52 protein-coding genes and 1 pseudogene (1 of these 53 only partly in view) are annotated in these 49091 nt (G+C 68.3%); 38 read left to right on the forward strand and 15 right to left on the reverse strand.

All coding sequences use genetic code 11. From position 1 onward, the window contains the following. A protein-coding gene (locus KBZ33_RS03555; RefSeq protein WP_254950314.1) for a CRR6 family NdhI maturation factor crosses the window boundary here: on the reverse strand, positions 1-91 show its 5' end (the start). The gene continues 395 nt to the left of window position 1, outside the view; only the first 91 of its 486 coding nucleotides appear in the window; the start codon lies at positions 89-91; its stop codon lies off the left edge, out of view. Positions 92-182: 91 nt separating this feature from the next. On the opposite strand from KBZ33_RS03555, the gene psaM reads away from it, so the two are divergent. The 5 genes from psaM to KBZ33_RS03580 all read left to right on the forward strand — a co-directional run bounded on the left by psaM (position 183) and on the right by KBZ33_RS03580 (position 3550). Continuing rightward, positions 183-287 (forward strand): photosystem I reaction center subunit XII, encoded by a 105-nt coding sequence (gene psaM, locus KBZ33_RS03560; protein ID WP_035828799.1) that lies wholly within the window; start codon positions 183-185, stop codon positions 285-287. Between the two features lie 247 nt (positions 288-534). Next, positions 535-948, forward strand: a complete 414-nt coding sequence (locus tag KBZ33_RS03565) for a hypothetical protein (RefSeq protein ID WP_254950312.1) — start codon at positions 535-537, stop codon at positions 946-948. A 36-nt stretch (positions 949-984) separates the two neighbouring features. Continuing rightward, positions 985-1989: a protochlorophyllide reductase gene (locus tag KBZ33_RS03570; protein ID WP_254950310.1), complete on the forward strand. Its 1005-nt coding sequence runs from the start codon at positions 985-987 to the stop codon at positions 1987-1989. A gap of 71 nt (positions 1990-2060) precedes the next feature. Then, complete coding sequence (locus KBZ33_RS03575) at positions 2061-2669, forward strand: hypothetical protein (RefSeq protein ID WP_255011521.1); 609 nt, start codon at positions 2061-2063, stop codon at positions 2667-2669. Next, on the forward strand, positions 2666-3550 hold the full coding sequence (locus KBZ33_RS03580; protein WP_254950306.1) for a hypothetical protein: 885 nt from the start codon (positions 2666-2668) through the stop codon (positions 3548-3550). Before KBZ33_RS03575 ends, KBZ33_RS03580 begins: the two co-directional genes overlap by 4 nt. Before the next feature lie 14 nt (positions 3551-3564). Here KBZ33_RS03580 and bchL read toward each other — a convergent pair whose 3' ends face one another. The 4 genes from bchL to KBZ33_RS03600 form a co-directional block, all read right to left on the reverse strand. Then, a complete protein-coding gene (gene bchL / locus KBZ33_RS03585) occupies positions 3565-4476 on the reverse strand; it encodes a ferredoxin:protochlorophyllide reductase (ATP-dependent) iron-sulfur ATP-binding protein (protein WP_254950304.1) in 912 nt (303 codons plus the stop codon). A gap of 116 nt (positions 4477-4592) precedes the next feature. Continuing rightward, positions 4593-6254, reverse strand: a complete 1662-nt coding sequence (locus tag KBZ33_RS03590; protein WP_254950302.1) for a ferredoxin:protochlorophyllide reductase (ATP-dependent) subunit B — start codon at positions 6252-6254, stop codon at positions 4593-4595. Positions 6255-6261: 7 nt separating this feature from the next. After that, on the reverse strand, positions 6262-7530 hold the full coding sequence (locus KBZ33_RS03595; RefSeq protein ID WP_254950620.1) for a ferredoxin:protochlorophyllide reductase (ATP-dependent) subunit N: 1269 nt from the start codon (positions 7528-7530) through the stop codon (positions 6262-6264). A gap of 103 nt (positions 7531-7633) precedes the next feature. Then, complete coding sequence (locus KBZ33_RS03600; RefSeq protein ID WP_254950300.1) at positions 7634-8137, reverse strand: hypothetical protein; 504 nt, start codon at positions 8135-8137, stop codon at positions 7634-7636. Positions 8138-8480: 343 nt separating this feature from the next. Between KBZ33_RS03600 and KBZ33_RS03605 the strand changes: the two genes are divergently transcribed. From KBZ33_RS03605 to KBZ33_RS03610, 3 genes and pseudogenes are all read left to right on the forward strand, one after another. Beyond that, positions 8481-8732, forward strand: a complete 252-nt coding sequence (locus KBZ33_RS03605) for a hypothetical protein (RefSeq protein ID WP_254950298.1) — start codon at positions 8481-8483, stop codon at positions 8730-8732. 141 nt (positions 8733-8873) lie between these two features. After that, positions 8874-9395, forward strand: a pseudogene (locus KBZ33_RS21780) (GGDEF domain-containing protein); the annotation flags it as partial. 181 nt (positions 9396-9576) lie between these two features. Continuing rightward, a complete protein-coding gene (locus KBZ33_RS03610) occupies positions 9577-10377 on the forward strand; it encodes a BMC domain-containing protein (protein WP_254950296.1) in 801 nt (266 codons plus the stop codon). Between the two features lie 4 nt (positions 10378-10381). On the opposite strand, the gene KBZ33_RS03615 is transcribed toward KBZ33_RS03610, so the two are convergent. Beyond that, positions 10382-10978 (reverse strand): non-canonical purine NTP pyrophosphatase, encoded by a 597-nt coding sequence (locus KBZ33_RS03615; RefSeq protein ID WP_254950295.1) that lies wholly within the window; start codon positions 10976-10978, stop codon positions 10382-10384. Positions 10979-11213: 235 nt separating this feature from the next. On the opposite strand from KBZ33_RS03615, the gene KBZ33_RS03620 reads away from it, so the two are divergent. The 16 genes from KBZ33_RS03620 (at position 11214) to cbbX (ending at position 26524) form a co-directional block, all read left to right on the forward strand. Continuing rightward, entirely contained in the window at positions 11214-12230 is a 1017-nt protein-coding gene (locus tag KBZ33_RS03620; RefSeq protein WP_254950293.1) for a sodium-dependent bicarbonate transport family permease, read from the forward strand. Between the two features lie 46 nt (positions 12231-12276). Further along, the gene (locus KBZ33_RS03625; RefSeq protein WP_254950291.1) at positions 12277-12558 is read left to right on the forward strand and encodes a P-II family nitrogen regulator; all 282 of its coding nucleotides are present in this window, start codon (positions 12277-12279) and stop codon (positions 12556-12558) included. 200 nt (positions 12559-12758) lie between these two features. Beyond that, entirely contained in the window at positions 12759-13070 is a 312-nt protein-coding gene (locus tag KBZ33_RS03630) for a BMC domain-containing protein (protein ID WP_015107695.1), read from the forward strand. Positions 13071-13121: 51 nt separating this feature from the next. Further along, a complete protein-coding gene (locus KBZ33_RS03635; RefSeq protein WP_254950289.1) occupies positions 13122-14534 on the forward strand; it encodes a form I ribulose bisphosphate carboxylase large subunit in 1413 nt (470 codons plus the stop codon). 100 nt (positions 14535-14634) lie between these two features. Continuing rightward, on the forward strand, positions 14635-14976 hold the full coding sequence (locus KBZ33_RS03640; protein WP_094586905.1) for a ribulose bisphosphate carboxylase small subunit: 342 nt from the start codon (positions 14635-14637) through the stop codon (positions 14974-14976). 72 nt (positions 14977-15048) lie between these two features. After that, complete coding sequence (locus KBZ33_RS03645) at positions 15049-17445, forward strand: CsoS2 family carboxysome shell protein (RefSeq protein ID WP_254950287.1); 2397 nt, start codon at positions 15049-15051, stop codon at positions 17443-17445. 6 nt (positions 17446-17451) lie between these two features. Then, the gene (locus KBZ33_RS03650; RefSeq protein ID WP_254950285.1) at positions 17452-18987 is read left to right on the forward strand and encodes a carboxysome shell carbonic anhydrase; all 1536 of its coding nucleotides are present in this window, start codon (positions 17452-17454) and stop codon (positions 18985-18987) included. Positions 18988-18989: 2 nt separating this feature from the next. Further along, on the forward strand, positions 18990-19292 hold the full coding sequence (locus KBZ33_RS03655) for a carboxysome peptide A (protein ID WP_254950284.1): 303 nt from the start codon (positions 18990-18992) through the stop codon (positions 19290-19292). Then, a complete protein-coding gene (locus KBZ33_RS03660) occupies positions 19292-19543 on the forward strand; it encodes a carboxysome peptide B (RefSeq protein WP_254950282.1) in 252 nt (83 codons plus the stop codon). Before KBZ33_RS03655 ends, KBZ33_RS03660 begins: the two co-directional genes overlap by 1 nt. Positions 19544-19623: 80 nt before the next feature. Next, on the forward strand, positions 19624-20280 hold the full coding sequence (locus KBZ33_RS21585) for a BMC domain-containing protein (protein ID WP_315859127.1): 657 nt from the start codon (positions 19624-19626) through the stop codon (positions 20278-20280). Between the two features lie 5 nt (positions 20281-20285). Then, complete coding sequence (locus tag KBZ33_RS03670) at positions 20286-20753, forward strand: ferritin-like domain-containing protein (RefSeq protein WP_254950281.1); 468 nt, start codon at positions 20286-20288, stop codon at positions 20751-20753. Between the two features lie 11 nt (positions 20754-20764). Continuing rightward, positions 20765-22609: an NAD(P)H-quinone oxidoreductase subunit F gene (locus KBZ33_RS03675; protein ID WP_254950280.1), complete on the forward strand. Its 1845-nt coding sequence runs from the start codon at positions 20765-20767 to the stop codon at positions 22607-22609. Positions 22610-22618: 9 nt separating this feature from the next. Beyond that, entirely contained in the window at positions 22619-24151 is a 1533-nt protein-coding gene (locus KBZ33_RS03680; RefSeq protein WP_254950279.1) for an NADH-quinone oxidoreductase subunit M, read from the forward strand. After that, positions 24148-25308, forward strand: coding sequence for a CO2 hydration protein (locus KBZ33_RS03685; protein WP_254950277.1), 1161 nt, complete (start codon positions 24148-24150; stop codon positions 25306-25308). The genes KBZ33_RS03680 and KBZ33_RS03685 overlap by 4 nt, the downstream gene beginning before the upstream one ends. A gap of 15 nt (positions 25309-25323) precedes the next feature. Continuing rightward, entirely contained in the window at positions 25324-25569 is a 246-nt protein-coding gene (locus tag KBZ33_RS03690; RefSeq protein WP_254950276.1) for a 4a-hydroxytetrahydrobiopterin dehydratase, read from the forward strand. Continuing rightward, positions 25556-26524, forward strand: a complete 969-nt coding sequence (cbbX, locus tag KBZ33_RS03695) for a CbbX protein (protein ID WP_254950274.1) — start codon at positions 25556-25558, stop codon at positions 26522-26524. The genes KBZ33_RS03690 and cbbX overlap by 14 nt, the downstream gene beginning before the upstream one ends. Before the next feature lie 3 nt (positions 26525-26527). Here the strand turns inward: cbbX and dnaA are convergent, their stop codons facing one another. After that, the gene (dnaA, locus tag KBZ33_RS03700) at positions 26528-27961 is read right to left on the reverse strand and encodes a chromosomal replication initiator protein DnaA (protein ID WP_396107872.1); all 1434 of its coding nucleotides are present in this window, start codon (positions 27959-27961) and stop codon (positions 26528-26530) included. 91 nt (positions 27962-28052) lie between these two features. On the opposite strand from dnaA, the gene KBZ33_RS03705 reads away from it, so the two are divergent. The 3 genes from KBZ33_RS03705 to KBZ33_RS03715 are packed head-to-tail and all read left to right on the forward strand — an operon-like array spanning position 28053 to position 30585. Next, positions 28053-29180: a trypsin-like peptidase domain-containing protein gene (locus tag KBZ33_RS03705; RefSeq protein ID WP_254950272.1), complete on the forward strand. Its 1128-nt coding sequence runs from the start codon at positions 28053-28055 to the stop codon at positions 29178-29180. Then, on the forward strand, positions 29177-29842 hold the full coding sequence (locus KBZ33_RS03710) for a TIGR04282 family arsenosugar biosynthesis glycosyltransferase (RefSeq protein ID WP_254950270.1): 666 nt from the start codon (positions 29177-29179) through the stop codon (positions 29840-29842). The genes KBZ33_RS03705 and KBZ33_RS03710 overlap by 4 nt, the downstream gene beginning before the upstream one ends. Then, on the forward strand, positions 29833-30585 hold the full coding sequence (locus KBZ33_RS03715) for a TIGR04283 family arsenosugar biosynthesis glycosyltransferase (RefSeq protein WP_315859128.1): 753 nt from the start codon (positions 29833-29835) through the stop codon (positions 30583-30585). The genes KBZ33_RS03710 and KBZ33_RS03715 overlap by 10 nt, the downstream gene beginning before the upstream one ends. Here KBZ33_RS03715 and KBZ33_RS03720 read toward each other — a convergent pair. Continuing rightward, positions 30528-30998: a GNAT family N-acetyltransferase gene (locus tag KBZ33_RS03720; protein WP_254950618.1), complete on the reverse strand. Its 471-nt coding sequence runs from the start codon at positions 30996-30998 to the stop codon at positions 30528-30530. The genes KBZ33_RS03715 and KBZ33_RS03720 overlap by 58 nt on opposite strands. 142 nt (positions 30999-31140) lie before the next feature. Here KBZ33_RS03720 and KBZ33_RS03725 point away from each other — a divergent pair, with 142 nt between their 5' ends. Continuing rightward, a complete protein-coding gene (locus tag KBZ33_RS03725; RefSeq protein ID WP_254950266.1) occupies positions 31141-31908 on the forward strand; it encodes an alpha/beta fold hydrolase in 768 nt (255 codons plus the stop codon). Here the strand turns inward: KBZ33_RS03725 and KBZ33_RS03730 are convergent. Then, the gene (locus KBZ33_RS03730; RefSeq protein ID WP_254950265.1) at positions 31860-33659 is read right to left on the reverse strand and encodes an ABC transporter ATP-binding protein; all 1800 of its coding nucleotides are present in this window, start codon (positions 33657-33659) and stop codon (positions 31860-31862) included. The two genes, KBZ33_RS03725 and KBZ33_RS03730, sit on opposite strands and share 49 nt — an antisense overlap. Beyond that, positions 33656-34324: an ATP phosphoribosyltransferase gene (gene hisG, locus KBZ33_RS03735; RefSeq protein ID WP_254950263.1), complete on the reverse strand. Its 669-nt coding sequence runs from the start codon at positions 34322-34324 to the stop codon at positions 33656-33658. The genes KBZ33_RS03730 and hisG overlap by 4 nt, the downstream gene beginning before the upstream one ends. 29 nt (positions 34325-34353) lie before the next feature. On the opposite strand from hisG, the gene gloB reads away from it, so the two are divergent. Further along, entirely contained in the window at positions 34354-35112 is a 759-nt protein-coding gene (gene gloB, locus KBZ33_RS03740; RefSeq protein ID WP_254950261.1) for a hydroxyacylglutathione hydrolase, read from the forward strand. A gap of 16 nt (positions 35113-35128) precedes the next feature. Here the strand turns inward: gloB and KBZ33_RS03745 are convergent, their stop codons facing one another. Then, positions 35129-36316 carry an ABC transporter ATP-binding protein gene (locus tag KBZ33_RS03745; RefSeq protein ID WP_254950259.1) on the reverse strand — a complete coding sequence of 396 codons (1188 nt, stop codon included), beginning with the start codon at positions 36314-36316 and terminating at the stop codon, positions 35129-35131. A gap of 29 nt (positions 36317-36345) precedes the next feature. Here KBZ33_RS03745 and KBZ33_RS03750 point away from each other — a divergent pair, with 29 nt between their 5' ends. The 3 genes from KBZ33_RS03750 to KBZ33_RS03760 all read left to right on the forward strand — a co-directional run bounded on the left by KBZ33_RS03750 (position 36346) and on the right by KBZ33_RS03760 (position 37732). Next, complete coding sequence (locus KBZ33_RS03750) at positions 36346-36774, forward strand: RidA family protein (protein ID WP_254950258.1); 429 nt, start codon at positions 36346-36348, stop codon at positions 36772-36774. A gap of 68 nt (positions 36775-36842) precedes the next feature. Further along, complete coding sequence (locus KBZ33_RS03755) at positions 36843-37118, forward strand: cell division protein SepF (protein ID WP_254950257.1); 276 nt, start codon at positions 36843-36845, stop codon at positions 37116-37118. Positions 37119-37195: 77 nt separating this feature from the next. After that, a complete protein-coding gene (locus tag KBZ33_RS03760; RefSeq protein ID WP_254950255.1) occupies positions 37196-37732 on the forward strand; it encodes a L,D-transpeptidase in 537 nt (178 codons plus the stop codon). A gap of 24 nt (positions 37733-37756) precedes the next feature. Here the strand turns inward: KBZ33_RS03760 and KBZ33_RS03765 are convergent, their stop codons facing one another. The 3 genes from KBZ33_RS03765 to KBZ33_RS03775 are packed head-to-tail and all read right to left on the reverse strand — an operon-like array spanning position 37757 to position 39144. Next, positions 37757-37987 carry a hypothetical protein gene (locus KBZ33_RS03765; protein ID WP_254950253.1) on the reverse strand — a complete coding sequence of 77 codons (231 nt, stop codon included), beginning with the start codon at positions 37985-37987 and terminating at the stop codon, positions 37757-37759. Next, the gene (locus tag KBZ33_RS03770) at positions 37984-38283 is read right to left on the reverse strand and encodes a TIGR02450 family Trp-rich protein (RefSeq protein ID WP_254950251.1); all 300 of its coding nucleotides are present in this window, start codon (positions 38281-38283) and stop codon (positions 37984-37986) included. Before KBZ33_RS03770 ends, KBZ33_RS03765 begins: the two co-directional genes overlap by 4 nt. A gap of 33 nt (positions 38284-38316) precedes the next feature. Beyond that, entirely contained in the window at positions 38317-39144 is an 828-nt protein-coding gene (locus tag KBZ33_RS03775) for a fumarylacetoacetate hydrolase family protein (RefSeq protein WP_254950249.1), read from the reverse strand. Between the two features lie 119 nt (positions 39145-39263). Between KBZ33_RS03775 and KBZ33_RS03780 the strand changes: the two genes are divergently transcribed. The 6 genes from KBZ33_RS03780 (at position 39264) to KBZ33_RS03805 (ending at position 47509) form a co-directional block, all read left to right on the forward strand. Beyond that, a complete protein-coding gene (locus KBZ33_RS03780; protein WP_254950247.1) occupies positions 39264-41000 on the forward strand; it encodes an NAD-dependent malic enzyme in 1737 nt (578 codons plus the stop codon). Between the two features lie 150 nt (positions 41001-41150). Next, positions 41151-41843, forward strand: a complete 693-nt coding sequence (locus KBZ33_RS03785) for a hypothetical protein (RefSeq protein ID WP_254950245.1) — start codon at positions 41151-41153, stop codon at positions 41841-41843. Between the two features lie 107 nt (positions 41844-41950). Then, positions 41951-42379, forward strand: a complete 429-nt coding sequence (locus KBZ33_RS03790; protein ID WP_254950244.1) for a hypothetical protein — start codon at positions 41951-41953, stop codon at positions 42377-42379. Between the two features lie 86 nt (positions 42380-42465). Next, complete coding sequence (locus tag KBZ33_RS03795; protein ID WP_254950243.1) at positions 42466-44037, forward strand: bifunctional orotidine-5'-phosphate decarboxylase/orotate phosphoribosyltransferase; 1572 nt, start codon at positions 42466-42468, stop codon at positions 44035-44037. Positions 44038-44080: 43 nt separating this feature from the next. Then, positions 44081-44302: a DUF3136 domain-containing protein gene (locus KBZ33_RS03800; RefSeq protein WP_254950241.1), complete on the forward strand. Its 222-nt coding sequence runs from the start codon at positions 44081-44083 to the stop codon at positions 44300-44302. A 69-nt stretch (positions 44303-44371) separates the two neighbouring features. Further along, positions 44372-47509 carry an efflux RND transporter permease subunit gene (locus KBZ33_RS03805; RefSeq protein ID WP_254950239.1) on the forward strand — a complete coding sequence of 1046 codons (3138 nt, stop codon included), beginning with the start codon at positions 44372-44374 and terminating at the stop codon, positions 47507-47509. Between the two features lie 476 nt (positions 47510-47985). Here the strand turns inward: KBZ33_RS03805 and KBZ33_RS03810 are convergent, their stop codons facing one another. Further along, positions 47986-48555 carry a hypothetical protein gene (locus tag KBZ33_RS03810; protein WP_254950237.1) on the reverse strand — a complete coding sequence of 190 codons (570 nt, stop codon included), beginning with the start codon at positions 48553-48555 and terminating at the stop codon, positions 47986-47988. Positions 48556-49091 lie beyond the last annotated feature (536 nt).

A 49091-nucleotide genomic window follows, 5' to 3' on the forward strand; every position in this document is an offset into this window, starting at 1 on the left:
GCGATGCCAGGCCCGCCAGGGGGGAGAGATCGAGCCCGCGCACCTGGTCGGCGGACACCTTCAGGGGCTCGGAGCAGGGTGGGAGCGCCATCAAGAGCTGTGACAGGGCAGGGCCGCAGGCTGGACCGTAGCTCGCGATGGCCGAAGAATGGGTCGGTCAAACTCCATCCACCGTCACGGATATGGTCACCCCGATCAACCAGGCCGAAGTGCTGATTGCCCTCGTCGTGGCGGCCCATGCCGGCGTGCTGGCCGTGCGTCTCTGCTTCAGCCTCTACAAAGCCTGAAGCTGCATGGGCTGCGCCCTTGGCAAGGGGCGGAGAGGCTGCTACAAGCAAAGGGCTCGCAGCCTTTCCTCAGGTGCGCCAGACCCAGTCCCAGCCTCCCCGGCGCCAGTCTTCCGCTGCAAGCCGCTCCACCGGCCGTTCGCGGCGCTCCTCGACCCTGCAGGCAGCCCCGGATCGACCGGTCGGCCCACCGTCCTGGCATCCGGCATCCGCTCCCACGGGCCACCTCGATGGGGCTGGGCTCTCCATGGAGTCCCCCCGTTCCCCCGCCGAAGCTGGGGGGTGTGGCATGGAAAGCCAGCTGCTCTCCCTGTCCGCCGAGCGGCAGGAGCTGGTCTGCAGCCTGATCGGGCTGGCCGTGAAGCTGGGGCTCATCGGCCTCACCGGCGTGAGCCTGTTCCAACTTGCCGGCGCCTACCAGCAGCGCATGGAGAGCCAGGGGGAGATCTCGGCCGTTCTGGAGATCGAGAACGCCAAGCTGGTCAAGGCCAGGGAACGTTTCGATGACCTGTTCATGGTGGAGGGCGAGCAGCGTCTGATCCGGGAGCAGAGCCAGTGGATCGCCCCGAACCGCCTGCGGGTGATCTGGCAGTCGAAGCGTCCGTTTCCAACTGTTGACTCCCCCGCATCCGGTCCCGGAAACCAGGGCGCCCGTCCGTAGGTTGGGGCCCCCTTCGCCCCCGGACCAACCCCCGCCATGGTGACCCCTTCCGGTGACACCGCCCTCTCTCCCGCCAGCCGCGGCGTGCCTGGAACGGCCCTGATCACCGGCGCCTCCTCCGGAGTCGGTCTGTTCGCCGCCAAGGCCCTGGTGGATCGCGGCTGGCACGTGGTGATGGCCTGCAGGGACACCGACAAGGCCCGCCGGGCCCAGGCCGCCCTGGCCATTGCCGATGACGCGGTGACCCACCTGAAGGTGGATCTGGCCGACCTCGATGGTGTGCGCGCCCTCGTCGACGCCTTCCATGCCACCGGCCGCCCCCTTGATGCCCTGGTCTGCAACGCGGCGGTCTACCTGCCGCGGCTGAAGCATCCGGAACGCTCTCCCCAGGGCTACGAGATCTCGATGGCCACCAATCACTTCGGCCATTTCCTGCTGATCCACCTGCTGCTCGACGACCTCAAGCGCTCCAGCCACCCCTCGCGCCGGCTGGTGATCCTGGGCACCGTCACCGCCAACTCCAAGGAGCTGGGGGGCAAGATCCCCATCCCCGCGCCCGCCGACCTGGGCGATCTCTCCGGCTTCGCCGCCGGCTTCAAGGCCCCGATCGCCATGGCCAACGGCAAGAGCTTCAAGCCCGGCAAGGCCTACAAGGACAGCAAGCTCTGCAACATGATCACCACCCAGGAACTGCACCGGCGCCTGCATGGGAGCACCGGGATCGTGTTCACCTCCCTGTACCCAGGTTGCGTGGCTGACACCCCCCTGTTCCGGCACACCCCGCGGGCCTTCCAGACCATCTTTCCCTGGTTCCAGAAGAACATCACCGGCGGCTACGTGAGTCAGGCCCTGGCGGGGGAGCGGGTGGCGCAGGTGGCGGCGGATCCGGACTTCGCCAGCTCCGGCGTGCACTGGAGCTGGGGGAATCGCCAGACGAAGGGGGGCAAGCAGTTCAGCCAGGAGCTCTCGGAAAAGGCGAGCAACCCGGTCACCGCGCAGCGCTTGTGGGACCTTTCCCTGCAGCTCGTGGGCCTCGCCTGAGGCGACCGCCGGGACGGAGACATTGCGTCGGAATCTGCCGATTCAGACGCAGGCCGAGCTGGAGCCGCTAGATGTCATCCAACACCACCTCGGAGTCGATGGCCCGCACGCTGCGCTGGGGAGTGGGACTGCTTCTGGTCGTCAGCCTGTCGATCGGTGCGTTCCTGCTCCTGCCGTTCCGCTCCTGGTTGCCCGGCGGAACAGTGGGGGACGTGCCGCTGAACCAGGTGGTGAACGGCACGGCGTTCAATCGTCTGTTTCCCGAGCCGGACGACGGCGACCAGCTCGTGTTCACCCAGGAGAAGCGTGGCTTCAGTGAGGCCAGGCTCAAGCATGGCGGCCAGGTGAAGGCCCTGCTGGCCATCTCCGATGTCAGCACCGCACCGGAGGCACGCCGCAAGTTCGAGACCAGCCAGAGCCGGCTGCAGGGCTGGCCGCTGGTGGAGCAGGGTCCCCAGGCCACCGCCCTGCTGGTGGCCGACCGCTTCCAGATCAAGGTGATCGGCCAGGGCGATGGGCTGGAGGCCGAGCAGCGCCAGATCCTGATCGGCCGGTTCAACCTCCGGGGCCTGGCGGCTCTGAAGTCGGCCAGCGCCCCCCGGGCGAGCCTGCCCAGCGGCCCAGACAGCGCCGGACGCCAGAGCCTTGAGCGACGGGCGGCCATGGAGCCCGCGTCATGAGCTCCGTTCTCGAGCGCCTTGATCGCCTGCCCCGCCGCAACCTGACGGTGCTCGCCATCAAGGGCCTCAGCACGCTGGTGCCCGGCGGCTGGCACAACATCACCAGCGCCGACGATCTGATCAGCGACGTGCTGGGCAGCAGCGATCCGGAGTTGATCCGCCAGGTGCGCGAGCGGGCCGACGCCTTGAGCCGGGCCCGACACGAAGGCTATGGCCGTGCCCTGAGCCTGTACGACGCCGTCAACCGGTCGCAGAAGGCTGCCGGTGGGCTGCGGCTGCTGGCCAACATCGGTGGCGCCCTGCCGCTGGTGAAGCGTGTCGCCGATCTCACCCCCACCAGCGAGACCCTGCAGGCGGCGGATCTCAGCTTGAAGGTGGCCGCCGAGATGCTGGCCTTCACCCAGGTGAACGGCCTGCCCGGTGACAGCTTCGGCGACTTCGCCGCCGCCCTGGGCGAGTACGCCGGCGAAGCCCGGGTGAGGATGGCCGCCCTGATCTGCTTCGATGCCCTGCTGCCGCTGGGCGACCAGGCCCTGCAGCGACTGGACAGCCTGCTGGGGGGCGTCAACAAGCGGGACCTGCACCAGCTTCCCGCCTACGCCGGGATGGCCAAGTTGCTGCCGGGACGGGGCGACGGGGCCCACCTGACCTTCCTGCGCCGGGGCGTGGACCAGTGGCTGGGCTGGGCCGGCGGGTTCAGCAGCCAGCTGGGTCTCACCGGCCAGAAGGCCGTGCAGGCCCTGGAGACCACCCTGGGCCCCTGGCAGGGGGGCTTCCAGCAGATGGCCACCTTCCTCGATGCCTTCACCGATACCTACCAGCACACGGGCGTGCAGGCGGTGGCCCGCCGGCTGGTGGAACGGGCCGCCGCGGAGATCTGACCCCCCAGCGGGGGTCAGTCGAAGCCGAGCAGGTCGAAGATCTCCCGATCCTTGAGGGATACGGCCTCTAGAGGCTCCACGTCGGTGAGCATCTTGCGGGCCAGGCTCAGGTATTCCTGCTGCACGGCCTCCACTTCCGGTGTGCTCTCCATCTCGAAGATGGTGCACTTCTTGAGCCGTGATTTGCGAATCGCATCAACGGTCTTGAAGTGGGCCATCGTACGGAGCCCGGTGCGCTCGTTGAACTTGTCGATCTCGTCGGTTTGCTCGGAGCGGTTGGCAATCACCCCGCCGAGGCGCACCTTGTAATTCTTGGCCTTGGCATTGATGGCCTGCATGATCCGATTCATGGCGAAAATCGAATCGAAATCGTTGGCGGTCACGATCAGGCAGTAGTGCGCATGCTGGAGTGGCGCCGCAAAGCCACCGCAGACCACGTCACCGAGCACATCGAAGATCACCACATCGGTGTCTTCCAGCAGGTGATGCTCCTTGAGCAGCTTGACCGTCTGACCGGTGACGTAGCCACCGCAGCCGGTGCCGGCTGGAGGGCCGCCGGACTCGACGCACATCACGCCGTTGTAGCCCTCGAAGACGAAGTCCTCGGGGCGCAGCTCCTCGGTGTGGAAATCGACGGTCTCGAGGATGTCGATCACCGTCGGCACCATTTTCTTGGTGAGGGTGAAGGTGGAATCGTGCTTGGGGTCACAACCGATCTGCAACACCCGTTTGCCCAGCTTGGAGAAGGCAGCGGAGAGATTGGAGGAGGTGGTGGATTTGCCGATCCCGCCCTTGCCATAGACGGCGATCACCAGCGCCCCCTCTTCGATGTGCATCGACGTGTCCTGATGCACCTGCAGGCTGCCCTCGCCGTCTTCGCGGGGGTTGGTGCGGGTGCTCGAGGGAGACGTGAGTGTGGTGGTCATAGGAAGAACAAGGGGAAGCCGGCGCACCGGCGGATCACTCGTAAGGGAACAGCCTGCTCAGATCGGATCCCGGCTGTCGGGGGATCACGCAAACCGAAACATGGCCGGCTTGGGCCTCAACGGCTGAAGTGGGCCTTGGCGTCGTAGAGGGCTTCGGCATCAATGCGTGCCAGGCCCCGTTCGCGGGCGAAGGCTTCGGTGTTCTTACGCACCTTGCCCCGCACGAAGAAGGGAATCTTGGCAAGTTCGGCTTCCCCATCCGCTGTCCAGAGGCTCTCGAGCGCCTCCCGCACGGCGTCAGCGGCCGTGATGGTGCCGGGGGCCGGGGAGGTGGCCTGAGCGGCCGCGGTGGCCGGGACAGCCTCGGGCTCACCCGTCGCCGCCGCCGCCGGTGCGCCGTCGCCCAGGTGGCTGCGGTGGCCGTCGACGAACTCGAAGTCGTGGCGGAACATGCCGATCAGGTGCTCCTCCAGGCCCATCATCAGAGGGTGCACCCAGGAATCGAAGATCACATTGGCCCCCTCCCAGCCCATCTGGGGGGAGTACCGGGCCGGCACATCCTGCACATGCAGGGGGGCGCTGATCACGGCACAGGGCAGCTCCAGCCGCTTGGCGCTGTGCCGTTCCATCTGGGTGCCGAGCACCAGCTCCGCCGCCGCCTCGCCCATGGCCTTCTCCACCACGAGGTAGTCGTCGGTGATCAGGGCCTCCAGGCCCAGCTCGGCGGCGGCAGCCCGCACCTCCCTGGCCTGCTCCCGGCTGTAGCTGCCCAGACCCACCACCTGGAAGCCCAGTTCCTTTGAGGCGATCCGGGCGGCGGCGATGGCGTGGGTGGCATCAGCGAAGATGAACACCCGCTTGCCGGTCAGGTAGGTGGAATCCACCGACTTGGAATACCAGGGCAGCCGGGAGCGGCGCTCGGCCTCGCTCGGTTGCCCCTCGACCGTCTGCAGATCAGCGGGAAGCGCCAGGTCGAGCACGCCATGGAGCTCCCGCAGGAAGGTGGCCGTGGCGCCGATGCCGATCGGCACCGTGCGGACCACCGGGGTGCCGAAGCTGCGCTCCAGCCAGCTGCACACCGGGCCTGCCACCTCGGGGTAGAGGCAGACGTTGGCGTCGGCCGTGGGGAGGCGCATCAGATCAGCGGGCCGGGCTCCCAGCGGTGCCACCACCGCCGCATCGATGCCGTGCTCGGCCAGCAGCCGGGTGATCTCCAGCACGTCGTCGCGGCAGCGGAAGCCCAGCAGGCTGGGACCCAGCAGGTTGACCCGGGGCCGGCGGCCTTCCTCTCGCCAACGGGACGGGGAGGGCTTGGGGGTGCCCGGCGGCGGCAGCTGGTCCTTGAGCAGGGTGCGGACCAGTTGGTAGAGGGTCTCGGCCGCTCCCCAGTTCTCCTTCTTGGAGTAGGCGGGCAGTTCCAGGTTGACCAGAGGCACCCCCAGATTCATGCCCCCGGCCAGGGCGCCGGGTTGATCCTGGATCAGCTCGGCCGTGCAGCTTTCCCCCACCAGCAGCGCCTCAGGCTGGAAGCGCTCGACGGCCTGGCGGATCGAGCGCTGCACCAGCTCGGCGGTGTCACCGCCCAGATCCCTGGCCTGGAACGTGGTGTAGGTGACCGGAGGACGCAGGCCCCGCCGTTCGATCATCGTGAACAAAAGATCGGCGTAGGTGTCGCCCTGGGGGGCATGGAGCACGTAATGCACCCCCTCCATCGAGGTGGCGACGCGCATGGCTCCCACGTGGGGGGGGCCTTCGTAGGTCCAGAGGGTCAGTTCCATGGGGGTCTCAGGAGAGCTGGAGCAGGGCCCGGCGCCGCAGGGGGCGGGCAAAGAGTTCGGCCAGTTCACCGGCCTGGTCGCAGCCGTGGATGGGGCTGAACACCAGTTCGATCGACCACTTGGTGGCGATGCCCTCGGCCTCGAGGGGATTGGCCAGCCCCAGGCCGCAGAGCACCAGGTCGGGGCGGGCGGCCCGCACCCGCTCCAGCTGCAGGTCGACGTCCTGGCCCTCGCTGAGCTGGGTGGCGGGGGGAAGCAAGGCCAGATCGGCCGCCATCAGCTGGCGATCGAGGTAGGGGGTGCCCACCTCCACCAGCTCCATGCCGCACTCGCGGGACAGAAAGCGGGCCAGGGGGATCTCCATCTGGGAATCGGGCAGCAGGAACAGCCGCTTGCCGGCGAGCACCTCCCGATGGGGCGCCAGGGCCAGGCGGCCCCGCTCCACGAGCGGATCGAGCACCGCGGCGAAGTGGTCGGCGGGCACGCCGAAGGCGGTGGCGGCGGCGGCCATCCAGTCGCGGCTGCCCTCCACGCCGAAGGGATAGGGGGCGCTCAGCAGGGTGGCGCCCCGGTGCTGCAGGGCCCGGGCGGTGGCACTCAGGAAGGGCTGGGCGAGCAGCACCCGTGTCCCCTTGCCCACAGGCGGCAGGTCGGTGGAGCGGCGCGGCGGCAGGCTGCGGACCGTGGTGAGGCCCAGCCGCTCGAAGATCAGCCGGAAGCGATCCTCCACCGCATCGGCCAGGGTGCCCACGATCAGCAGCTGCTCCTCGTCGGAGCTGGGCAGCAGGGGGAGCATGGCCACCAGGGCATTGTCCTCCCCCTGGGTGAAGGTGGTCTCGATGCCGCTACCCGAGTAGTTCAGCACCCGCACCCGTCCGAGGAGCTGGGTGCTGAGCCGTTCGGCCGCCTTGGCCAGGTCGAGCTTGATCACCTCGCTGGGGCAGGACCCCACCAGGAACAGGGTGCGGATCTCGGGCCGGCGCTCCAGAAGATCCTTCACCAGACGGTCCAGTTCCTCGTTGGCATCGGCCAGGCCCGCCAGGTCCCGTTCGCCCAGGATCGCCGTGCCGAAACGGGGCTCGGCGAAGATCATCACCCCGGCCGCCGACTGGATCAGGTGGGCGCAGGTGCGCGAGCCCACCACCAGGAAGAAGGCGTCGGGCATGCGGCGGTGCAGCCAGACGATGGAGGTGAGGCCGCAGAAGACTTCCCGCTGGCCGCTTTCCTTGAGAATGTCCGGGGGAGAAGGCTGGATCGGTGGAGCGGACACACCCATGGAGGGGATCGCCAGGTATCGAGCTTCCATGGGTTAGCGGGGCCGACGGGGTCGCTGCCCGACTGCGTTACATCTTTTCGGGATCGTGTCCGGATTCCAGCGCTCAGAGGCGGCGGCGGAACCCTTCGCTGAAGCTGGCGCTGCGATCGTCGCGATCGCCATCGGCACTGCGGCTGAGCTTCCACACGTTGCGCCCCAGGCGACGGGCCGTGAGTCCGCCCCGCTCCACCAGCGGCGCCCCCGGCCGGGCGCCCATCAGCTGGGCCACCTCGGCGGTGCTCAGGGGGGCGCCGGTGCGAATGGCCAGGTCGGTGATCTCAAGCCGCTGGCGCAGGCCCCCCAGATCGACCGGGTGGTCCGCTTCGCCGGTCTCCTTCCAGTCAGCGAAGCCGTCGCCAGCGACGCTGCCCATGCGCCGCATCAGGCCCAGGCCGATGAAGGCGAGGGCCTGCTCCGGCCGCACCCCCTCATCCAGCGCCCGGGTGATCCATTCGGACACGGTGTCCTGGTCCAGGGAGGGTCGCAGCGGATGGGTCTCCCCCGCCACCCCGGCGGCCGGGGATTCGTTGCTGGAAGAAGGTGCGGAAGCGCTGCGCCGGGTGGTCATGGTTGCGCCTGTGAAGGTTGTCCTGGAAGGTATCGGCTGGCTTCGGTCCCGCAAGGGTCCCTGGGCCCCGAAGCCCCTCTGCAGCACAATGAATTCAGGTCTGATCGACCCACCGATCGCGTGCACTGCCGAGGGCCTCCACTCAGTGCCTCCCCCGTTCACATCATGGACCGTTCTCTCCATCGGCCCTGCGAACATTCCGCCTCCCAGGGCCGATACGATGCGACCTCAACGCAGGAGAAACCGATAGAGATCACACCCGGTGTGTGGTGGGTAGGTGTGCGGCTGGATAAGGATCATGTCCAGTGCCCCACCTAGTTCCTCGCCAACGGTTCGGAGGGGGGTGCTGATCGATCCTGGCTCGCCACTCACGAGCGAAGGCACCCTGGCCAAGCTGCGAACCAGCACCGATCTCGGTGCGATCCGCTGGCTCGTCTGTCACCACTCCGACCCCGACATCTGCGCCGCCCTGCCCAGGCTGGGCGAAGTCCTGACACACCCTGAGATTCAGGTGGTGACGGAGTGGCGCGCCAATGCCCTGATCCGTCATTACGGCCATCGTTTCTCCACCGACCTGGTGGAGCAGCACGATTGATGCCTGCCCCTGCTGGGGGGTCGGCGGCTGGAATTCCAGCTGACCCCGTACCTCCACTTTCCTGGGGCCATGGTTTCGTAGGACACCCTCAGCCACACCCTGTTCTCTATCGCCCCGCAGCACGGCCACATCGACGCGGCGATGCGCCCGTGGCTGGACCATCTGCTGGAGGATCAGCGCCATGCCCACGCGGTGGCCGCCCTCAACACGGCGGCGCTCTGCGATCCGCTCACGGGCCTGGCCAACCGCCGAGCCCTCGATGGAGCGAAGCTGCCACCCAGCCACTCCCTGATCGAGCTGGATCTCGACCATTTCAAGCAGGTCAACGACAGCTTCGGCCACGACGCCGGCGACCGGGTTCTCAAGCAGGTAGCCAAGGCCCTGAGGGAATCGGTGCGGGAGCAGGACCAGACTTTCCGGCTCGGCAGCGAGGAGTTCCTGGTGCTGCTGCCGGAGGCCGACCAGGCCACGGCCCTGATGGTGGCGGAACGGATCCGTCTCTCGATGCACCCACTCGACCTCGCTTGTGAAGCCCCCGAGGGGCACCTCACGGTCCGCCTGGGGGTGAGCACCAAACCGGCCCAGCTCCCTTCCGATTTCTCCCAGCTGATGGAGCTCGCCGACCAGGCGCTCCATGCCGCCAAAGGGGAAGGCCGCAAGCGGGTCTGCGCCGCTGATTCCCTGTCCACGAGCAGCCGCTGGGCCGGGATAGCCCCTGGCAACGCCACCCTCGGGAGTACCCTCCAGGTCTGGATTGCCCTAAGGGGCGGCCAGGGATCCCGGCGTTTCAACCACCCGGCGATCGACACGACCGTCCTCTCGGGAGTTGGCGCCTGGCGCCGTGATGGATCCGCAGGCTGCCCGTTCCTTCCTTCGCGACGACCGGTCGGACGCCAGACGACGGGCCGCGAATCTGCGCATCACCGGCACCGATGTGAGCGGCAAGGCCTCCGGGGCCAGCTGCGTGATCACCACCGACAGCGAAGGCAGGCGCCTGGCGCGTCAGTCCAGCCACGTGCAGTCGATCGAGCTGCGCACCTACGTCTTCCTGGATTCCCTCCAGCCCCAGCTGGCGTCGTACATGGGCACGGTGTCCCATGGCTTCCTGCCGATTCCTGGCGATGCCTGCCTCTGGCTGGAGGTGTCCCCCGGCATGGCGGTGCACCGGGTCACCGACATCGCCCTCAAGGCCAGCACGGTGCGGCTCGGCCAGATGGTGGTGGAGCGGGCCTTCGGCTCCCTGGCCCTCTACCACCGCGATCAGAGCAACGTGCTCCACTCCGGTGACGTGGTCCTGGAGGCCATCGGCAGCCGGGTGGAGCTGCGCAGCCGCTGTGAGGTGACCTGGACCGAGATCATCCGGGCGATCACCCCCGACCATGCCGTGCTGATCAACCGCCAGAACCGCCGCGGCTCGATGATCCAGGCCGGCATGAGCATGTTCATCCTTGAGACCGAGCCGGCCGGTTACGTGTTGATCGCCGCCAATGAGGCGGAGAAGGGCTCCAACATCACCGTGGTCGACGTCAAGGCCGTCGGTGCCTTCGGCCGCCTCACCCTGGCGGGCAAGGAGGGCGATGTGGAGGAGGCCGCCGCCGCCGCCATGCGCGCCGTGGCCCAGATCAACGCCGGCGCTGGCGCCTGAACGCTCAGCCCAGGCCCAGCAGACGTTTCAGACCCGGGGCCATCGCCCGGGCCGCCTTGCCACGGCTGCCCAGCCGGCTCTTGAGGTGCTCGCCCATCTCGGCATAGCTGCAACCGGCTTCGCGCACGTGGAACAGCGGGTCATAGCCGCCGCCATGGCCCGCAGGCTGGCGCAGGATCAGCCCGCGGCAGAGCCCCTCCGACTCCAGCACCACCGCACCGGACGGGTCGGCCAGGGCCATGGCACTCACGAAGGTGCCGCCGCGGTAGAGGGAGTCGCCCAGCTCCTGCAGCAGCCGGTGGATCTTCTCGTGGTCGGTGGGTGCATAGCGGGCCGAGTACAGGCCGGGGCGGCCATCGAGGGCATCCACCTCCAGGCCCGAATCGTCGCCCAGCGACCAGCAGCCGGTGAGGGCGGCCACGGTGGAGGCCTTCAGACGGGCATTTTCCGCATAGGTATGGCCGGTCTCCTCGATCTCCAGCTCCTTCGGTTGCTGCCTGACCTCCAGACCCACCTCGTCGAGCATGGCCGTGATTTCGGCCACCTTGTGGGGGTTGCCGCTGGCGATGACCAGCACCGGGTGGGAAGGGGAGAGGAACAAACCGGGCCCACGGGGGGCCCCATTGTGGTGCAGAGCGGTAGGCCGGGCGCTGAAGGGCTGGGACAGGACGGTTTGAACAGTCCACCCACGGAAAACTCCAGGGTTCCTGTCCCGGGCGGACGCTAGGGACTTCACCACCGATCGGACGACACGGGGGGCAACGTTGCGCGACCGATGACGGCCTGCAGCCGCTTCCGCCCCTAGGTTTCCTCCACCCTTTGGGCCCCGTAGGGCAATGCAGTCGAGCCTGGTCCTACAGAACCTGCTCTCCGCGCCGGTGCTGTTCTTCTTCTTGGGCATCCTCGGTGTGTTGGTGGGCTCCGACCTGGAGATCCCCTCCCCACTGCCCAAGCTGTTCTCCCTCTACCTGCTGCTGGCGATCGGCTTCAAGGGGGGCATGGAGCTGGCCCACAGCGGCCTCGGCCCCCAGGTGCTGCTGACGATCGGGGCGGCGGTGCTGATGTCGCTGCTGGTGCCACTGACCAGCTTCCTGTTCCTGCGACTACGCCTCGATGGTTACAACGCCGCCGCCATCGCCGCCTCCTACGGCTCGATCAGTGCCGTCACCTTCATCACCGCCGAGAGCTTCCTCAATGTTCTGGAGGTGAACTTCGACGGCTTCATGGTGGCGGCCCTGGCCCTGATGGAGTCGCCGGCGATCGTGGTGGGAGTGATCCTGGCCAGACTCTCGGCCCCCGCGGAGGAGGCGGAGACGGCTGGGGAGGCAGAGGATGGCGGGGGCAGTCTGCGCTGGCGGGAAATTCTCCAGGAGGCCTTTCTCAACGGCTCCGTCTATCTGCTGATCGGCAGCCTGGTGATCGGCTATGTGGTGGCCGCCTACAGCCCGGCGGGGTTGGAGAAGATGGATCCCTTCACCGAAAAACTCTTTTATGGCGCCCTCTGTTTCTTCCTGCTCGACATGGGCATCGTGGCGGCGCAGCGGCTGCGGGACCTGCGCCAGACGGGGGCGTTTCTGATCGGCTTCTCCCTGCTGGCCCCCCCCGTGCATGCCCTGGTGGGGCTGCTGGTGAGTGTCCTGCTGGGCCTGAGCCAGGGCAACACCCTGCTGTTCATGGTGCTCTGCGCCAGCGCCTCCTACATCGCCGTGCCGGCGGCGATGCGCATGACCGTCCCCCAGGCCAATCCGAGCCTGTACATCTCCACGGCCCTGGGGCTCACCTTCCCCTTCAATGTGGTGGTCGGGATTCCCCTCTACATGGCGCTGACCCGACACTTCATCCCCGTCGGCTGAGCCCGGGCTCCATGCCATTGCCTCGCCGAACCTTCGCCCCATCACCATGAAGCGAATCGATCTGTTTCTCAGCGAACGGGAGTTGAACCGGGTCTGCAAGGCCATCACCGCGGCCGGGGCCAAGGGCTACTCGGTGATGCGGCATGTGACCGGCATGGGGCCGTCCGGGGAGATCTCTGAAGGGATGGATTTCAGCGGGCTGGGGGCCAATGCCCACGTGATCGTGTTCGTGGAGGACGCCCTGCTGGTGGCCATGGGCAAGGCCCTGCGGCCCCTGCTGAAGCGCTACGGCGGGGTGGGCTTCGTCTCGAGCGCCGAGCCCCTCTGAGCCGCAGGGAAACCCCAGCTCGGCCGTGGTGGGGGCAGCGATCAAGCAAAGCTTGCTTTTTGTGTTGCACTGATCAGCTGCCCTTATCAGCCGATCGCGAAACCATGATGGCCGCCGGGCTCCCAATCGCTTGACGGAGGGTTTGACGGAGGAGCAAGGTTGCACACGAACATTCCACCCCCCTCCTCCAGGAGCAGGTAATGGCAAACGAAACCATGGGCATCGCCCTCGGCATGATCGAGACACGCGGTCTGGTCCCCGCCATCGAAGCGGCTGACGCCATGACCAAAGCCGCCGAAGTGCGCCTCATCGGTCGCGAATTCGTCGGAGGCGGCTACGTGACCGTCCTGGTGCGGGGTGAAACCGGTGCCGTCAACGCCGCCGTCCGCGCCGGAGCCGACGCCTGCGAGCGCGTTGGTGACGGCCTGGTGGCCGCCCACATCATCGCCCGTCCCCACCGTGAAGTGGAGCCGGCGCTGAACAGCAGCTTCGGCCTGGGATCGAAGGACTGAGCGGTCAAGGCGACCCTCTGATTTTTCATCCGAACCCATCCGAACAATCCCATGAGCAAGAAGTACGACGCCGGGGTCAAGGAGTACCGCGACACTTACTGGACTCCCGATTACGTCCCCCTCGACACCGACCTGCTGGCCTGCTTCAAGTGCACCGGCCAGGAAGGTGTGCCCAAGGAAGAAGTGGCTGCCGCCGTGGCCGCCGAATCCTCCACCGGCACCTGGTCCACTGTGTGGTCCGAGCTCCTCACCGATCTCGACTTCTACAAGGGCCGCTGCTATCGCATCGAAGACGTCCCTGGTGACAAGGAGTCGTTCTATGCCTTCATCGCCTACCCCCTCGACCTGTTCGAAGAAGGCTCGGTGACCAACGTGCTCACCTCCCTGGTGGGCAACGTGTTCGGCTTCAAAGCCCTGCGTCACCTGCGTCTGGAAGACATCCGCTTCCCGATGGCCTTCATCAAGACCTGCCCCGGCCCGCCGAACGGCATCTGCGTCGAGCGCGACCGGATGAACAAGTACGGCCGTCCCCTGCTGGGTTGCACCATCAAGCCGAAGCTCGGCCTTTCCGGCAAGAACTACGGCCGGGTGGTCTACGAATGCCTCCGCGGAGGCCTCGACTTCACCAAGGACGACGAGAACATCAACTCCCAGCCCTTCCAGCGCTGGCAGAACCGTTTCGAATTCGTGGCCGAAGCCGTCCAGCTCGCCCAGGAAGAAACCGGCGAGAAGAAGGGGCACTACCTCAACTGCACCGCCGCCACCCCTGAGGAGATGTACGAGCGGGCTGAGTTCGCCAAGGAACTCGGCCAGCCGATCATCATGCACGACTACATCACCGGTGGCTTCACGGCCAACACCGGTCTGTCGAAGTGGTGCCGCAAGAACGGCATGCTGCTGCACATTCACCGGGCCATGCACGCGGTGATCGACCGCCATCCCAAGCACGGCATCCACTTCCGGGTGCTGGCCAAGTGCCTGCGCCTCTCCGGTGGCGACCAACTGCACACCGGCACCGTGGTGGGCAAGCTTGAGGGTGACCGCCAGACCACCCTGGGCTTCATCGACCAGCTGCGCGAATCCTTCATCCCCGAAGACCGCACCCGCGGCAACTTCTTCGATCAGGACTGGGGTTCGATGCCCGGCGTCTTCGCCGTGGCCTCCGGCGGCATCCACGTGTGGCACATGCCCGCCCTGGTCGCCATCTTCGGTGACGACTCCGTTCTCCAGTTCGGTGGTGGCACCCACGGTCACCCCTGGGGCTCGGCCGCCGGCGCCGCCGCCAACCGGGTGGCCCTGGAAGCCTGCGTCAAGGCCCGCAACGCCGGTCGTGAGATCGAGAAGGAAGGCCGCGACATCCTCCTGGAAGCCGCCAAGCACAGCCCCGAGCTGGCCATCGCCCTCGAGACCTGGAAGGAGATCAAGTTCGAGTTCGACACCGTCGACAAGCTCGACGTCGGCTGAGCCGACACACGGCCCCCTGCCTTGCCACCGCTGATCGAAGGTGCAACCACCGGAGGTCAGCGGAGCTGGGCTTCCCATCCCATTCCCCACAAGGATCCCCATGCCCTTCAAGAGCACCGTGGGTGACTATCAAACAGTCGCCACCCTGGAGACCTTCGGCTTCCTCCCGCCGATGACCCAGGACGAGATCTATGACCAGATCGCCTATATCATTGCCCAGGGCTGGAGCCCCCTGGTTGAGCACGTTCACCCCAGCCGCTCCATGGCCACCTACTGGTCGTTCTGGAAGCTGCCTTTCTTCGGTGAGAAGGATCTCGGCGTGATCGTGAACGAACTGGAGTCCTGCCACCGGGCCTATCCAGACCACCACGTGCGCCTCGTGGGCTACGACGCCTACACCCAGAGTCAGGGTGCCTGCTTCGTCGTGTTCGAAGGCCGCTGATCCAGCGGTCCCAGCGGACCCCGGCCCCAGGCCGGGGTCCATCACTTTTGATCATCCATTCACGGGGCGGACATGGCCAAGACCACCAGTCGGGAAGCAGCTCTGGAGCGCCGCAAGGCCCTCACCAACGGCGGCAAGAAAGCCTCCGCCCAGTTCATGTCCTCCCCGGGTCGGGTGCGCACGGCCGCTGATGCCCAGCGCACCAGCCCCGAAGCGGTGAGTCCCGCACCGGCCCCTGCCCAGGCCGCCCCACGCAGCAGCGCCACGCCTCGCCGGGCGTCCGCTTCGCTCACCTCCGCGTCCAGCTCCGGCCATCGCAGCAACGCCAAGCCGTTGGCGAACCCCAGCCGGAATCTGGTGCTGGAGCGCCGTGAAGCCCTGTCCCGCCGCGGCAAGCGCGCCGACACCTCCAGTGACCGCACCCGTCAGGAGGTGATGCGCGCCACCAAAGCCAATGGGTCCGCCAGCCCTGTGGTGGCCGCCGCCAGTGACCGCCCCTGCGGCTGCAAGGACGCCAAGGCGGCCGTGGCCGCCAGCAGCAGCAACGCCGCCGGCCTCGGGGCCTCCCTGGCCAACCGCAACGCCCGCAATGGCGATCGCCGCGGCGTCGCCAAGCGCACCGCCCAGCACAACCCCAGTCGGGCCATCGTCATGGCCCGCCGTGAGGCCCTCTCCAAACGGGGCAAATCCGCCAGCGCCCCCACCAGCGCCGTCGCCGCCTCGGTGGCGCGCCAGTCGAACCCCGACATGAGCAGCCGCGAGCTGGCCCAGAAGGTGCGCGAACTGAAGTGCAAGGTGGGCTCCGCCGGCAGCTCCCGCAGCGGTGGCTCCCGTCCCACCGGCCCCCGCCGCGGCCAGGCCAAGATCGACGCTGCCGCCGATGCCCATTGGAAGGTGGGTGTGAGCGAAACGGTCCGTGGCCAGGTGGTCACCGGTACCCAGGCGAACCGCTCCCTCAAGACCACCGGCAACGAGGCCAGCACCTGCCGTCCGGTCACCGGCACCGAGTACATGGGCGCCGAGATCTTCCGCACCTTCTGCCAGAGCGAACCCACCCCGCTCCAGCCCGCCAAGGTGAGGGTGAGCGCCACCAGCCATGGCAACCGGGTCACGGGCAACGAAGTGGGCCGCTCCGAGAAAGTCACCGGCGACGAGCCGGGAACCTGCAAGACCATCACCGGCACCGAATACATCTCCGCCAACCAGAGCGCCGCCTGGTGTGGCACCTCCGCCCCCGCCCCCTCCCCCCGCAAAGTCGGGTTCACCCGCACCGTCGAAGGCCGGCCGGTCTCCGGGGTGAGCGTGGAGCGCTCCGAAAAAGTCACCGGCAACGAACCTGGCTCCAACCGCCAGCTCACCGGCACCCAATACATGGACGACCAGGCCCAGGTGCCGGGGCGCGCCCCGGCCAAGGTCAGCAGCCTGCACACCCTGCGGGGCACCGGGATCACCGGCACCCACGTGGGCCGCAGTGAGCACGTCACCGGCGACGAGCCGGGCTCCTGCCGTCTGGTCACCGGCGACGAATACATCGGCACCCAGCAGTTCGAGCAGTTCTGCGGCACCAAGCCGGCACCGGAAGCCGCCAAGGTCGGCTTCAGTGTCACCAACAAGGCGTTGGTGGTGAGCGGCACCCGCACCGGCCGTTCCGAGAAGGTCACCGGGGATGAGCCCGGCACCTGCAAGGCCGTCACCGGCACCCCCTACGCCGGCATGGAACAGGCCGGCACCTGGTGCTCCTCCGACCGGGTGGCCGAGATCCGCCAGCGCACCCCCGCCCGCATGGGCACCGTGATGACCGGCCTTCAGCCCGGCATCGGCGGCGTCATGACCGGCGCCGAACGCGGTGCCTGCGAAGACATCACGGGCACCCCCTACATCGGTGGCGACCAGCTGGCCGAGGCCTGCGGCGCCGCTTCAACCCAGGATGCTGATTTTCCCCAGCCCCTCACCGGGCAGCCCTGGCAGCAGTTCAGCGTCCAGTCACCGGCACGGGCCGCCCACACCGCCCAGACCTCCCGCCAGCGCCCCGGTGGCGTCACAGGCAACAGCTACGAGCAGGGCAACCGCATCACCGGCCCCTTCGACATGGCCGCCGACAAGGTGACCGGCACCGAACAGTTCCGCTTCGACCGGCGCGGGCCGGCGCCGGTCCGGCCGCGCCAAACGGCCGCGCCGGTGAGCGTGGACGAAGAGGCCCGCCCCACCTCCCGGGTCACCGGCGAGGGCCGCTCCGCCGGCCTGAACATCACCGGTGATGACTGGGGACGGGGCAAGCACGTGACCGGAACCGAGGGGGCCTCGGCACGCCGCCGCAATCCCAGCAGGGTCGGTCCAATGGCGGCCATGCCCGGCTTCCAGAGCAAGCGCAACGAGGACCTGCCCGAACCCACCAACAAGATCACCGGATCCAGCGGCAGCACCAACTCCGGTTCCCTGATCACGATCTCCGGCGGAGCCCGGGGCTGATCCCTGATGCCTCGCCGCCCGGCCCCCACCATCCGTCCCCTTGCTCCCAGCGCCCCCCGGCGCCGGCCTGATGCTCCCGGTGGCGCCGATCTCCCCCGGCGCCTGGCGGCCGTCCGGCTCGGGCAGGGGGCCGCAGGCCTCCATCCGCTGACGGACAGCGCCGCCAACGCGGCCCTCGAGAGCTACGACCGGGGCGTCAAGGACGCCTTTGATCGGATCGTGCCCGTGCTCAAGCGCCTGTCGGCCCTGCAGCACGAGGATGATTTCGTCGAGCGCGCCCAGGCCCTGGCCCAGGCCGAACTCGGCTTCAGCCTGCCCCTGCCGATCCTGGAGAAGGCCTGGGTCAGCCAGCTCGACATGCGCAGCCTGTTCGCCTGGTGCGTCTTCGAAACCTACGAGCAGACCAGCGACAGTTTTTTCAGCGACGATCCCCTGCACGGCCAGCCCGGCAGCCCGGCGGCGGAGGAATTCAACGCCTTCCTGCTCTCCTGCGGCTTCCACCTGCTGGATGCCACCCCGTGCGCTGATGGACGCCTGGCCCATGCCATCGCCTTCGCCCTGCGGCTGCCCTTCAGCTCCGTGCGTCGCCGGCCCCATGCCGGCGCCCTGTTTGATGTGGAGAACACGGTCAACCGCTGGGTCAAGACCGAACACCGCCGTTACCGGGAGGGCGTTCCCAACCCCGCCCACGACGACACCCGTTACCTGAAGGTGGTGCTGTACCACTTCAGTTCCCGTGACCCCTCCCACGAGGGCTGTGCGGCCCACGGCAGCGACGACGCCCTGGCCGCCAGTTGCGGCCGTGCGCGGCTGATGGAGTTCCAGCAGGCGGTGGAGAACAGCTTCTGCTGCGGCGCCTCCGTCGACCTGCTGCTACTGGGCATCGACACCGACACCGACGCCATCCGGGTGCATGTGCCGGGCATGGACGGCAGCACCCGCCTGGATCACTGGCTTGATGCCACCACGGTGTACGAAGCGACGCGCCAGCTGCACCCCGAGGAAGCCCGGCGCCGCATCGCTGAGCTGGCCACGGCGGCGGCAGCCAGCAGCCCCGATCCGGGCATGGTGCGCCTGATCGCCCGGCTGCTGGAGCACAACATCTCCCAGATCGATTACGTGCGCCAGTACCACCACGGCCATTACGCCGATGCCGGCCATGCCGAGCGCTTCATCGGCGTGGGCATCGGCTTCAAGGAGATTCACCTGCGCAACCTCACCTACTTCGCCTACATGGACACCGTTGAGGAAGGGGCCCCCGACATGGACGTGGGCGTGAAGATCTTCAAGGGGCTCAATGTGTCCCGTGGCCTGCCGGTGCCGGTGGTGGTGCGCTTCGATTACAACGGCAAGGTGCCCGGTGCCCGGGAGCGGGCGGTGCGCCATGCCCGGCGGGTGCAGGAAGCGATCGAGAACCGTTACCCGGATCTTTTCGCCCAGGGCCTGCTGCATGCCCTGCTCACCGTGCGCGACCAGGAACGGCACACGCCCGCCGAGGCGGTAGGTTCCAGCATCAGCCTCACCACCGCAGGAGGGCACTGACCATGTTGATCTGCAAAGTGGTCAAACCCCTGGTCTCGACCAACCGCATCCCCGATTTCGAGCACAAGCACCTGCAGGTGGTCCAGGACGGCAGCACCCAGAAGGTGGCCGTCGACGCGGTGGGCTGCATCCCGGGCGACTGGGTGATCTGCGTGGGCAGCTCGGCGGCCCGGGAAGCGGCGGGGAGCAAGTCCTATCCCAGCGATCTCACGATCGTGGGGATCATCGACCACTGGGATCCCGATGCCGGCAAGGCCAGCCCACCCCCGGCCGCCACCCCGACCAGCCAGGGAGGAGCCGCCTGATGGAAATCATGCAGGTCACCGGCTCCCTGGTCTGCTCCCAGCGGGTCCCCGGCCTGGAACACTGGAACCTGCGGGTGCTGCGCAGCACCAAGGGAAAGCTGAGCGTCGCGGTGGATCCCGTCGGTGCCGCCCCCGGCAACTGGGTGTTCACCGCCAGTGGTTCGGCCGCCCGCTTCGCCTGTGGCAACCCGGAGACGCACACCGACCTCACCATCGGCGGCATCATCGATTTCTGGGAGCCGGACGGGTAGGCGCCGGGGGGTACCGCCACCGGGCGGCCTGCCTCCTTTCGATCGTCTCCCCTCCAGTTCCTCCTCCCCGCGCCCGTCCCATGGCCAGCCGCCCCCCCCGCACCGGTCCCGACGCCACTCCCACGCCGGCCGCTCCCACCCCGGCGCCACCGGCGGCGGATCTACCTGTCGTTGCTGGCAGCGGCGGCAGCCCACCGGCCCTGCCACCGGCGGCTGGGAATCCGGTGCTCCAATCGGTGGCCAAACCAGCGGACCCCAAGCCGGCGGCCGCCACCAAGGCCCCCCGGGCGGCCCGCTCCACCGCGCCGGCCCGCCAGCCGCGCCGCACTCCCACCACCACCGCCCGCTCCAGCGCCTCCAGCCCCAGCCGCCGCGGCAGCGGTGGAGCCGGCACCCCCCCCACGACCCCCACTCCCCGTACCCCCCCCATGGCCCCCACCATCCACGGCATCGCCCTCGGTCTGATCGAAACCCGTGGCCTGGTGCCGGCGATCGAGGCGGCGGACGCCATGACCAAAGCAGCGGAAGTCACCCTGATCGCCCGCGAATTCGTCGGTGGCGGCTACGTCACCGTGATGGTGCGCGGCGAAACCGGCGCCGTGAACGCGGCCGTCAGGGCGGGCGCCGATGCCTGCGAGCGGGTGGGCGACGGCCTGGTGGCCGCCCACATCATCGCCCGCCCCCACAGCGAAGTGGAGCCTGCCCTGGCGGCCTCCGGCGTCGGTCGCAGGGGCTGATCCCCATGGACGCCGCCCATCCGCGCGTCCTCGGCTACCTGGGCCGCGCGTTGAGTCTCGAACTGTCCGCCGTGCAGCAGTACATGACCCAGGCCTCCCTCGTGGAGCTCTGGGGCGAGGCCGAGGCCGCCGAACGCTTCCGCCAGGAAACGATCGAAGAATTGCGGCATGCCGAACGGCTGGTGCAGCGCATGCTCCAGCTGGGGGTGGCCCCGGCCGCGTCCCAGCTGCGGCCCGTGGGCCACGCTGCCGATCTGGTGGGCCTGCTGCGGCTCGATGCTGTCCTGGAAGAGGATCTGATCCAGCACTACGCCGAAGCCACGCGCTTCTGTCTGCTGATCGGCGATCGCAACAATGAAGTCTTCTTCCGAACCCTGAGGGACGAAGAACAGCAGCATGGGGAAGCGCTGGCGGCCTGGCTGGGCAGCCTGGTCACCGCCGAGTCCCGGTCCCTGCAAAGGGCCACCTTCTGACGTCCCTCCCCTTGCCGGACACCCTTCCCCTGTCGATCCAGCTCAGCTGGCTGATCCCCCTCTACGGATTCAGCGGCATGCTGCTCTCCCTGCCCTGGGCGACCGGCTGGATCCGACGCAACGGCCCCCGTCCGGCCGCCTACCTCAACCTGCTGGTCACCCTGCTGGCGGTGCTGCACGGCAGCCTCGTGCTGCGTGCCGTGCTGGCCCTCGGCCCCCAGCATCTCGACATCGCCTGGTTCGCGGCGGCCGACCTGGACCTGCGCATCGGCTTCGATCTTTCCCTCACCAACCTGGCGGCCCTGGAACTGGTGACGTTCATGAGTCTGGTGGGCCAGGTGTTCGCCCTGGGCTACCTCGACAAGGAATGGTCCCTGGCCCGCTTCTACGCCCTGCTGGGGTTCTTCGAAGGGGCCATGGCCGGGGTGGTGCTGAGCAGCAACCTGTTCATGAGTTATTTCCTGCTGGAGATGCTCACCCTGTCCACTTACCTGCTGGTGGGCTTCTGGTACGCCCAGCCCCTGGTGGTGACCGCCGCCCGCGATGCCTTCCTGACCAAGCGGGTGGGGGATGTGCTGCTGCTGATGGGGGTGGTCACCCTGTCGGCCTGGGCCGGATCCCTGGAATTCATCGACCTGTACGCCTGGTCCGCCAGCGAAACCCTGCCGGCCCTGGGGGCCACCCTGCTGGGCCTGGGGCTGATCGCCGGACCGATGGGCAAATGCGCCCAGTTTCCGATGCACCTCTGGCTGGATGAGGCCATGGAGGGCCCCAACCCGGCTTCGATCCTGCGCAACTCCGTGGTGGTGACCTGCGGCGCCGTGGTGCTGCTGAAGCTGATGCCGCTGCTGCTGATCTCGCCGTTGGCCATCGATGTGCTGCTGGCGGTCGGCACCATCAGTGCGCTGGGCGGTGCCCTGGTGGCCATCGCCCAGGTTGACCTGAAGCGGGCCTGCTCCTACTCCACCACCTCCTACCTGGGGCTGGTGTTCGTGGCCATCGCCCTGCAGCAGCCTTTCATCGCCCTGTTGTTGCTCTTCTCCCATGCGTTGGCCAAGGCCGTGCTGTTCATGAGCGTGGGCAGCGTCATCGCCACCACCAACTGCCAGGACCTCACCGAACTGGGCGGCCTGGGGTCGCGGATGCCCGCGACCACCACCGGATTTCTGGTGGGGGCGGCCGGCCTCACCGGCCTGCTGCCCCTGGGATGTTTCTGGAGCTTCGGCCTGATGGTGGAGGGGCTGAGCTCCAGGGCCCCGTTCTTTGCCGCCGTGGTGCTGCTCACCAACGGCCTGACGGCCCTGAACCTGACGCGGGTGTACCGCCAGGTGTTCCTGGGCTCCCCCCACCCCAAGACCCGCCGCACCCCCGAGGTGAACTGGCTGATGGCCCTGCCGATGGTGACCGTCGCGGTGCTGGTGCTGGTGACGCCCCTGGTGATGGCCCGCATCGACCGGGTTCCCGGCATCGGGGCCTTCTCCAGCGTCACCGCCCTGGCGCTGGTGGGCAGCGGCCTGGCCGGTCTTCTGGCCGGCAGCCTGATCCCCCTCGACACCTTCTGGTCCCGCTCCGTGCTACGGCCCCTTCGCCTGCTGCAGGACCTGCTGGCCTTCGACTTCTACACCGACCGCATCTACCGGGCCACGATCGTGGCCTTCGTGGCCGGCCTGGCCCGAATCACCAACGGCTTCGACCAGCTGGTGGTGAACGGCCTGGTCAACCGCATCGCCGGAGTCTCGATGGCCTCGGCTGAAAGCCTCAAGCTTGGGGTGAGCGGACGCCTGCAGACCTACGTCTTCACCGTGGTGGCGGCGATCGTGGTGCTGATTGGCAGCCTCTCCTGGCTGGGGGGCTGAGCCGGAACCATGCTGAGCGCCCTGCTGCTGATTCCCTTCGCCGGCGCCCTCGGCCTGCTCTGCTGGCCGGGGGAGCTGGCCACCGAGCGCATCCGTCGCGCCGCCCTCGGCCTGCTGGTCCTGCAGCTGCTCTGGAGCCTGCGGGTGCTGCTGGCCTTCGATGTCAGCGATCCGGGCCTGCAGTTGCAGGAGTCCTTCGCCTGGGTCGACAGCATCGGCCTCGATTACCGCCTGGGCGTCGACGGCCTGGCCATGCCCCTGGTGCTGGTCAACGCCGCCCTCACCCTGGTGTCGGCGATCTGCACCCGCGACCTCAGCCAGCGTCCCCGCCTTTACTTCGCCCTGCTGCTGGGGATCAGCGGGGCGGTGAACGGGGCGTTCCTCTCTGAAAACCTGCTGCTGTTCTTCCTCTTCTATGAACTGGAGCTGATTCCCCTCTGGCTGCTGATCTCGATCTGGGGCGGCGCCAACCGGGGCTATGCCGCCACCAAGTTCCTGATCTTCACGGCCATCTCAGGCTTCCTGATCCTGGGCGCCTTCCTGGGCCTCGCCCTGGTCACCGGCCAGGCCGATTTCGGCATCCACCCGGTGACCACCGCCCAGCTGGGCATGGGCACCCAGTTGGTGCTGCTGGGGGCGCTGTTGATCGGCTTCGCCATCAAGATCCCCCTGGTGCCCTTCCACACCTGGCTCCCCGATGCCCACACCGAGGCCTCCACGCCGGTGTCGGTGCTGCTGGCGGGCGTGCTGCTGAAACTGGGCACCTACGGCCTGCTGCGCTTCTGCCTGGGGATGTTCCCGGAGGCCTGGGCCCTGCTGGCGCCCGCTCTGGCGGGCTGGGCGGCGGTGTCGGTGCTGTACGGCTCGCTGGCGGCCATCGCCCAGCGGGACATGAAGCGGATGGTGGCCTACAGCTCCGTGGGCCACATGGGCTACATCCTGCTGGCGGCGGCGGCCGCCACCCCCGTCAGCCTGCTGGGGGCCGTCTTCCAGATGGTCAGCCACGGCCTGATTTCCGCCCTGCTGTTCCTGCTGGTGGGCGTGGTCTACCGCAAGACCCGCACCCGGGATCTGGAGGTGCTGCGCGGCCTGCTCAACCCCGAGCGCGGCCTGCCCTTCACCGGCACCCTGATGATCCTGGGGGTGATGGCCAGCGCCGGCATGCCCGGCATGGCCGGCTTCATCTCCGAATTCCTGGTGTTCCGCGGCAGCCTCGCCGCCTTCCCGGTGGCCACCCTGCTGTGCATGGTGGGCTCCGGCCTCACGGCGGTGTACTTCCTGCTGCTCGTGAACCGGGCCTTCTTCGGTCGGCTGGCGGTGACCCCACCCAGCGCTGATGCGGTGGCCGACTCCCGCCTCGAAGTGCGCCTGCCGGCGGTGGCCCTGCGCGAAACCCTGCCTGCCCTGGCCTTGGCCAGCGGTGTGGTGGGCCTGGGGGTGCTGCCCTGGGGGCTGGGCAGGCTGAGCGAACAGGCCACCACCGCCATGGCCCAGTTGCCGGCTCTGGTGGCGGCGATCCAGGGCGGAGGGCTGCTGTCATGAGACCGATCCCCCGTTCCCCCAAACCGCCCCTCACCTTCAGCGGCGGGCTGCCCTCCAGCGACGACCTGGTGGAGACCCTGCTGGCCGGACACACCCTGCTGGCCGAGTCCCCCGATCACCTGAGCCAGGTGGTGGACGTGCTGGAGAGCTACGGGGAGGTGCTGGATGCCTACAGCATCAATCTGATCTACCAGGCCGAGAAGCAGTTCCTGAATCCCTTCCCGGTGTTCCGCTTCCTCGACGGTGACCACAGCCCGGCGAAGATCTGGCGCCACCTGCTGCACGACCGGATCAATTTCGAATACGCGGAGTATTGCCAGAAGGCGATGCTGTGGCATGGCACCGGTGGCCTCGACGCCTACCTCGACAGCGAGGCCTTTGCGGCCAACTGCGCCGCCATCGTCGCCCACAAGACCCGCCGCGACCCCCTGCTGGCGGCGCTCAACCCGCTGTTCCCCCAGTTCCTGAGCGAACTGATCCGCTCGGCGGCCACCACCCACGCCCTGGGCCAGTTCTGGCGGGTGATGAGTGATCTGTTCATCGATCTGGCCCGGGCCGAGCGGGATGGGCGGGTGGACTCGATCGCCGCGGTGGTCACCTTCATCAAGGAGGGCCTGGTGGCGGCAGCCGGGGCACCGATCACCTACGCGGTGGAGATCGCCGGCACCAGCTTCTGGGTGCTCCCCCCCGAGGCGGGCCTCACCTTCCTGATGGATGTGGCCGTGCCCTACGTGGAAGCGGTGTTCCTGCGCGGCACCCCGTTCCTGGGCACGGTGTCGTTCAACGCCCAGGCCCAGCAGATCTCCCCCGACCAGGCCCAGTTCAGGTACGGCGCCCTCTACGCCGACCCGCTGCCCACCATGGGCTCGGGGATCCCGCCCAGCCTGCTGATGCAGGACATGTACCGCCACCTTCCCGACCGTCTCCACCACACCTACCTGGCCGGCATCCGCGGTGCCGGGGACGTGCGGGTGAAGATCTGCATGACGTTCCAGAAGGCGATGTTCTGCGTCACCAACGCCGCCATTGCCGGCACCTTCCCCCATCCGCTCGAGAGCGATGTCCCGACGGAGCAGGCGGCCAACCGGGCCTACGCCGCCGCCTGGGCCGCGCGCCTCTGCGTGGCTCGCACCGACTGTCTCGACGATCCCGGCTGATCTAGGGTCGCATCCATGGATCAGCCCTGGACCCGGCGGCCCCGACCGGATCGGCTCGAGCGCCGCATCGAGTTCGACGACTACGAACGCACCCGCACCTTCCTGGAGCGCCTGAACGGCCTCTCGGAGCAGGAGGGCCGCTTCCCCGACATCAGCTTCGGGCGCACCTACGTGAACCTCACCGTGCGCGCCGAAGCCGACGATGACCCCATCGGTGAACCGGAGGAAACCTTCGCCAAGGCCATCGATGGGCTCCTCTAGCGACGACGATGCCGACGCCGCTGGGGCGGCAGCGGCCCAGGAGGCGACGCTGGTGGACCTGCGGGCGGCCTACGACGCCGCCGGCATCAAGGAGGGTCTCGACCAGCTCGACCGGGAACTGATCGGCCTGCGTCCGGTGAAGGCCCGGATCCGGGAGATCGCCGCCCTGCTGGTGATCAACCGGGCCCGCACCCAGGTGGGGCTCGACACGGCGCCCCCCAGCCTGCACATGTCGTTCACCGGCCGGCCCGGCACCGGCAAGACGACGGTGGCGGCGCGCATGTCGAAGATCCTGCACGGGCTCGGCTACGTGCGCAAGGGCCACGTGGTGACGGCCACCCGTGACGACCTGGTGGGCCAGTACATCGGCCACACCGCGCCAAAAACCCGGGAGATGCTGAAAAAGGCGATGGGCGGTGTGCTGTTCATCGACGAGGCCTACTACCTCTACCGGCCCGAGAACGAGCGCGATTACGGCGCCGAGGCGATCGAGATTCTGCTGCAGGTGATGGAGAACAACCGCAACGATCTGGTGGTGATCTTCGCCGGTTACAAGGAGCGGATGGACATCTTCTACCAGAGCAATCCAGGCCTGTCCTCGCGGGTGGCCAACCACATCGACTTTCCCGACTACTCCGCGCCGGAACTCCTGGCGATCGCCCAGCTGATCCTGGCGGCGGAGAACTACCGCTTCAGCCCGGAAGCGGGCGCGGCCTTCGCCGAGTACATCCAGCGCCGCATGCAGCTGCCCTTCTTCGCCAATGCCCGCTCGATTCGCAACGCCATCGATCGGGCCCGCATGCGCCAGGCCAACCGCCTGTTCAGCGGCATGGGCCGGGCCCTCACCAAAACCGACCTGATGACGATTGAGGCCGACGACATCACCGCCAGCCGGGTGTTCCATGGGGAAGTGGAAGGGCTGGATCCGGCCCAGCCCCTCACCGGCGCCGGCTGACGCTCAGCGGCGCTGGCGACAGGCGATCTGCAGCAGATCCCGCACCTGCTGCACCCGCCGCGCCAGGGACGGGTCGGTGCTGAGCTTCTTCTCCACCTGCTCCACCGCGTACATCACGGTGGAGTGATCCTTGCCGCCGAAGGCTTCGCCGATGCGCGGCAGCGACAGGTTGGTGTTCTGGCGCATCAGGTACATTCCCACCTGGCGTGACTGGCTGACGGCCCGTTTGCGGCTGGGGCTGAGCATCTCCTCGATGCGCACCTCAAACACCTCGGCCACCTTCTCCAGCACCTGCTGGGGGGTGACCGCCACCTCATGACCGATCGGATCGAGCATCGGCGCCAGCGATTCCACCGTCATCGGCAGGCCCGTGATCGAGGCGAAGGCCACCGCCCGGGTGAGGGCGCCTTCCAGTTCCCGGATGTTGGAGGTGAAGCGTCCGGCGATGTACTGGATCAGTGCCCGGGGCAAGGCCACCTGTTCCGCCTCAGCCTTCTTGTGCAGGATCGCCATGCGAGTTTCCAGATCCGGGATCTGGATGTCGGCGATCAGGCCCATCGAAAAGCGGGAAATCAGCCGCTCCTGCAGCTTGGGAATCTGGCTGGGGGGACGGTCGCTGGTGATCACGATCTGACGGCCGGCCTCATGCAGGGCGTTGAAGGTGTGAAAGAACTCCTCCTGCGTGTATTCCTTGCCCTCAATGAACTGGATGTCGTCCACCAGGATCAGGTCGGCCGCCCGGTAGCGATCCCGGAAGGCCTGCATCCCGTCCTTGCGGATCGCCTGGATCAGGTCATTGGTGAAGGTCTCGGTGGAGACATAGAAGACCCGGGCGTCCGGATCGATCTCCAGCCGGTAGTGGCCGATGGCCTGCATCAGGTGGGTCTTACCCAGCCCCACCCCACCGCAGATGAACAGGGGGTTGAACTCCCGGCCGGGGGCCTCCGCCACAGCCAGGGAGGCGGCATGGGCCATGCGGCTGTTGGCGCCCACGACGAAGCGGTTGAACACGTAGCGGGTGTTCAGGCCCGCCCCGGGGCGCAGGGGGGCCGGTACGGTTCTGGGGCCAGCTCCACCCGCACCACCCGCCAGCCCACCCGCCGAACGCACGGGAGCCTCCACCGCCGGCAGCGGCAGGGCGCCACCGTTCTCGCCGACGACCTCAAGCGCCCCGCCCAGGGGCTCAGCATCCGGAGCCACCTCCACCTCGACCCGCACCTGCCGGCCGGCATGCTCGCTGGCCACCGCGGCGATCATCACCAGGTAGTTCTTGCGCAGCCAGCCGCAAGCGAAGCTGTTGGGGGCCTCGAGCCGCAGCAGGCCGTCACGGAAGTCACGACAGCGCGCCTGACGAATCCAGGTCTCGTAGGTCGGTTTGCTGAGCCTGCCTTGAAGATCCTGGCTCACCCGGTGCCACAGCTGATCACCCTGCTGCACCAGGAGCCCACGACGCGAAGGCTGAATATAGGCATCCCGCGCCCGGAGGTTCGTCTTTAATGCATCCTTCAGCGACGCGCGTCCGCCTCCGATGGTTCAGCCCCGTTTCCTGTCCCGCCTCACCCTCCTGGCGGTCGCGGCAGGCCTGCTGACCTCCTGCACCAGCACCCGTCTGGCCCTGCCGGGCCTGCCGAAGCCCGAGCAGCCCCCCATCAGCGATGCGTCACCGGCGCCCATGCTGCAGCCCAGCAGTTCCGTGATCGTGGACGCCGTCGAGAAGGCCGGCCCGGCCGTGGTGCGCATCGACACGGTCAAGCGCACCGTGAACCCCATGGGGGGGATCTTCGGGCGGGGTCCGGCCATCCAGCAGCAGCAGGGCCAGGGATCGGGCTTCATCACCCGCTCCGACGGGGTGCTGCTCACCAATGCCCACGTGGTCGAGGGGGCCAGCGAGGTGAGCGTGACCCTGCCCGACGGCCGCAGCTTCACCGGCAAGGTGCTGGGGGCCGACCCCCTCACCGACGTGGCGGTGGTCAAGGTGGTGGCCTCCAAGCTGCCGGTCGCCACCCTGGGCGATTCCAACAAGGTCAGGCCGGGGGAATTGGCGATCGCCATCGGCAACCCCCTCGGCCTCGACAACACGGTGACGGCCGGGATCATCAGCGCCATCCAGCGCACCAACGCCGTGGGTGAGGGCCAGCGGGTGCCCTACATCCAGACCGACGCGGCCGTGAACCCCGGCAACAGCGGCGGGCCCCTGATCAACGACCGCGGCCAGGTGATCGGCATCAACACCGCCATTCGCCAGGCGCCGGGGGCCGGGCTGAGCTTCGCGATCCCGATCAACACGGCCCGGCAGATCGCCGCCCAGATCCTTGAGCGCGGCTATGCCAGCCATCCCTACATCGGTGTGCGCCTCCAGGCCCTCACCCCCCAGCTGGCCAAGGAGATCAACGCCACCACCAGCGAGTGTCGCCTGCCGGAAGTGAACGGTGTGGTGGTGGTCGAGGTGATGGACAACAGCCCGGCGGCCCAGGGCGGGCTCAAGCCCTGCGATCTGATCGAGAAAGTGGGTGACAAGGCGGTCCGCAACGCCTCGGAGGTGCAGCTGGGCGTGGATCGGGGCAGGGTGGGCGAGCCGCTGGCGATCACGGTGCTGCGCAACGGCTCCCGGCAGAACCTCACCCTCCGCCCCGCCGAACTGCCGCGCGAGGGTTGAGACCGACCAGGGACCGGGGCCATGGACCACCCCAGTTGGTGATGCTGGCCCGCTGGCCGGCGCCGGGCCGCTGCAAGAGCCGACTCGTGCCAGGTGTGGGCAGGGCCAGGGCCGCTGCCATCCAGGCCCGCCTCACCCAGCACGGGCTGGCGGCGGCGGCCCAGGCCCGCGAGGCCATGGCGGCGGCCGCAGGCGCCGAGGGCCATGGGGGCGGACTGGAGCTGGTGCTGGCGGCGAGCGGCCTGGGGCCCAGGGCCGCCGGGCGCTGGGGCCGCCTGCTCGGCGTCGACCGGGTTGTGGACCAAGGCAGCGGCAGCCTGGGGCTGCGGATGCAGCGTCAGATGCTGCGGGGCTGCCGGGAGGGGGCGGCGGCGGTGGTGCTGATCGGCAGTGACCTGCCGGCGCTGGCGGCCGAGGATCTGCTGGAGGCCTTCCGGGCGCTGCGTCACAGCCCCGTGGTGCTGGGCCCCGCCAGCGACGGGGGGTACTGGCTGATCGGCCGGCGACGGGCCGCGCCCCAGCTGTTCGCGGGCATCGACTGGGGCAGCGACCGGGTGCTGGCGCAGACCCTGCGGCTGGCAGGGCAGGCCGGCCTGGCCACGGCCCTGCTGGCGGAGCGCCACGATCTCGACCGCCCTGCCGACCTGGACCCATGGCGATGAGGCCACCCCTGAGCGTGGTGATCGCCGCCCGCGACGAGAGCCGGGGCCTGCCCGCCCTGCTGGCGGATCTGGCCACGGCACCCGAGCTGGTGCTGGAGGTTCTGGTGGTGGATGGCGGCAGCCGGGATGGCACCCCGCAGCTGGCCACCCTGGCGGGCGCCCGGGTGCTCCACGACGGCAGCGGCCGAGGCGGCCAGCTGGCCGCCGGAGTGGCCCACAGCGCCGGATCCTGGCTGTTGCTGCTGCACGGAGACGTGCGTCTGCCACCGGGGTGGGCCCGGGCCATCACAGCGGCGATCGCGGCCGGCGAGACCAGCGCCTGGGCCTTCCGGCTGCGCATCGCCGGCGCAGGGCCGGCCCTGCGCCTGGTGGAGCTGGCGGTGGAGCTGCGCAGCCGCTGGCGCCAGCTGCCCTACGGCGACCAGGGACTGCTGCTGGCCAGGCGGCTCCATGACGCCGCCGGTGGGGTGGCGCCGCTGCCGCTGATGGAGGATCTGGAGTTCGTGCAGCGCCTGCGGCGCCGGGCCAGGATCGGCACCCTCGCCCCTGCCATGCGCGTGAACGGCCGGCGCTGGCAGCGGCTGGGGGTGTGGCAGACGGTGCTCGCCAACGCCCGACTCAGGCGCGCCTGGCGCCGTGGGGCGCCAGCGGCGCAGCTCGCCGAGCGCTACTACGGCCCCGCCGCTCAGGGGGCATACCAGAAGGCACAGCGGCGCTGCAGCGGCTCCAGCTCCCAACCCTGAGCGGCGTAGAAGCCCACCACGCCGGGGTCGGCGAACAGGCTGACCCGATCAATCCCCATCGACCGCAGTTGCTCGAGCACATAGTCCATCAGCTCCTTGCCCAGGCCGGCCCCCTGGTAGCGGGGATGAACGGCCACATCCCAGACAGTGGCCTCCACGACCCCGTCGCCGGTACAGCGGGCGAAGCCCACCAGCCGCGGCAAGCGGGCGTCATGGCGCCAGAGCCCTACCTGGAGAAGACTGTGCTGGAGGGCCTTGCGCACCCGCCGCAGGGGCCGGCGGCTCCAGCCCACCGCGTCGCAGAGCGCCTCGAGTTCAATCAGGTCGATCGGGCGTGCCTGGCTGAGCACCAGCTCCAGGTTGGGATTGGGGGTGGCGCAGAGCCGGTGCGCGGACCCGTAGAGATCGGTCATCAACGGCAGGGTCTCGGGCACGGCGTGGGGGCTACGCGTTCTGAAGATCCTGACGGATGCAGGCTGGACTACGGCAGGGTAGGGAATCCCTCCGACGACCGTCCTGAGCCTCTCCTCCACCAGCTCCGATCGGCCCCTGCTGGTGGGCGTGCATGGCTGGCTGCTGGCGGGCCGGCTGTGGCATCCCCTGAGGCAGGAACTGGCGCCGCGCTGGTCGCTGTGGTGCCCCGATCTGCCTGGTTTCGGCGGCACCGTGCGGCCCCGGGGTCTGCAGGCCAGCCTGGCCAGCTACGGCCGCTGGCTGGCGGAGGCCGCCCAACAGGAAGCCGCCGGCCGACCAGTGGTGCTGGTGGGCCACTCCCTGGGGGGAAGCCTGGCGCTGCACGCGGCGCCCCTGCTGGGGGAGCAGCTGCGGGGCCTGGTGCAGATCGCCGTGGGGGGCGGTGTGTATCAGCCGCGGCCCTTCGCCCGGGTCCGCCGGGGAGGGGCCGCCTTTCTGCGCTGGCGACCGGTCTGGGCGGCCCAGCTGCCCGGTACAGACGCGATCCGCAGCCCGCTGGTGGCCGAAGGCCGCGCCGCACGGGGACTGCTGGCCTGCAGCACCAACCGGGGCGCCGTGCGCCAGCTGCCCCGGCTCGCCGCCAAACTCCAGGTGCCCAGCCTGTGGATCGCCGGCAGCCGCGACCAGGTGATGCAGCCCCGCTATGTGCGCCACCTGGCCGGCTACAGCCCCGATCACCAGCTCGCCATCCTCAACGGCCTTGGGCACCTGCCGATGGGCGAACAACCGCGCCAGCTGGCCGCCCTGATCGGCACCTGGCTGGAGCAGGACCTGGAACTGCCCACCCAGACCCAAGGGCCTCAGAGCGTGGCCAGCCCTTTTTCCTGCAACTCCGCCAGCTGGGCGTAGAGCCCCCCGACGGCACGCAACTCACGGTGGTTGCCCTCCTCGATCAGACGACCGCGGCGCAACACCAGGATGCGATCGGCGGCTTCGACGGTGGCCAGCCGGTGGGCGATCACGATGGCGGTGCGGCCGCTGAGCAGCGTGTCGAGATCCCGCTGCAGGGTGGCCTCGGTGGAGGGGTCCATGAAGGCGGTGGCCTCATCCATGACCAGAACAGAGGGGTCGCGGATCGCCACCCGCGCCACGGCCAGCAGCTGGCGTTCGCCGGAGGAAAGATTGCCGCCCCGCTCGCGCAGCTCGGTGGCCAGGCCATCCCCCAGCCGGCCCAGCAGGGGGGTGAGGCCGAGATCGCCGCAGATCCGCTCCAGATCGGTCTGACTGATGTCGGAATCGAGGCGCAGGTTGTCGGCCACGTTGCCGCTGAACAGGAACGTGTCCTGCAGCACCACCCCCAGGCGGCGGCGCAGGGTGGCGATGGGAAGCTCGCGGATGTCCACCCCATCGAGGCGGATGCTGCCCTGCTGGGGTTCGTAGAGCCGGCAGAGCAGCCGGATCACGGTGGTCTTGCCGGACCCAGTGGGACCCACGATCGCCACGTGCTCCCCTGCTGCGATGCGGAAAGAGAGATCGGTGAGGATCGGATCGTCGGGGCGGTAGGCGAAGGAGACGTTCTCGAACTCCACCGCGCCGGGGCTGAAGCGTTCGGCACCGGACAGCACGGCGGCGCGGCTGCGCTGGCTGCTGGGTAGATCGGCGATCTCAATCGGCTGCTCAAGCAGTTCACCGATGCGCTCGACGGCGGTGAGCCCCCCCTGGATCTGGGTAAAGCGCTCCGCCAGTTGGCGCAGGGGGTCGAACACCCGCTGGGAGAAGAGGATGAAGGTGGTCAGGGTGCCCAGGCCCATGGCCCCACCGGTGACCATGGCGCCGCCGAGGGCCAGCACCATCGCCACGGCCGCCAGGGCCACCCATTCGATGAAGGCCGAGATGGCGCTGTCGTAGAAAATCGTGCCGGTGACGGCCTGGCGGTAGGCGTCGGTGGTGTGGGAGAAACGCTCGCCGTTGACGGCCTCCCGCCGGAACATCTGCACCACCTCCAGTCCCTGGAGATTTTCCTGCAGGTCAGCGTTGAGCTGGCCCAGTTCCTCCCGCACCCGGTAGTTGGCCTTGCGGTAACGGCCCTGCAACCAGAGCACCCCCATGGTCACAGGCACCTGGCTGGCCAGCAGCAGCAGCCCAAGCCGCCACTCGATCGACAGCATGGTGAGGCCGATCACCAGCAGGGTGACCAGATCGGAGAGCACCCCCACCGCACCACTGCCAAACACCTCGGCCAGGGCATCGACGTCGCTGGTGAGGCGGGTGAGCAGCTTGCCCACCGGCGTACGGTCGTGGAAACGCAGCGACAGGGCCATCGCGTGGCGGAACAGGTCGTCGCGGATGCGGGCGGTGAGCCGCTGACCCACCACCTGCACGTTGTAGGTCTGGGTGCCCTGCAGGGAGAGCCGCAGCAGCACCGCCGCCAGCAGCAGCAGCACCAGCAACCGCAGGGCCACCGGGACCGGCAAGGGAGCCAGCCAGGACAGCACCTCCTCGCCCCGGAGCTTGGAGATCACCTGGCCCACCAGCAACGGCTGCACCGAGGCCGCCAGGGCCAGGGGGATCAGCAGCACCAGGGACAGCAGCAGACGCTTGCGATCCCGACCCAGATAGGGCAGGAGACGCCGCAGTCGCTGGCCATCGAGGCTGCTCATCGGACGGAGACCTGGATGGCGGCGACGCGCTCGACCAGGCCCTGGAGGGTCCCGTCATCGAGGCGCAGGGCCAGGGGATGGCCGATCAGGCGGGCCGTGCTGGTGAACAGATCCTCGATCGCCACCAGGCCGTTGTCCCGCAGGGTGCGGCCGGTGGCCACCAGGTCAACGATCGCCTCGGACATGCCCGTGATCGGACCGAGCTCCACCGATCCGGTCAGGTGGATCAGCTCCACCGGCAGATCCAGCTGGTCGAAGAAGGCCTCGGCGCAGCGGGTGAACTTGCTGGCCACGCGGCAGTGGGCCGGCAGATCGGCGGCCCGGCGGTAGCCGCTGCTGGCTTTCACCGCCACCGCCATGCGACAGCCGCCGAAGCCGAGGTCCACCAGCTGGGCCACAGGGAGCTGGTGCTCCCGCAGCACGTCGTACCCCACCACCCCGAGCTGGGCCTGGCCATAGGCCACATACACAGGCACATCGGCATTGCGCACCAGCAGGGCCCTGGCCGTGCCGCAGCGGCTCGGCACCATCAACAGGCGGTTGTCCTCGTCCAGCAGATCGGAGAAATCCAGGCCGGCCGCTGCGAAACGGCGTACCGAATCCTTCAGCAGGGCGCCCTTGGCCAGGGCGACGGTGATCGGGGATCGCTGGTTGGCGGTGATCATGGAAGCCAGCAGCAACCTGAACTGTAACGATGCAGGATCATCACCAAGACCCGCCCCAGGCCCCGCTGCAAGTGGTGCTGCTGCCGGTGCTGCGGGACAACTACCTGTTCGTGCTCCATGACGGCCGGCAAGCGGCGGTGGTGGATCCGGCGGTGGCGGACCCGGCGATCGCCTGGCTGAAGCAGCGGGACCTGGAGCTGGTGGCAGTGCTGCAGACCCACCACCACAGCGATCACATCGGCGGGACCCCTGGGCTGCTGCGGGAATGGCCCCGCTGTGAGGTGGTGGCGGCCCTGGCCGACCGGGAGCGGATCCCCTTCCAGACCAGGGGAGTGGCCGGCGGGGATCGTTTCACCCTGCTGGGCCAGCCGGTGGAGGTGCTGGCGGTGCCAGGCCACACCCGCGCCCACCTGGCCTTCCACCTGCCCCTGCAGGGCGAGCTCTTCTGCGGCGACACCCTGTTCGCCGCCGGCTGCGGCCGGCTGTTCGAGGGCAGCCCCGAGCAGATGCACCACTCCCTGGGCCTGTTGGCGGCGCTGCCGGAGACCACCCGGGTGTGGTGCGCCCATGAGTACACCGCCGCCAATCTGCGCTGGGCCGCAGCCCAGCGACCGGGGGATGGGGCCATCGCCGAACGGCTGGCCGCGGTGCTGCTCGCCCGGGGCCAGGACAGACCCACCATCCCCAGCAGCATCGGCGAGGAGCGGCGCACCAACCTGTTCCTGCGGGCGGCCGATGGCCAGGAACTGGCCGACTTGCGGCGCAGCAAGAATGACTGGACGGGCTGAGCGTCGCTGCCCGGCCTCAGGGAGGGGAGTTGACGCTTTCGGCGCTGCGCCCCAGCGGCAGGGTCACCAGCGAACGTCCACCAGGAAACAACAGCGCCGACTCACCGGAGCGGAACCGCAGCCACCCCCGCCGGCCGTGGGGGTGGTCGGCCTCCAGGGGCGCCCGCCAGCGCAGCCGGTGGTCCCCGAGCTGCACCTGGTAGAGCCATTCCCGGCCGAGAAACTCACGGCCGCTGATCCAGGCCGGCCCCTCCTCCTCGGGCAGGAACTCCAGGGCCTGGGGGCGAACCATCACCTCAACGCTCTCCGATTCCTCCGAGCCGTCTGGTCCCCTGGTCGCCGGCTCGAGCTCCCCGAGAACGGTCTGCAGCCGGCGGCCGCGCCAGCGGGCCGGCAACAGATTGGACTGGAGCACGAACTGGCCCACGAAGGCGGTAGCGGGCTGGTCGACCAGTTCGCGGGGCGGGGCGCACTGGTGCAGCACGCCATCGCGCAGCACCCCCACCCGGTTGCAGATCGCCAGAGCTTCCTCCGGATCGTGGGTGACCATCAGGCCGCTGGCGCCGCAGCGGGCCAGCACAGCTGGAAGCTCGCTGCGCAACCGCAGCCGCACCTCCACATCCAGATTGGAGAAGGGCTCATCCAGCAACACCACCGAGGGCGAGGGCGCTAGGGCCCGGGCCATGGCCAGGCGCTGGCGCTGGCCGCCGGAGAGTTCGTGGGGGTAGCGGCGCTCCAGCCCGCCCAGGCCCAGCAGATCGAGCAGCCAGGCCACCCGGGCGGTGTCCTGGCCGCGGCGCAGGCCGAAGCAGGCGTTGCGCCAGGCATCGAGATGGGGGAAGAGGGCATCGTCCTGGAACACCATGCCGACGCCCCGCCGTTCGGGGGGCAACAGCCTCTCCGGCCCCGCCACCTGCTGTCCGCCGATGCTGATGCTGCCGCGGCCGGGGCGCTCGAAGCCGGCGATCAGCCGCAGCAGGGTGGTCTTGCCGCAGCCAGAGGGGCCCAGCAGACCCACCAGTTCCCCCGCACCGAGAACGAGCTCGATGCCCTTGAGGGTCCAGGAGGAAACGTCGCGGCCCGGGTAGCGGTACCAGAGGTCTTCGATGCGGACGTGGTCGCGCGGGGCGACGTCCACGGGGGTGGACACCGTGGTGGCTGGAGTGGCGGACGGCGTGGCGATGGTGGTGGTGGTGGAAGCCATAAGATCCCAGTCCCGCATTGTTACCCGTCATGAGTTCCAACGCAGGCGGGGGTGACGAAAGGCACAGGCCCTTGTCTCATCCGGTCCACACCCCGGCCGCACCCGCCCCGGTGGGCCCCTACAACCAGGCCGTGCTCGCCGCTGGCGTTCTCTATTGCTCCGGCCAGATCGCCCTGGATCCGCTGAGCGGCACCCTGGTGGGGGATGGCGACGTGGAGGCCGAGACCGTCCAGGTGCTGAGCAACCTGCAGGCGGTACTGGCCGCCGCCGGCTGCAGCCCCGAGCACGTCGTGCGAACCACCGTGTACCTGGTGGATCTGAACGATTTCGCCCGGGTCAACAGCCTTTACGCCGGGATGTTCGCAGCCGGCGTGGCTCCGGCGCGGGCCTGTGTGCAGGTGGCCGCCTTGCCGAAGGGCGCGCGGGTGGAGATCGACGCCATCGCCGTCATCGCCTGAGGCGGTTCTCAGCGAAGGCTCAAAGTCCTCCGCTGGCTGGGGGGGCCGGACTGCGGCAACCTGGAACGATGGAGACCCCGTTCGGCACCTGGTTCCACGAGGTGGTGGTGATGACACCGGGCCGCTTCGAGGAGGCCATCGATGCGGTGCTGGCGGTGCAGCAGTTCAAGACGGTGGTGCTCCACCTCAGTGCGATGGCGCCGGAGGAGGCCCAGCGCACGATCGACTTCGTTTCAGGCGGCGTCTTCGCCCTGGACGGTCAATCGGAGCGGCTGGGGGACACGGTGTTCCTGTTCGCCCCAGCCCTGGTGACGATCAGCCGGGATGGGGACGACAGGGACTGAGCCGGCGAGGACTGGCCACCCCGCCCTTGTGGAGCCCACAACGGGGCAGTAACACGGGCATCGGTTCTCTCCTGCCCATGAAGCGATCCACCGGCCTGGCCCTGCTGGCCCTCGCCGGGGGCCTCGCCGCTCCCCTGGCTGGCCCTGGCCCCAGCGCCCTGGCGGTGGGAACCGGCAGCGGGCAGATGGTGCTGGTCCGCACCGAGCGGCAGCTGCCCATCAGCGGCGATCCGATCTGGGAACTGCAGCTGTTGCTCCCGGGCCAGCCGCCACGGGCCTACGAAGCCCTGGTGGGACGCGCGCGGCGCCAGGACGGCGACCGTGACCGCCTGGGCAGCAAGGCGCCATTACCGCGGGGCCGCTACGCCGTGACCGAGATCACACCCGTGCAACCGACGGATGCTGTGGAACTGGGCCGCTTTCTCTGGATCGGCCTGCAACCCGACTTCCCCACCGCCCGCCGGGGCCTGGGCATCCACCACGATCCCAGTGCCGGCCGGGGGCGCAGCAGCGGCACCGACGGCTGCATCGGCCTGATCCACGGCAATGACCTGCTGGTGCTCGGTGATCTGCTGCGGCGCAGCGGCACCACCGAGTTGCTGGTGCGGGACTGAGCGGCGTTCCAGATCGGCCGGCGTTCAGCTGCGGCCGGCCAGGGCCTCCTTCAGCCCCCGCTCCAGTTCCTGGCGCTGGGCCGGGTCCCCCACCAGCAGCAGGGCCCCGGTGCCGGGCCACCAATTGAGCCGCAGGTTCGAGACGCCGTCCTCGACGGCCAGCATCTCAAAGGAACCCTGGTGCACCCAGTGGCCGACGCAGCCGAGGCTCTCGACTCGTGCCTGGAGTTCCTCCAGGGTTCCGTTGAACGTCACAGATCGGTACTGGTGTTAAAGGAATTGATGGACTTCGGCGGGATTGGCCCTGCCAGCACCGGCACATCCGCTGGCCCCGATTCCTGGGGCAGTGGCTGCCAGCCCGGTTGCCAGGCCTGGCGGTCGCGCAGTTCACCCAGGGGAACCAGCAGTCGGTAGCCTGGATCCAGCACCGCCTGCAGTTCCGCGGACCGCTCCTGGCCGCGTCCCCTCTGGCCCAGCAGGACGAAATGGCGGTAGCCGCCGCTGCTCTCGGCCCGGTCGGGCTGGGTGGTCCAGGCGGCGGAAAGCTTCATCACGCGAGCGGCGAGGGGGCGAGGAACGGAACATCAGCGGGTCTGGGCGGAGAGGGGCTCCTCGATCACCGGGTTGCGCAGCACCCCGATCCCCTCGATTTCCACGTCGACCGTATCGCCGCTGCGCAACCAGCGGGGCGGATCGGCCGCCATGCCGACGCCGCTGGGGGTGCCGGTGAGGATCACGGTGCCGGCCAGCAGGGTGGTGCTGGCGCTGAGGAATTCGATGATCGCCGCCACCGGGAAGATCATGTCGGCGGTGCTGGCCGCCTGCACCGTTTCGCCGTTGAGGCGGGTCTGCAGGGCCAGGGCCTGGGGATCGGGGATCGCCGCGGCACTTACCAGGCAAGGGCCCAGGGGCGCGAAGCTGTCGAAGCTCTTGCCGCGGCACCACTGGCCGCCGCCGAGGCGCGGCTGCTTCTGCCAGTCGCGGGCGCTGACATCGTTGGCGCACGTGTAGCCCAGCACCACCTCCAGAGCTTCGGAACGCGGCACGTTGCGGCAGGTGCGGCCGATCACCACCGCCAGTTCCCCCTCGTAGTCCACCTGGTGGCTGGGGGCGGTGGTGGGCAGGCTGATGGGGGCCTCCGGGTGCTGCACCGCCCCGGGCGATTTCATGAACAGCACCGGATAGGTGGGGATCGCCGCGCCGGTCTCGGCAGCATGGCGGCGGTAGTTCAGACCGATGCAGAGGATGGCCCGGGGCTCCAGAGGGGCCAGGATCCGCTGCACCACAGCCGGTTCCCCGCTGGGCACCAGTTCGCCGAACAGATCGCCCCTCAGGCGTTCCAGGCCGCCGTCGGGATGGCGGCAGGCCTGGTGGATCCCGCCTGCCGGCTCCTGATAGCGAACGATCTTCATACGGGCCTCACAGGGACGTCGCGGAGGGCTCAGCAGCGGAATCCCAACCGGCGTGGAGCGGCCACTCTCGCCCGGCGTTCCATGGATGATGGGGTCGCTAGCGGATCCAGGAGCACGCCGTGGTCGCCGAACCCCGTCGCCAGCGGAGCACGATCCTCCGGGGCGCCGAGCTGCTGAATGATCCCTTGCTCAACAAGGGCACCGCCTTCAGCCGGGCGGAGCGCCAGGCCCTGGGCCTGGAGGCCCTGCTGCCCTGGCAGGTGGAGAGCATCGAGACCCAGGTGGAGCGCTGCCGGCAGGCCTTCAACGCGATGGGCAGCGACCTGGAGCGGTACGCCTACCTCCAGACCCTGAGGGAGCGGAACGTCACCCTCTTCCACCGCTTCCTCGCCGACCACATCGAGCTGGCCATGCCGATCGTCTACACCCCCACGGTGGGGCAGGCGATCCAGCACTTCAGCCACACCTACCGCAGCCCCAGCCAGGGGATCTACCTGGCCGCACCGCAGCAGGACCGGCTCGAGGAGCTGCTGGCCCAGGCCTGCGGCGGCCCCGACGGCCACGCGCCGGACCTGCTCCTGGTCACCGACGCCCAGGGGATCCTCGGCATCGGCGACCAGGGGGTGGGGGGCATCCAGATCTGCCAGGGGAAGCTGGCCGTCTACACGCTCTGCGCAGGGCTTGATCCGGCCCGGGGGCTGCCGGTGATGCTCGATGTCGGCACCGACAGGCCTGAACTGCTCGCCGACCCCTGCTATCCCGGCCTGCGCCAGCCCCGGCTGCAGGGGGAGGCCTACACCGCCTTCCTCGACCGTTTCATCACGGCGGTGCAGCGGGTGTGCCCCGGCGCCCTGGTGCACTGGGAGGACTTCGGGGCCACCCACGCCCGCCCCGTGCTGGAGGCCTACCGGCGCCGGGTGCCGAGCTTCAACGACGACATCCAGGGGACCAGCAGCGTGGCCGCCGCGGCGATCCTGGCCGGCCTGCGGGGCCTCGGGCGCCAGCTCGCCGACCAGCAGATCGTCATCTTCGGGGCGGGCAGCGCCGGCTGCGGCATCGCCGAGCGGCTCTGGCGCCTGTTGCAGCGGGCGGGACTCAGCGCCGCCGAGGCCGCCGCTCGCCTCTGGCTGATCGACCGCGACGGGCTGATCCACGCCGCCACCCCGTCCCTGGCAGACGGCGCCAGGCCGTTTGCCAAGTCGCCGCAGCAGCTGGCGGCGCGCTTCGGAGCGCAGGCCCGCGGGAGCGGCCACGGGCCGGGCCTGCTGGCCGTGATCGAAGCGGTGCGGCCGGGGGTGCTGATCGGCACCTCCACCGCGGCCGGGGCCTTCGACCAGGCGGTGGTGGAGGCCCTCTGCGTTGGCGGCGAGCGGCCGATCGTTCTGCCCCTCTCCAATCCCACCCACCTGGCGGAGATCACCCCGGACAACCTGCTGCGCTGGAGCCAGGGCCGGGCCCTGGTGGCCACCGGCAGCCCCTTTCCGCCCGTGGCCTGCACCGGCAGCACGGGCCAGGTGATCGAACGGGTGATCGGCCAGTGCAACAACTGCTTCGTGTTCCCGGGCCTGGGCTATGGGGCCGTGGCGGTGGGCGCCACAGAGGTGAGCGACGCCATGATCGACGCCAGCATCGAGGCCCTGGCCGGGGTGATCCCGGCCGCCAACGATCCTGAGGCGCCGCTGATGCCACCCCTTTCGGCCGTGCAGGAGGTGTCCCGGGCCGTGGCCGAAGCCGTGGCGATCGCGGCGGTGCAGGAGGGCCTGGCCCGCCACGCCACCACGGCCAAGGCCGCCAGGAGCAGGCTCGAAGGCTTGCGTTGGAGCCCCGTTTACAAAGAACTGGAGGCGCTAAGTTAACACTTATTGGTGTTAGCATTTAACCCAATAGCCCTTTGCCAGTCGATGAAAGATCGGAAGATTCAGAAGTTTCTTTTCTCTGATATCGGCAACCGCTTAGGCTACCTTTTGGCAGGGTCATCGTTTCTCTACGTTTTCTTCTCTCTGGTCGTGCAGGCCGTTCCCTCGCTTCAGGAATGGCAAGGCCTGGCCTTCGCTCCGATCCGGCAGGTCGCCATGGCCTCTCCTCCCTTCGCCGACCTTGCCATGCTCACCCACAGCGCCCGCTGTGACGGCAGCCTGAGCAATCTCTTCGACGGCCGGGTGAACTGCGACCCCTATGGCCGCCTGTTCACCTATCCGCCGATGGCCCTGTGGATGTTCCGCGTCCTCGGCCTCTCCAGTGCCAGCCTCGGGTGGGTGGGCGTGGTGCTTGGGACAGCCGTGGCCCTGCTCACCGGCGCCTTGTTCTTCACCCTGATCCCCTCTGCCGCCGTGGCGGGGCTTCTGCTGGCACTGACTTTCCTTTCACTGCCATTCCAACTGGCACTGGAGCGGGCGAACAACGATCTCATCGTCTTCCTGCTGCTGGCGTTGCTGGCCCTGGCTCTGTCAAGCCAGAGGCGGCGCTCGGCCGCGGCTGCGGCCACCCTGGCGTTCCTTGCTGTGGCCACCAAGATCCTTCCCCTGTTCGGCCTCGTCGCCACCCAACTACTGCCTGCAGCCGTGAGATCCAAGGCCCGGCTTCCGGTGAGAAACCTCCGCTGGGGTCTGCTCGGTGGGGTGGCCGGCCTGTCCCTGGTCCTGCCCTGGCTCGGCTTGATTCTCCAGTCCCCCCGGGCGGGATCCTCAGCCATTGGCTGATGGCCCACCAGGTCTGTTACGACTGGATGGTCCATTTCAACTTGTCCGGAACTCAGTCCAGAGTCCTGGCCTTCAGTTGCCTGGGGATCAAGCTCCTTTTCATCCTGATGGGGTTCATTGGAGCCTGGCAGCAGGAGATGCGCCACCGCCTGCACTCTTTCCTGGCGTCGCAAGCCAGCCGGCTCGATGCACGGCTGATCGCCGTGACCATCAGCCTGTTCTCGGGCACCTGGGTGGGGACTTACCTGTTCACCAGGTCCTACGACTACAAGTTCATCTTCCTGGTGCCCGTCCTCGGGCTCACGGGCGCCCTGCTGTCCCGCAGGGCCACCGGTGCTGGTCAACAGGCCTGGATCACACTTGTACTGATCCCCATCCTGGCCGCCTGGTACAGCCCCTATCTGGCGATCAGCTTCAGCCAGCCCATGGGAATCTCGCTGGAGCTCGTCAATGACTTTGTGCTGATTCCAGTTCTTGCGGGCGCCCTGCTCGCCACGCTGGTCGGTTTCCGGTCCGCCCTAGGGGCCATCCCCTGAACCCGAAGGATCAATAAGAGCTGTGTCACCCACTCGCACCGGCCACGCCCCTGGCCTTAGCACCTTGGTCAATCACCCCCCGCGCGATGGGCTTTTTCGTCCGGCTCACCGACGCCATCGCCGCCCGTCAGTCGCTCCTGGTCACCGGCCTTGATCCCAATCCGGAGATGCTGCAGGCCTGGGCCCACCGCCGCGGCATGGGGGGCCGATCGTTTCTTTCTCAGGCGCGCCACTGGATCAAGGCGGTGGTGGAGGCCACCGCTGATCACGTTTGCTCCTACAAGCCCAGCCTCGGCTTCTACCAGGCCCTCGGCCCCGTCGGCCTGGAACTGCTGCGGGAGGTGCGGGAACTGGTCCCCCTCGACATCCCCCTGATCATCGATGCCAAGCATGGGGACCTGAACAGCTCCTCGGCCCTGGCCCACTACCTGTTCCGCGACCTCGGTGCCGACGGCGTCACCCTCTCCCCCCTGGCCGGCCAGGACATCGCCGCCCCGTTCCTGCTGTACCCGGACAAGGCGGTGGTGATCACTTGCCACAGCTCCAACGCGGCCGCCAGGGTGCTGCAGCATCACCCCAACGAGGACGACCCCCTCTACCTGCGCATCGTGCGGGAAAGCCAGCTCTGGGCCACCCCCGACCAGCTGCTGCTGGAGGTGGGCACCAGCGACCCTGCGATCCTGGCCCGGGTGCGCCAGGAGGCGCCGGAGCGTTTCCTGATCCTGCGCAGCCTCTGGGGCGAGGAGGACCGGCTCGATGCCCTGCTGGAGGCCGGTCTGAGCCCGTCCGCCGACGGCCTGTTGATGCCCCTGCCCCAGAACCTGCTGGTGGAGGACGACATCGCCGTCCGTTCGGCTGCCCTCAAACAGCGCATCAGCGAGCGGCGGGACCGGTGGCTGGAGCGGCGGGCGCGGGACCAGAGCGATGTCTGCAGCCTGTGGCTGCCGGACCGTCGTCAGGACAGCGCCACCCAGGCCGGCGCGGGCCCCCAGGATGATGGAGTCGGCAACGGAGCGGGAGACCCCCTGGCCAGCCTGATCGTCGATCTGTTCGACATCGGCTGCCTGCTGTTCGGCGACTACGTACAGGCCTCCGGGGCCGTTTTCAACTACTACGTCGATCTGCGCCAGATCATCTCCGATCCCAACCTCTTCCACCGGGTGCTGCATGCCTACGCCGGCCAGCTCGGTGAGCTGGTCTTCGATCGCATCGCCGGCATTCCCTATGGCTCCCTGCCCACCGCCACCGGGCTGTCGCTGCAGCTGCACAAGCCCCTGCTCTACCCCCGCAAGGAGGTGAAGGCCCACGGCGCCCGCCGCCTGATCGAAGGGGACTTCGAAGAGGGCGACCGGGTGGTGGTGGTGGACGACATCCTGATCACGGGAAGCAGCGTGCTGGAGGGCATCGCCAAGCTGGAGAGCTCCGGCCTGGAGGTGGAGGACGTGGTGGTGTTCATCGACCACGGCGGCCAGGCGGACACCAGCGCCCGCCAGCGGCTCGCCAGGCAGGGCTACCGCTGCCACGCCGTGCTCGACATTCCGCGCATCACGGGGGTGCTGCATGCGGCCGGGCGGCTCAGCGATGGACAGGCCGCCACCCTCGGCTATGCCCCTCCGGCGAGGGCATTGGGCGTTGGGGGGCTACTGGCCAGCTCGTAGAGTGGTACTGCGTCCCTGAAAAACCCGGGCGCCCCCTCCCGCCATGCCCCAGGTCCAGGGTCAGCCCCCCACGATCGGCGAGCTTGAGGCGAAATATTCCCTTTACTGCAAGGCGATGCGGCTGCTGCTTAAGCAGGGCAGCACCCTGGAGGCGATCCAGCGGACGGTCTGCTGGAGCCGGCTGGAACAGCTCCACATCTGCCTGCCCAGCCGCTACAAATCGCCCGACTATCTCTACGCCGTACTGAAGCGCGACCTGCGCTGATCGCAGGGTTCCTGATTCCCCTGCCAGGATCAGCGGGCGAACAGGGTCGGTGCCCGCTCAGGCGATTCCGTGAAGTCGATCTCCGATCCGTTCCTGCGCCGGCCCGTGCTGACGCTGGTGCTCAGTCTTCTGGTGCTCCTCGGAGGCCTGATCAGCCTGCCCGGGCTGAAGGTGGAGAACCTGCCTCCGATCGCCCCCGGCCGGGTGTCGGTGAGCGCCAGCTACCCGGGCGCCAGCCCCGAAGTGGTGGAGCAGGGGGTCACCAGCCTGCTGGAGAAGCAGTTCAACGGCCTGGAACGGCTGGATTCGATCCGCTCCACCAGTTCGAGCAACGGCAGCAGCATCTCCCTCGGCTTCGAGGGGGGGAATCCCGAGCTCAACCAGATCAACACCCAGAACGAGGCCGCGGTGGTGAGCCGCCAGCTGCCGGCCCAGGTGTCCCGCTTCGGCGTGCAGGTACGGCGCACCTCCGACGACCTGCTGATGGTGCTCAGCTTCAGCGCCAGCCGCGACCTCTACGACGACGTCTTTCTGAGCGGCTGGGTGGATCAGGTGATCCGCGACAGGTTGCAACGGGTGCCCGGCGTAGGGGAGGTGCGGCTGTTCGGGGGTAGTTCGCTCGCCTTCCGGCTGTGGCTGGATCCGCTGCGCCTGGAACAACGCGATCTGACCATCGCTGAGGTGCGGGACGCGCTCGAGGAGCAGAACGTGCTGGCCGCCCTGGGCCAGGCCGGTGTCGCCCCCTCCCCCGACGACCAGCTCATCACCCTGCCCCTGCGCATGGAAGGGCGCCTGCGCAGCGCCCAGGAATTCGAGAGTCTGGTGATCGACCGCAGCGCCAACGGTGGCGTCACCCTGCTGAAGGATGTGGGCCGGGTGAGCCTGGGCAGCGAGAACTACGAATCGATCGCCACCGACCTCAAGGGCAAGACGGCGGTGGCCGTGGGGGTCTTCCAGCGGGACGGCAGCAACGCCCTGGAGGTGAGCCAGGGCATCAATGGGGCCCTCGAAGCTCTCGGATCCAGCTTTCCACCGGGGGTGGATCTGCAGGTGATCGTTGATGAGGCGGCCTCGATCCGCACCAGCATCGACCGCACCACCGCGAGCCTGCGGGAGGCGGTGCTGCTGGTGTTTCTGGTGCTGCTGCTGGGGCTCGGCAACAGCCGACTCGCCCTGATCAGCGCCTCGGCGGTGCCGGTGGCCCTGATCGGATCCCTGGCCGTGCTGCGCCTCAGCGGCGATTCGATCAACACCCTCACCCTGTTCGGCATGGTGCTGGCCAGCGGCCTGGTGGTGGACGACGCCATCGTGGTCAGCGAGGACATCGGCCGCCGCCTGGAGAACGGCCGCACGCCGCTTCAGGCCGCCCAGGAGGCCATGGCGGAGCTGGGCGGCGCGGTGATCGCCACCTCCCTGGTGCTGATCGTGGTGTTCCTGCCGGTGCTCACCCTGCAGGGCACCCTGGGCCGCCTTTACGCCCCGATCGCCCTGACGATCGGGGCCACCATCGTGTTCTCCACCTTCAACGCCCTCACCTTCACCCCGGTGGCGGCCAGCCGGCTGCTGCACGCCGAGCGGCGCGAGCCAAGCTGGCTGCTGCGCTGGATCGATCCGCCCCGCCGGGCCCTGGAGCGACTGGAAGGCCCCTACGACCGGCTGCTGACCCGGGTGCTGGGCTGGCGGCGGCGGGTGGTGGTCGGCCTGCTGCTCGGTCTGCTGCTCACCGGGCTGGCACTGCAGCAGCGGCCCACAGCCTTCATTCCCCAGGAGGACAGCGGCCAGCTGAGGGGTGTGGTGTTGCTCCAGGACGGCATCGCCCTGCCGCGCACCCAGAAGGTGATGGACCAGGTGCGGGCGGTGGTGGCTGAGGAACCGCTGATGCGGTTCGCCAACTTCTACGCCGGACGCTCCTTCGGGGACAGCTCCCCCAACAAGGGCATCTTCTTCCTGCGCCTGCGGCCGATCGAGGAACGCAACAGCGCCGACCAGAGCGCGGCGGCGGTGGCCGAACGACTCAACAAGCGTCTGCGCCAGACGGTCACCGACGCCACCGTGATCGTGAGCGAATCCCCCACGGTGCGGGGCTTCAGCAGCGAGAGCGGCCTGGAGTTCGACCTGCTCGACACCAGCGCTGGCCGCCTCAGCCTGGGGGAGTTCCAGCAGCAGGCCGAGGCCTTCATCGCAGCGGCCCGGGACACCGGCGCCTTCGAGCAGGTGGGCACCCGCTTCAGCGCCGACGCCCCCCTGCTGCGCCTGATCCCCGACCGGCTGCGCATGGCCTCGCTCCAGGTGGATCTCGATGAAGTAGTGAGCGTGCTCGGGGCCAGCTTCGGCAGCGATTACGTCAACGACAGCTTCGAAGGCGACCAGGTGCGCAAGGTGATCGTCCAGCTGGAAGGCGGCTCCCGGCGAAATGCCGACGATGTGCTCGCCCTGCAGGTGCGCAGCCGGGACGACCAGCTGATTCCCCTGGCCCAGATCGTGCGGGTGGAGGCGGGCACCGGCCCCACAACGATCAACCACACCCGTCTGGTGCGTTCGATCAGCATCCGGGCCCAGGCCGGACCAGGGGTGAGCAGCGGCCAGGCCATCGCCCTGCTGGAGCAGCTGCAGCAGGACAGGGGCAGCACGGCCACCGATCTCGAGTGGGCGGGCCTGGCACGGGAGGAGGCCAGGGCCGGGGGCGGCAATCTCCAGGTCTTCGCCCTGGCGGTGCTGGTGATGGTCCTGGTGCTGGCGGGTCTCTACGAGAACTTCGCTGATCCCTTCATCATCCTGGCGACGGTGCCGATGGGGGTGCTCGGTGGGGTGCTGGGTCTGGCGCTGCGGGGCCTGCCCCTCGACGTCTACGGCCAGATGGGCCTGCTGGTGCTGGTGAGCCTGGCGGCCAAGAACGCGATTCTGATCGTCGAATTCGCCAACCAGCGCCTGGCCGAAGGGATGCCCCTCGACCAGGCCGTCCACGGCGCCGCCGTCGCCCGTCTGCGGCCGATCCTGCTCACCGCGTTCTCGTCGCTGGCGGGCTTCCTGCCGCTGCTGTTCGCCACCGGCGCCGGCTCCGCCAGCCGCACCAGCATCGGCACGGTGGTGTTCTTCGGGCTGCTGCTGGCCACGCTGCTGACCCTGTTCCTCGTCCCCACCCTGTACCGGATCATCAAGGGTTGGGAGCTCAGCCTGGGCGCCGGTCGCCGCGGGGAGCAGACGTAGGAGGCTGCTGGAAAACCGATCCAACTGCGTGCGACCGCCTCATTCGCATGTCTGCGCCGAGAAGCGGATTCCCTGGGACTATCCCATTGGCAGGTCAGGCGCCTGGCGGATCAGGAGCTGGGGCTCCTATCCATCCCGCAGGGGCCACGCAGGCTGGCTTTATTGCTGCAGACGAACGAGTGGATCCGCACGGAGCGGATTTTGTAGCCGAAGGCTTCGGCGAAGCAGCAGGAGCAGCTGGGCAACAATCTGCAGTTCCGCTGGATCGTCGTACGGAACCCTGTCCGCACCGTCTGGAATCCGACTGAACCGATGGCCGCCCGCCAAGTTCGTAGACACAAAAACTTGAAAACCCCAAATCGTGACGTGTTGCTGAGTGGGAACCTGATGGCACAGCGCCTCGAATGCTCCTAGAGTCAGCAGACGTAATGCCCTAAAAGTTACTAAATATTCGAGCTGTCCTCTAGCAAAAGCCATCAACTCACGTCATCGACGCCAGGCTCGAGTGAGTGCATGAATCGCCTGATCTTGTTTGTGGAAAATCCAGCCCAAGGAAAGAAGCTATCTCTCCACTCATGCTTTCGAACGATAAAGTCAGTACTTCGCAAACAAAATCCATGCGATCGGACGATAGAGACGACCTCAGACATTGATTTGGCGTTTTTTAGTTGCAGCTGAATGCAATGATCATACCGCGCAAACTCATAGAAGCGAGACGACTCAGCATCACTGAAATGAACATCTTCTGCGATACGACATAGGTCTGCATCATGCGCTCCTTCCTGAAGAGTCAGAGCAAGAGCCATGGAGAAGACATGATCCGACCAACGCTGGCCATTTTCCATCCAGACCCAATCATTAGAAGACAACAAGGTTGCAGCTTCTTTGAGCACATCTTTGTTAGTTTCTGGAAAGCCATATTTACATGCAAGAATCTCAACCTCGCCGAGACTGGCCGCTGCCACAATCAACTTTCTTACATCTGGATGCGCATCGACATAACGTGCAAACTCAGATAGTGCTTGCAACTTCTCAGGAGTAATCATAATTAATGAAAAATATTTTCATTTTACACGGGCTGACGATCTACTGGCTAGCCATTATGCAGTGTTTGCATAATGGGTTTGCCCCCCATTGACAGGACCGCGCTCTCCCCACTAGAAATTTAAGCCTTATGCAACCAATGAAATAGATATAAGGACTAAGGCTCCCCCGGGTTCAGGAAACGAGCCAGTACACCTCTGCACGCCCTCGCGCCCGAAACACCCACGGCCAAGACCAAGGCCCGTTGCCACACTGGTCATGGGGACGTCAGGCCATGACCGATGACATCTTTGGAGGCTCGTCCCCGAAAGGAAACGTGGTCTGGGCAGTCAGTTGCTGGAGCAGCAGGAGGAATGGCAGCTGGAGCGCCGCCGCTCCTTCTCAGAGGCCACGATGGCCAAGATCCCGGAGCTAGGAGTTTGTTGCCAATAGAGCATCGAGCCTCTGAGCACGGCGAATTCTGGCCGCGCTGAACTCTTCATCGCTGCTGAGGCTCTTTTGTTCTGCTGAGCATGCCCATCGATGGGCCTGAATCAGC

It is taken from the genome of Cyanobium sp. Cruz-8D1 (genome assembly GCF_024345975.1).
Classification (GTDB): domain Bacteria; phylum Cyanobacteriota; class Cyanobacteriia; order PCC-6307; family Cyanobiaceae; genus Cyanobium.

What these genes read in the sequence shown, in the direction of transcription:
- psaM (WP_035828799.1), top strand. Translation starts at nt 183, where the DNA reads ATGGTCACCCCGATCAACCAGGCCGAAGTGCTGATTGCCCTCGTCGTG.
- KBZ33_RS03565 (WP_254950312.1), top strand. Translation starts at nt 535, where the DNA reads ATGGAGTCCCCCCGTTCCCCCGCCGAAGCTGGGGGGTGTGGCATGGAA.
- KBZ33_RS03570 (WP_254950310.1), top strand. Translation starts at nt 985, where the DNA reads ATGGTGACCCCTTCCGGTGACACCGCCCTCTCTCCCGCCAGCCGCGGC.
- KBZ33_RS03575 (WP_255011521.1), top strand. Translation starts at nt 2,061, where the DNA reads ATGTCATCCAACACCACCTCGGAGTCGATGGCCCGCACGCTGCGCTGG.
- KBZ33_RS03580 (WP_254950306.1), top strand. Translation starts at nt 2,666, where the DNA reads ATGAGCTCCGTTCTCGAGCGCCTTGATCGCCTGCCCCGCCGCAACCTG.
- bchL (WP_254950304.1), bottom strand. Translation starts at nt 4,476, where the DNA reads ATGACCACCACACTCACGTCTCCCTCGAGCACCCGCACCAACCCCCGC.
- KBZ33_RS03590 (WP_254950302.1), bottom strand. Translation starts at nt 6,254, where the DNA reads ATGGAACTGACCCTCTGGACCTACGAAGGCCCCCCCCACGTGGGAGCC.
- KBZ33_RS03595 (WP_254950620.1), bottom strand. Translation starts at nt 7,530, where the DNA reads ATGGGTGTGTCCGCTCCACCGATCCAGCCTTCTCCCCCGGACATTCTC.
- KBZ33_RS03600 (WP_254950300.1), bottom strand. Translation starts at nt 8,137, where the DNA reads ATGACCACCCGGCGCAGCGCTTCCGCACCTTCTTCCAGCAACGAATCC.
- KBZ33_RS03610 (WP_254950296.1), top strand. Translation starts at nt 9,577, where the DNA reads ATGGATCCGCAGGCTGCCCGTTCCTTCCTTCGCGACGACCGGTCGGAC.
- KBZ33_RS03620 (WP_254950293.1), top strand. Translation starts at nt 11,214, where the DNA reads ATGCAGTCGAGCCTGGTCCTACAGAACCTGCTCTCCGCGCCGGTGCTG.
- KBZ33_RS03625 (WP_254950291.1), top strand. Translation starts at nt 12,277, where the DNA reads ATGAAGCGAATCGATCTGTTTCTCAGCGAACGGGAGTTGAACCGGGTC.
- KBZ33_RS03630 (WP_015107695.1), top strand. Translation starts at nt 12,759, where the DNA reads ATGGCAAACGAAACCATGGGCATCGCCCTCGGCATGATCGAGACACGC.
- KBZ33_RS03635 (WP_254950289.1), top strand. Translation starts at nt 13,122, where the DNA reads ATGAGCAAGAAGTACGACGCCGGGGTCAAGGAGTACCGCGACACTTAC.
- KBZ33_RS03640 (WP_094586905.1), top strand. Translation starts at nt 14,635, where the DNA reads ATGCCCTTCAAGAGCACCGTGGGTGACTATCAAACAGTCGCCACCCTG.
- KBZ33_RS03645 (WP_254950287.1), top strand. Translation starts at nt 15,049, where the DNA reads ATGGCCAAGACCACCAGTCGGGAAGCAGCTCTGGAGCGCCGCAAGGCC.
- KBZ33_RS03650 (WP_254950285.1), top strand. Translation starts at nt 17,452, where the DNA reads ATGCCTCGCCGCCCGGCCCCCACCATCCGTCCCCTTGCTCCCAGCGCC.
- KBZ33_RS03655 (WP_254950284.1), top strand. Translation starts at nt 18,990, where the DNA reads ATGTTGATCTGCAAAGTGGTCAAACCCCTGGTCTCGACCAACCGCATC.
- KBZ33_RS03660 (WP_254950282.1), top strand. Translation starts at nt 19,292, where the DNA reads ATGGAAATCATGCAGGTCACCGGCTCCCTGGTCTGCTCCCAGCGGGTC.
- KBZ33_RS21585 (WP_315859127.1), top strand. Translation starts at nt 19,624, where the DNA reads ATGGCCAGCCGCCCCCCCCGCACCGGTCCCGACGCCACTCCCACGCCG.
- KBZ33_RS03670 (WP_254950281.1), top strand. Translation starts at nt 20,286, where the DNA reads ATGGACGCCGCCCATCCGCGCGTCCTCGGCTACCTGGGCCGCGCGTTG.
- KBZ33_RS03680 (WP_254950279.1), top strand. Translation starts at nt 22,619, where the DNA reads ATGCTGAGCGCCCTGCTGCTGATTCCCTTCGCCGGCGCCCTCGGCCTG.
- KBZ33_RS03685 (WP_254950277.1), top strand. Translation starts at nt 24,148, where the DNA reads ATGAGACCGATCCCCCGTTCCCCCAAACCGCCCCTCACCTTCAGCGGC.
- KBZ33_RS03690 (WP_254950276.1), top strand. Translation starts at nt 25,324, where the DNA reads ATGGATCAGCCCTGGACCCGGCGGCCCCGACCGGATCGGCTCGAGCGC.
- cbbX (WP_254950274.1), top strand. Translation starts at nt 25,556, where the DNA reads ATGGGCTCCTCTAGCGACGACGATGCCGACGCCGCTGGGGCGGCAGCG.
- KBZ33_RS03705 (WP_254950272.1), top strand. Translation starts at nt 28,053, where the DNA reads ATGGTTCAGCCCCGTTTCCTGTCCCGCCTCACCCTCCTGGCGGTCGCG.
- KBZ33_RS03715 (WP_315859128.1), top strand. Translation starts at nt 29,833, where the DNA reads ATGGCGATGAGGCCACCCCTGAGCGTGGTGATCGCCGCCCGCGACGAG.
- KBZ33_RS03720 (WP_254950618.1), bottom strand. Translation starts at nt 30,998, where the DNA reads ATGACCGATCTCTACGGGTCCGCGCACCGGCTCTGCGCCACCCCCAAT.
- KBZ33_RS03730 (WP_254950265.1), bottom strand. Translation starts at nt 33,659, where the DNA reads ATGAGCAGCCTCGATGGCCAGCGACTGCGGCGTCTCCTGCCCTATCTG.
- hisG (WP_254950263.1), bottom strand. Translation starts at nt 34,324, where the DNA reads ATGATCACCGCCAACCAGCGATCCCCGATCACCGTCGCCCTGGCCAAG.
- gloB (WP_254950261.1), top strand. Translation starts at nt 34,354, where the DNA reads ATGCAGGATCATCACCAAGACCCGCCCCAGGCCCCGCTGCAAGTGGTG.
- KBZ33_RS03745 (WP_254950259.1), bottom strand. Translation starts at nt 36,316, where the DNA reads ATGGCTTCCACCACCACCACCATCGCCACGCCGTCCGCCACTCCAGCC.
- KBZ33_RS03750 (WP_254950258.1), top strand. Translation starts at nt 36,346, where the DNA reads ATGAGTTCCAACGCAGGCGGGGGTGACGAAAGGCACAGGCCCTTGTCT.
- KBZ33_RS03755 (WP_254950257.1), top strand. Translation starts at nt 36,843, where the DNA reads ATGGAGACCCCGTTCGGCACCTGGTTCCACGAGGTGGTGGTGATGACA.
- KBZ33_RS03760 (WP_254950255.1), top strand. Translation starts at nt 37,196, where the DNA reads ATGAAGCGATCCACCGGCCTGGCCCTGCTGGCCCTCGCCGGGGGCCTC.
- KBZ33_RS03770 (WP_254950251.1), bottom strand. Translation starts at nt 38,283, where the DNA reads ATGAAGCTTTCCGCCGCCTGGACCACCCAGCCCGACCGGGCCGAGAGC.
- KBZ33_RS03775 (WP_254950249.1), bottom strand. Translation starts at nt 39,144, where the DNA reads ATGAAGATCGTTCGCTATCAGGAGCCGGCAGGCGGGATCCACCAGGCC.
- KBZ33_RS03790 (WP_254950244.1), top strand. Translation starts at nt 41,951, where the DNA reads ATGGGGTTCATTGGAGCCTGGCAGCAGGAGATGCGCCACCGCCTGCAC.
- KBZ33_RS03795 (WP_254950243.1), top strand. Translation starts at nt 42,466, where the DNA reads ATGGGCTTTTTCGTCCGGCTCACCGACGCCATCGCCGCCCGTCAGTCG.
- KBZ33_RS03800 (WP_254950241.1), top strand. Translation starts at nt 44,081, where the DNA reads ATGCCCCAGGTCCAGGGTCAGCCCCCCACGATCGGCGAGCTTGAGGCG.
- KBZ33_RS03810 (WP_254950237.1), bottom strand. Translation starts at nt 48,555, where the DNA reads ATGATTACTCCTGAGAAGTTGCAAGCACTATCTGAGTTTGCACGTTAT.